Origin of the sequence: Ensifer sp. (assembly GCF_035999185.1) — a bacterium.
Classification (GTDB): Bacteria; Pseudomonadota; Alphaproteobacteria; order Rhizobiales; family Rhizobiaceae; genus Ensifer.
In genome coordinates this window covers 1-57,303 of the sequence record NZ_DASYHB010000132.1, presented here as the reverse complement: position 1 = coordinate 57,303, position 57,303 = coordinate 1, and the positions used below count along the sequence as shown (strand labels likewise).

The 57,303-nt window shown below is 63.8% G+C and carries 51 protein-coding genes (1 of these 51 only partly in view); 30 read left to right on the top strand and 21 right to left on the bottom strand.

All coding sequences use genetic code 11. The features are described from left to right. Both VGO04_RS17250 and VGO04_RS17245 read left to right on the top strand, forming a co-directional pair. Positions 1–111: the 3' portion of a PLP-dependent aminotransferase family protein gene (locus VGO04_RS17250; RefSeq protein WP_414650558.1), read on the top strand. Its footprint begins 1,320 nt before the window's first position; only the last 111 of its 1,431 coding nucleotides appear in the window; its start codon lies beyond the left edge, outside the window; it ends in the stop codon at positions 109–111. A 341-nt stretch (positions 112–452) separates the two neighbouring features. Next, complete coding sequence (locus VGO04_RS17245; RefSeq protein ID WP_327497193.1) at positions 453–1,493, top strand: glutamine synthetase beta-grasp domain-containing protein; 1,041 nt, start codon at positions 453–455, stop codon at positions 1,491–1,493. Positions 1,494–1,627: 134 nt separating this feature from the next. On the opposite strand, the gene VGO04_RS17240 is transcribed toward VGO04_RS17245, so the two are convergent. The 9 genes from VGO04_RS17240 to VGO04_RS17200 form a co-directional block, all read right to left on the bottom strand. Continuing rightward, positions 1,628–2,536 (bottom strand): ABC transporter ATP-binding protein, encoded by a 909-nt coding sequence (locus tag VGO04_RS17240; RefSeq protein WP_327497192.1) that lies wholly within the window; start codon positions 2,534–2,536, stop codon positions 1,628–1,630. Further along, positions 2,533–3,336, bottom strand: a complete 804-nt coding sequence (locus VGO04_RS17235; RefSeq protein ID WP_327497191.1) for an ABC transporter ATP-binding protein — start codon at positions 3,334–3,336, stop codon at positions 2,533–2,535. Before VGO04_RS17235 ends, VGO04_RS17240 begins: the two co-directional genes overlap by 4 nt. Further along, positions 3,333–4,223, bottom strand: a complete 891-nt coding sequence (locus VGO04_RS17230) for an ABC transporter permease (protein ID WP_327497190.1) — start codon at positions 4,221–4,223, stop codon at positions 3,333–3,335. The genes VGO04_RS17235 and VGO04_RS17230 overlap by 4 nt, the downstream gene beginning before the upstream one ends. A gap of 1 nt (position 4,224) precedes the next feature. Further along, positions 4,225–5,202: an ABC transporter permease gene (locus VGO04_RS17225; RefSeq protein ID WP_327497189.1), complete on the bottom strand. Its 978-nt coding sequence runs from the start codon at positions 5,200–5,202 to the stop codon at positions 4,225–4,227. A gap of 191 nt (positions 5,203–5,393) precedes the next feature. Then, positions 5,394–7,043 carry an ABC transporter substrate-binding protein gene (locus tag VGO04_RS17220; RefSeq protein WP_327497188.1) on the bottom strand — a complete coding sequence of 550 codons (1,650 nt, stop codon included), beginning with the start codon at positions 7,041–7,043 and terminating at the stop codon, positions 5,394–5,396. A gap of 40 nt (positions 7,044–7,083) precedes the next feature. Next, positions 7,084–8,106, bottom strand: a complete 1,023-nt coding sequence (locus tag VGO04_RS17215; RefSeq protein ID WP_327497187.1) for a glycoside hydrolase family 3 N-terminal domain-containing protein — start codon at positions 8,104–8,106, stop codon at positions 7,084–7,086. Between the two features lie 22 nt (positions 8,107–8,128). Beyond that, positions 8,129–8,608 carry a GNAT family N-acetyltransferase gene (locus VGO04_RS17210; protein ID WP_327497186.1) on the bottom strand — a complete coding sequence of 160 codons (480 nt, stop codon included), beginning with the start codon at positions 8,606–8,608 and terminating at the stop codon, positions 8,129–8,131. Positions 8,609–9,069: 461 nt separating this feature from the next. Continuing rightward, positions 9,070–9,438 (bottom strand): YbaN family protein, encoded by a 369-nt coding sequence (locus VGO04_RS17205; RefSeq protein WP_327497185.1) that lies wholly within the window; start codon positions 9,436–9,438, stop codon positions 9,070–9,072. Positions 9,439–9,454: 16 nt separating this feature from the next. Further along, a complete protein-coding gene (locus VGO04_RS17200; RefSeq protein WP_327497184.1) occupies positions 9,455–10,144 on the bottom strand; it encodes a DUF2161 domain-containing phosphodiesterase in 690 nt (229 codons plus the stop codon). Between the two features lie 362 nt (positions 10,145–10,506). On the opposite strand from VGO04_RS17200, the gene VGO04_RS17195 reads away from it, so the two are divergent. Both VGO04_RS17195 and VGO04_RS17190 read left to right on the top strand, forming a co-directional pair. Then, positions 10,507–11,922 (top strand): nodulation protein NfeD, encoded by a 1,416-nt coding sequence (locus VGO04_RS17195; RefSeq protein ID WP_327497183.1) that lies wholly within the window; start codon positions 10,507–10,509, stop codon positions 11,920–11,922. Beyond that, positions 11,919–12,698, top strand: a complete 780-nt coding sequence (locus VGO04_RS17190) for a slipin family protein (RefSeq protein ID WP_327497182.1) — start codon at positions 11,919–11,921, stop codon at positions 12,696–12,698. Before VGO04_RS17195 ends, VGO04_RS17190 begins: the two co-directional genes overlap by 4 nt. Positions 12,699–12,713: 15 nt before the next feature. Here the strand turns inward: VGO04_RS17190 and VGO04_RS17185 are convergent, their stop codons facing one another. From VGO04_RS17185 to VGO04_RS17165, 5 genes are all read right to left on the bottom strand, one after another. Next, positions 12,714–13,529 carry an inositol monophosphatase gene (locus VGO04_RS17185; protein WP_327497181.1) on the bottom strand — a complete coding sequence of 272 codons (816 nt, stop codon included), beginning with the start codon at positions 13,527–13,529 and terminating at the stop codon, positions 12,714–12,716. Positions 13,530–13,562: 33 nt separating this feature from the next. Then, positions 13,563–14,636, bottom strand: a complete 1,074-nt coding sequence (locus VGO04_RS17180; RefSeq protein ID WP_327497180.1) for an ABC transporter ATP-binding protein — start codon at positions 14,634–14,636, stop codon at positions 13,563–13,565. Continuing rightward, positions 14,633–16,870, bottom strand: coding sequence for an iron ABC transporter permease (locus VGO04_RS17175; RefSeq protein WP_327497179.1), 2,238 nt, complete (start codon positions 16,868–16,870; stop codon positions 14,633–14,635). The genes VGO04_RS17180 and VGO04_RS17175 overlap by 4 nt, the downstream gene beginning before the upstream one ends. Positions 16,871–17,008: 138 nt before the next feature. Further along, positions 17,009–18,034 (bottom strand): ABC transporter substrate-binding protein, encoded by a 1,026-nt coding sequence (locus VGO04_RS17170; RefSeq protein ID WP_327497178.1) that lies wholly within the window; start codon positions 18,032–18,034, stop codon positions 17,009–17,011. Positions 18,035–18,206: 172 nt separating this feature from the next. Continuing rightward, positions 18,207–19,229: an ABC transporter substrate-binding protein gene (locus VGO04_RS17165; RefSeq protein WP_327497177.1), complete on the bottom strand. Its 1,023-nt coding sequence runs from the start codon at positions 19,227–19,229 to the stop codon at positions 18,207–18,209. 216 nt (positions 19,230–19,445) lie between these two features. Between VGO04_RS17165 and VGO04_RS17160 the strand changes: the two genes are divergently transcribed. Together VGO04_RS17160 and VGO04_RS17155 are read left to right on the top strand one after the other, a co-directional pair. After that, complete coding sequence (locus VGO04_RS17160; protein WP_327497176.1) at positions 19,446–20,186, top strand: response regulator transcription factor; 741 nt, start codon at positions 19,446–19,448, stop codon at positions 20,184–20,186. Beyond that, positions 20,183–22,276 (top strand): sensor histidine kinase, encoded by a 2,094-nt coding sequence (locus VGO04_RS17155; protein WP_327497175.1) that lies wholly within the window; start codon positions 20,183–20,185, stop codon positions 22,274–22,276. The genes VGO04_RS17160 and VGO04_RS17155 overlap by 4 nt, the downstream gene beginning before the upstream one ends. Positions 22,277–22,343: 67 nt before the next feature. Here VGO04_RS17155 and VGO04_RS17150 read toward each other — a convergent pair whose 3' ends face one another. Further along, positions 22,344–23,138, bottom strand: a complete 795-nt coding sequence (locus VGO04_RS17150) for a phosphatase PAP2 family protein (RefSeq protein WP_327497174.1) — start codon at positions 23,136–23,138, stop codon at positions 22,344–22,346. A 225-nt stretch (positions 23,139–23,363) separates the two neighbouring features. Further along, entirely contained in the window at positions 23,364–23,864 is a 501-nt protein-coding gene (gene fabZ / locus VGO04_RS17145; RefSeq protein ID WP_327497173.1) for a 3-hydroxyacyl-ACP dehydratase FabZ, read from the bottom strand. A gap of 353 nt (positions 23,865–24,217) precedes the next feature. Between fabZ and VGO04_RS17140 the strand changes: the two genes are divergently transcribed. From VGO04_RS17140 to VGO04_RS17125, 4 genes are all read left to right on the top strand, one after another. Next, positions 24,218–24,913 (top strand): response regulator, encoded by a 696-nt coding sequence (locus tag VGO04_RS17140; protein WP_327497172.1) that lies wholly within the window; start codon positions 24,218–24,220, stop codon positions 24,911–24,913. Continuing rightward, positions 24,910–26,082, top strand: a complete 1,173-nt coding sequence (locus VGO04_RS17135; RefSeq protein WP_327497171.1) for an ATP-binding protein — start codon at positions 24,910–24,912, stop codon at positions 26,080–26,082. The genes VGO04_RS17140 and VGO04_RS17135 overlap by 4 nt, the downstream gene beginning before the upstream one ends. A gap of 262 nt (positions 26,083–26,344) precedes the next feature. Then, positions 26,345–27,343 carry a DUF535 family protein gene (locus VGO04_RS17130; RefSeq protein WP_327497170.1) on the top strand — a complete coding sequence of 333 codons (999 nt, stop codon included), beginning with the start codon at positions 26,345–26,347 and terminating at the stop codon, positions 27,341–27,343. Positions 27,344–27,480: 137 nt separating this feature from the next. Then, positions 27,481–27,882, top strand: coding sequence for a GFA family protein (locus VGO04_RS17125; RefSeq protein ID WP_327497169.1), 402 nt, complete (start codon positions 27,481–27,483; stop codon positions 27,880–27,882). Between the two features lie 57 nt (positions 27,883–27,939). Here the strand turns inward: VGO04_RS17125 and VGO04_RS17120 are convergent, their stop codons facing one another. From VGO04_RS17120 to VGO04_RS17110, 3 genes are all read right to left on the bottom strand, one after another. Next, positions 27,940–28,563 (bottom strand): LysE family translocator, encoded by a 624-nt coding sequence (locus VGO04_RS17120; RefSeq protein ID WP_327497168.1) that lies wholly within the window; start codon positions 28,561–28,563, stop codon positions 27,940–27,942. Between the two features lie 97 nt (positions 28,564–28,660). Then, a complete protein-coding gene (locus VGO04_RS17115) occupies positions 28,661–29,113 on the bottom strand; it encodes an Lrp/AsnC family transcriptional regulator (protein ID WP_327497167.1) in 453 nt (150 codons plus the stop codon). An 89-nt stretch (positions 29,114–29,202) separates the two neighbouring features. Next, positions 29,203–30,261: a LacI family DNA-binding transcriptional regulator gene (locus VGO04_RS17110; RefSeq protein ID WP_327497166.1), complete on the bottom strand. Its 1,059-nt coding sequence runs from the start codon at positions 30,259–30,261 to the stop codon at positions 29,203–29,205. A 246-nt stretch (positions 30,262–30,507) separates the two neighbouring features. Here VGO04_RS17110 and VGO04_RS17105 point away from each other — a divergent pair, with 246 nt between their 5' ends. From VGO04_RS17105 to VGO04_RS17010, 20 genes are all read left to right on the top strand, one after another. Then, positions 30,508–31,500: an autoinducer 2 ABC transporter substrate-binding protein gene (locus VGO04_RS17105; RefSeq protein WP_327497165.1), complete on the top strand. Its 993-nt coding sequence runs from the start codon at positions 30,508–30,510 to the stop codon at positions 31,498–31,500. Between the two features lie 144 nt (positions 31,501–31,644). Next, positions 31,645–33,159, top strand: a complete 1,515-nt coding sequence (locus VGO04_RS17100) for a sugar ABC transporter ATP-binding protein (protein ID WP_327497164.1) — start codon at positions 31,645–31,647, stop codon at positions 33,157–33,159. Next, a complete protein-coding gene (locus VGO04_RS17095) occupies positions 33,152–34,153 on the top strand; it encodes an ABC transporter permease (RefSeq protein ID WP_327497163.1) in 1,002 nt (333 codons plus the stop codon). The genes VGO04_RS17100 and VGO04_RS17095 overlap by 8 nt, the downstream gene beginning before the upstream one ends. Beyond that, on the top strand, positions 34,150–35,148 hold the full coding sequence (locus VGO04_RS17090; protein WP_327497162.1) for an ABC transporter permease: 999 nt from the start codon (positions 34,150–34,152) through the stop codon (positions 35,146–35,148). Before VGO04_RS17095 ends, VGO04_RS17090 begins: the two co-directional genes overlap by 4 nt. Before the next feature lie 2 nt (positions 35,149–35,150). Then, positions 35,151–35,999: a sugar phosphate isomerase/epimerase gene (locus VGO04_RS17085; protein ID WP_327497234.1), complete on the top strand. Its 849-nt coding sequence runs from the start codon at positions 35,151–35,153 to the stop codon at positions 35,997–35,999. A 48-nt stretch (positions 36,000–36,047) separates the two neighbouring features. Continuing rightward, on the top strand, positions 36,048–37,517 hold the full coding sequence (locus VGO04_RS17080) for an FGGY family carbohydrate kinase (protein ID WP_327497161.1): 1,470 nt from the start codon (positions 36,048–36,050) through the stop codon (positions 37,515–37,517). Next, on the top strand, positions 37,514–38,209 hold the full coding sequence (locus VGO04_RS17075; protein WP_327497160.1) for a class II aldolase/adducin family protein: 696 nt from the start codon (positions 37,514–37,516) through the stop codon (positions 38,207–38,209). The genes VGO04_RS17080 and VGO04_RS17075 overlap by 4 nt, the downstream gene beginning before the upstream one ends. 235 nt (positions 38,210–38,444) lie before the next feature. After that, on the top strand, positions 38,445–39,368 hold the full coding sequence (bcsN, locus tag VGO04_RS17070; protein ID WP_327497159.1) for a cellulose biosynthesis protein BcsN: 924 nt from the start codon (positions 38,445–38,447) through the stop codon (positions 39,366–39,368). Between the two features lie 109 nt (positions 39,369–39,477). Continuing rightward, positions 39,478–41,655: a UDP-forming cellulose synthase catalytic subunit gene (bcsA, locus tag VGO04_RS17065; protein ID WP_327497158.1), complete on the top strand. Its 2,178-nt coding sequence runs from the start codon at positions 39,478–39,480 to the stop codon at positions 41,653–41,655. Next, positions 41,652–43,982, top strand: a complete 2,331-nt coding sequence (locus VGO04_RS17060; RefSeq protein WP_327497157.1) for a cellulose biosynthesis cyclic di-GMP-binding regulatory protein BcsB — start codon at positions 41,652–41,654, stop codon at positions 43,980–43,982. Before bcsA ends, VGO04_RS17060 begins: the two co-directional genes overlap by 4 nt. After that, complete coding sequence (locus VGO04_RS17055) at positions 43,979–45,025, top strand: glycosyl hydrolase family 8 (protein ID WP_327497156.1); 1,047 nt, start codon at positions 43,979–43,981, stop codon at positions 45,023–45,025. Before VGO04_RS17060 ends, VGO04_RS17055 begins: the two co-directional genes overlap by 4 nt. Beyond that, positions 45,022–47,214, top strand: a complete 2,193-nt coding sequence (locus VGO04_RS17050) for a cellulose synthase (RefSeq protein ID WP_327497155.1) — start codon at positions 45,022–45,024, stop codon at positions 47,212–47,214. The genes VGO04_RS17055 and VGO04_RS17050 overlap by 4 nt, the downstream gene beginning before the upstream one ends. 302 nt (positions 47,215–47,516) lie before the next feature. Further along, positions 47,517–48,680 carry an isovaleryl-CoA dehydrogenase gene (locus VGO04_RS17045; RefSeq protein ID WP_327497154.1) on the top strand — a complete coding sequence of 388 codons (1,164 nt, stop codon included), beginning with the start codon at positions 47,517–47,519 and terminating at the stop codon, positions 48,678–48,680. 83 nt (positions 48,681–48,763) lie between these two features. Beyond that, complete coding sequence (locus tag VGO04_RS17040; RefSeq protein ID WP_327497153.1) at positions 48,764–50,371, top strand: carboxyl transferase domain-containing protein; 1,608 nt, start codon at positions 48,764–48,766, stop codon at positions 50,369–50,371. Positions 50,372–50,381: 10 nt separating this feature from the next. After that, entirely contained in the window at positions 50,382–50,765 is a 384-nt protein-coding gene (locus VGO04_RS17035; protein WP_327497152.1) for a RidA family protein, read from the top strand. 14 nt (positions 50,766–50,779) lie between these two features. Next, positions 50,780–52,768, top strand: coding sequence for an acetyl/propionyl/methylcrotonyl-CoA carboxylase subunit alpha (locus VGO04_RS17030; RefSeq protein WP_327497151.1), 1,989 nt, complete (start codon positions 50,780–50,782; stop codon positions 52,766–52,768). Then, entirely contained in the window at positions 52,765–53,634 is an 870-nt protein-coding gene (locus VGO04_RS17025) for a hydroxymethylglutaryl-CoA lyase (RefSeq protein ID WP_327497150.1), read from the top strand. Before VGO04_RS17030 ends, VGO04_RS17025 begins: the two co-directional genes overlap by 4 nt. Continuing rightward, positions 53,631–54,416, top strand: a complete 786-nt coding sequence (locus tag VGO04_RS17020) for a crotonase/enoyl-CoA hydratase family protein (RefSeq protein ID WP_327497149.1) — start codon at positions 53,631–53,633, stop codon at positions 54,414–54,416. The genes VGO04_RS17025 and VGO04_RS17020 overlap by 4 nt, the downstream gene beginning before the upstream one ends. Positions 54,417–54,488: 72 nt before the next feature. Continuing rightward, positions 54,489–54,860 (top strand): antitoxin Xre/MbcA/ParS toxin-binding domain-containing protein, encoded by a 372-nt coding sequence (locus tag VGO04_RS17015; RefSeq protein ID WP_327497148.1) that lies wholly within the window; start codon positions 54,489–54,491, stop codon positions 54,858–54,860. Then, a complete protein-coding gene (locus VGO04_RS17010) occupies positions 54,860–55,366 on the top strand; it encodes an RES family NAD+ phosphorylase (RefSeq protein ID WP_327497147.1) in 507 nt (168 codons plus the stop codon). Before VGO04_RS17015 ends, VGO04_RS17010 begins: the two co-directional genes overlap by 1 nt. Positions 55,367–55,430: 64 nt before the next feature. On the opposite strand, the gene VGO04_RS17005 is transcribed toward VGO04_RS17010, so the two are convergent. Further along, on the bottom strand, positions 55,431–56,798 hold the full coding sequence (locus VGO04_RS17005; RefSeq protein ID WP_327497146.1) for an FAD-binding oxidoreductase: 1,368 nt from the start codon (positions 56,796–56,798) through the stop codon (positions 55,431–55,433). A gap of 189 nt (positions 56,799–56,987) precedes the next feature. Then, the coding region (locus tag VGO04_RS17000; RefSeq protein WP_327497145.1) for a TOBE-like domain-containing protein at positions 56,988–57,303 on the bottom strand (316 nt) is incomplete at its 5' end.

The following is a 57,303-nucleotide window of genomic DNA, read 5'->3' as shown; positions in this document are numbered from 1 at the left end:
TTCAGCCACTCGGCGACGGCCAGCAGTTTCATGCGCTTCAACGTCTCCCAGTGTGACGATGACCGGCTCTTCAGAGTGCTGCCCACGATCATGCGCCACTATAGCGGCTGACGGGAAACATCGGCCTGTGTGCGCGTTTTGGAGGCATGTGGCAGCCCTCTCCGACGGCCAGCGGCCTGCCCGGCGTCGGTTTTTTCTCCAAAGCGTAATTTTTGCCACTCGCCGCGGTCGGTCAGCCTAATTTTTGTGCAGTTCGCTTGTTCCTTGCGCGGTTGTCTGCAGCCGCGAGCCCGTGTCGTTGCTGCAGACGGCGTTTTTCTCTGGATTCCGGCGCGGATTCCGAGTTGGCACGATTAATGCTTCTTAACAGGCAACGGTCGTCGGGCACGCCAATCTGGATTGCCCAGCCGCTTCGGAACCAAGCCATTCCTGGCGTCATGTGAGAGAACGAAATGACAAAGTTTAAGCTCGAATACATCTGGCTCGACGGTTACAAGCCCACCCCGAACCTGCGCGGCAAGACCCTGATCAAGGAATTCGACGCTTTCCCGACGCTTGAGCAGCTCCCGTTCTGGGGCTTCGACGGCTCCTCGACCATGCAGGCCGAAGGCAGCAGCTCCGATTGCGTGCTGAAGCCGGTTGCGGTCTATCCGGACCCGGAGCGCAAGAACGGCGTTCTCGTTCTCTGCGAAGTCATGATGCCTGATGCGAAGACCCCGCACCCGTCCAACACCCGCGCATCGATCCTCGATGACGATGGCGCCTGGTTCGGCTTCGAGCAGGAATATTTCTTCTATCAGGGCGGCCGTCCGCTCGGTTTCCCGGACGCCGGTTTCCCCGCGCCCCAGGGCCCCTATTATTGCGGCGTCGGCTTCAGCAATGTTGGCGACGTTGCCCGCAAGATCGTCGAAGAGCACCTCGACATCTGCCTGGCTGCCGGCATCAACCATGAAGGCATCAATGCCGAAGTCGCCAAGGGCCAGTGGGAATTCCAGGTTTTCGGCAAGGGCTCGCGCAAGGCCGCCGACGAAATCTGGCTCGCCCGCTACCTGCTGCAGCGCCTGACCGAAAAGTACGGCATCGACGTCGAATACCACTGCAAGCCGCTCGGCGACACCGACTGGAACGGCTCGGGCATGCATGCCAACTTCTCGACCGCCTATATGCGCGAAGTCGGCGGCAAGGAATACTTCGAAGAGCTGATGGCGGCGTTTGCCGAAGCCCGTGCCGATCACATCGCCGTCTACGGCCCCGACAACCACATGCGCCTGACCGGCAAGCATGAGACCGCCTCGATCCACCAGTTCAGCTACGGTGTTGCTGACCGCGGTGCGTCGATCCGCGTTCCGCACAGCTTCGTCAACAACGACTACAAGGGCTACCTGGAAGATCGCCGCCCGAACTCCAAGGGCGACCCCTACCAGATCGCTTCGCAGATCCTGAAGACGATCTCCACGGTCCCGACCGACGTCGAAAAGCGCGAAGCCGCCTGATTTCAAGGCCCGGCGTTCACGAGGGCGCCGGGCCGAAATCGACGGGGTTGCGCTTTTCGCGCCCAACAAAAAACGCCCCGCGACTTGCGGGGCGTTTTTTGTTTGATCCGCTTGTGGCTGCGTCGCTGTCTTGCTCAGGCCGCGCGCACGAAGTGGTCGGGTTCAACTTCGCGGATCGTCTCCTGGGTTGCAGCCGAACGGCGACGCGTCTCGTCAGCTTCGGTGGCGCTGACCTGTGCGTTCGGATCGTCGAAGCGGATATCGGGATCCGGCACGGCGGACAGAAGCAGCTTGGTATAGGGATGGGCGGGGTTGTCGATCACCTTGCCGGTATTGCCCCATTCAACAATCTGGCCGGCATACATCACGGCTATGTCCTCGGCGACATAACGGGCCGTTGCGATGTCGTGGGTGATGTAGAGCAGGCCGAGGTTCATTTCCCGCTTCATTTCGCTGAGCAGATTGAGGACGCCGAGCCGCACGGAGACGTCGAGCATCGAGGTCGGCTCGTCGGCCACGATCACTTCAGGCTTTGCGGCGAGCGCCCTGGCGATGTTGACGCGCTGGCGCTGGCCGCCCGACAGCTCGTGCGGATATCTGGACGCAACGATATCAGGATCGAGCTTCACTTGCTTGAGCAGCGCCTTGATCTCCTCGGTGATGGCGGCGCCCTTGAGCTCCGGGCGATGCAGCATCAACGGGCGCTTCAGGTGGTAGGCGATCGTGTGCGCCGGATTGAGCGAGGCAAAGGGATCCTGGAAGATCATCTGCACCGATCGGCGATAGTCGGCGATCTCCTTGGCTCCCGCATTGTCGACGGGTTTGCCCTTATAGAGCAGACGCCCTTCGCTCGGCTCATACTCGCGCATGGCGATGCGGGCGCAGGTGGTCTTGCCGCTGCCGGATTCGCCGACGACGGCGAGCGCCCGTCCGGCATGGAGCGAGAAGGATATGGCGCGCGCCGCGCGCACGGCGTTTGGTCCATTGCCGAAGGTCTTGCTGACCTTGTCCAGGGTCAGGATAGGTGCGGACGTGCCGGTCATCGAAGGACGCCTCCGTGCAGCGAGGGGAAGGAGGCCCAGAGCTTCTTGGTATAGTCGTGCTCCGGTGTCCGGTAGATGGCGTCGGCGGTGCCCTGTTCGACCAGTTTACCGCCGAGCATGATGCCGATGCGGTCGCAGAACTGCACCATCAGCCCGAGATCGTGGGTGATGAAGAGCACGGCGAAACCGAGCTTGCGCCGGAGTTCGTTGATGCGCTGGAGGATTTCGCGCTGGACCACGACGTCGAGCGCCGTCGTCGGCTCGTCCATGACGATCAGCCGCGGATCGAGCGCCAGGCAGATGGCAATGACGATGCGCTGGCGCATGCCGCCCGAGAACTGGTGCGGATAGTCGCGCATGCGGTCCGGCGAAATGTCGACGAGCTTGAGCATTTCCGCGGTGCGGTCGCGTGCAGCGGCCCGACTCATGCCCTTGTGCGTCTTCAGCACGTCGTAGAACTGCTGCTCGATGCGCAACACCGGGTTCAGCGAGTTCATGGCGCTCTGGAACACCATTGCCACTTCGCGCCAGCGGAAATCGGCAAGGCCGTGCTGGTCGAGATCGAGCACATTGCGGCCGTCGAGCAGGATGGCGCTTTCCTTGCGGATCAGCGCCGGCGGCTTGTGCAGGCGGCTGATGGCGAAGGCGATCGTGCTCTTGCCGCAGCCGCTTTCGCCGGCAAGGCCGAAGACTTCGCCGGGGGCAACGTCAAAGCTGACATTGTCGACAGCGCGGAAATCGTCGGTTTCGCCGATGTAGTCGATGGTGAGGTTTTTGACGGAAAGCAGAGGCGCGGTCACAGGCGGCCCTCCCCGGAACGGATAAGGGCCTGCCAGCGGCCGAGCCGGTTGCCGGTGCGAAGCCGCGGATTGGCGATCTCGTCGACGGCGAAGTTGAGCAGCGACAGGCCGATGCCGAGGAAGGCAAGCGCAAAGCACGGCGTCAGGATGTCCCACCAGGCGCCGACCGAAAGCGCAGACGCCTTCTGCGCGCCATAGAGCATGGTGCCCCAGGAGACGACCTTCGGGTCGCCGAGGCCGAGAAATTCGAGCGTTGCCTGGGTGATGATCGCGAAGATCACGCTGCCGATGAAGTTGATGCCGACGATCGAGATCAGGTTGGGGAAGATCTCGAAGGACATGATCCGCCAGCGCGGCTCGCCCATCATTTCGGCGGATTTCACATAGTCCTTTTGCTTGACCGAGAGCGTCTCGGCGCGGGTGACGCGCGCGCCCCAGGCCCAGGAGGTGCAGCCGAGAATGAGCGCGATGACCCAGGGGCTTGCCTGGCCGATGAAGGCGGCAAGCACGAGCAGCAGCGGCAGGTTCGGCACGACCAGCACCATGTTGGTAAAGAAGCTGATGACCTCGTCCACCTTGCCGCCGCGATAGCCGGCGATGATGCCGAGCGCGGTACCGACGGCGGTGATCAGCAGGCCGGCACCGAAACCGACGGCAAGCGAGGTGCGGGCGCCATAGAGGAGGCGGGCAAAGACGTCCTGGCCGATGCGGGTGGTGCCGAGCCAATGGTCCCACGACGGCGCCTGGTGCGGCCGGCCGACGCGGGCGCTCGGGTCGTAGGAGGTCAAGAGCGGGGCAGCGATCGCCACAGCCAAAATGAAGGCGACGATCAGCGCGCCGACCATGGCCTTGCGATTGCGGATGAGCGGGAAGGAGGATTTCTTCATGTCACGCCCTCTTCAGTCGCGGGTCGAGCAGCACGTAGCTGACATCGACGATGAAGTTGGCGATCAGCATGGTGGCGGTCATGATCAGAAGCTGTCCCTGGATGACGGGGTAATCGCGGGCGAGGATCGCCTGGTAGAGGATGTTGCCGAGGCCCGGATAGTTGAACACCACCTCGGTCACCAGGGAGCCGCCAAGCACCGTGCCGATGGCGATCGCCAAGCTTGAAACCGTCGGCAGCAGGGCGTTGCGGGCCGCATACCAGAGCATGACGCGGGTGTCGGAAAGGCCCTTGGCGCGGGCCATGACTATGTAGTCTTCACCGAGCAGGTTGATCATGTTGTTGCGCATGGTCACGGCAAAGCCGCCGGTCAGAACGGCGCAGAGCGTCAGCATCGGCAGGATGCCGTGATAGGCGACGCTGCCGAGATATTGGAGCGAGAGGGCCGGATCGAGCGCCGGATCGGCGGCATAACCGGTCGGGAACCAGCCAAGCGTGAAGCCGAAGGTGAAGACGACGATCAGCGAGGTGACGACGGCCGGAACCGAGGTCGCGAAGATCGCGCCGACGGAGACGATGACGTCGAACAGGCTGCCGCGCCGCCAGGCGGCGAGAATGCCGAGGAACGTGCCGAGCGCGAAGCTGACCAGCGTTGCCGTGCCCATCAGGCCGACGGTCCAGATCAGCGCATTGCCAAGTACCGTTGTCACCGGCAGCGGGAAATACTTGATCGAGCGGCCGAGATCGCCGCTGAAGATGCTGCCGAGATAGGTGAGGTATTGCTGCCAGAGCGGCCCGTCGACGAAGCCGAAGGTGAGTTTCAGGGCCTGCAGGCTTTCGGGCGGCAGCTCGGCGCCGGCGCTCGAAAACATGATCTGCACCGGGTCGCCGGGCATCAGCCGCGGCAGGAAGAAATTGATCGTCGCGGCTGCGACGAAGGCCGCCAGGTAGAAACACAGGCGGCGTAGCAGAAAGGCCATCGGGAACTCCATCGACTGCGGCCGCCGCGCGTGGCGTCTGGCGGCATGGCTGTCTTCTTAACGGCCGTCCGGCTTGGGCAAACAGCCAGGACGATCGCGTGGCGGGCGCAGGCCGCTCGCCATTGTTGCCGGATCAAGACGCGGCGCTCTCTCGGCCTATCGTCCGTGAGAGCGCCGCACCTGCGATCGGGTTACTTCACCGGCTCAAGCGCCAAAAGGTGCAAGAGACGCGCCGGGTTGTTGCGGGTGATCGACGGGTTGACGAAGGGGTTCTCCGCCGTCGCCCAGCCCTTGAAGCGCTTGGTGTTGTACTGGTACCAGTTCGGGTTGTTGAACACCGGCATCATGGGCATGTTCTCGGCGACGATGCGCTGCGCCTTGTTCATCGCTTCCTTCTGCTTGGCCGGGTCCGCCGTCTGGGTGAACTCGGTCAAGAGGGCTTCGACATCCGGGTTGAACCAGCGCTGCGAGGTGAAGCGGGTCTTGCCCTTGTCGCTCGAGCTGAAGGCGCGCTTGTAGGGGTAGTAGGGCGAGGCAGAGGCCGGCAGGCTGTTGATGGCCGCGTCGAAGGTGCCGTTGATGAGGTTGCCGGTCCAGACAGCTTCTTCCGGCGTCTCGATCTTGGCGTTTAGGCCGACGGCCTGCAGGCCCTCGACAGCGATCGTCACGGTGTCGATCCAGTCGGTCCACGAGCTCGGGACGATGATCGAGAATTCGATCTTGCTGCCGTCCGGGTTGTCGCGGAAGCCGTCGCCGTCCTTGTCGGCATAGCCGGCCTCGTCGAGCAGCGCCTTGGCAGCGTCGGCATCGTACTTGCCGTATTTGCCGAATTCGGCGGCAACCGACGGATCGGCCCAGCTCTTGTAGAGCTCGCCCATGCCGGCCGGGTCTTCGTTGAGCGTCGGGTAGCCGTAGCCTGCGACATCGACCATGGTGCCGCGGTCGAGCGCCATGGAGGCAGCGCGACGGAACTTCACGTCGTTGAAGGCCTTGCGGTTGTTTTCGTTGGCGGTTTCCTGGTTGAACAGGAAAGCGACCATGCTGCTCGGCGAGTACCAGAAGTGGAAGTGCTCCGGGTCCTTGGCGACATAGACGTTTTCGATATCCGGGATGAAGGACACGCCCCAGTCGAGCGTACCCGAGGCTGTCGCCGTCAGGATCTGGTTGTTGTCGGCCAGCTGCGGGAAGCGCACGCAGTCGACCTTCAGGGTTGCTGCGTCCCAGTAATGCGGGTTGCGGCACTGGTCGTAGGTCTGGCCGGTGAAGCGCGGGATCTCGGTCAGCGGGCCGCTGCCCACGGGCGTCTCGTTGGCGAAGGTCACCGGCTCGGCAATGTCCTTCCAGACGTGCTCGGGCACGATCGGCAGCTGCGCCAGCTGTTCGCCGGCAAGCGAGCTCGGGTTGGCAAGCGTGAAGCGGACGGTCTGAGCATCGACCGCCTCGACGCCGGTGATGAAGGTCCAGATGCTGACGAAGTCGAGCGCCGGGAATTTCTTCAGATAGTCGTAGGTGAACTTGACGTCGGTTGCCGTCAGCGGCTTGCCGTCCGACCACTTCAGGTTCGGGCGGAGCTTGAACTCGATCGACTTCAGGTCGTCGGCGAGCTTGAAGCTTTCAGCGAGCCGGAAGACCGGCTTGTTGCCGTCGAAGCGGTTGAAGACGACGAGCGGCTCGTAGATGAAATCGAGCGTGCTCTGGCGCGCCGAGGTCTGGTTGAACGGGTTGAAGTTGCGCACCCAGGTGGTTGCCGGCTCGATGTTGGCGGTCAGAACGGTCTGTGCTGCGGCCGGGCCGGCGATAAGAGCAAGCGCGGTGGCCGCGCCGAGAATGGATTTCTTCACGGTAGTTCCCCTTTTTGATCGCAAGGATTTCTTGTTTCGGTCAGGCAACGAGGGCGCTGTTGAAAATGTCCTCGACTTCGGCATGGGCTGCGCGCACGTCGACCTTCAGCGTGCCGAGGCGCGCTTTGCCTGCCGCGATGCGTTTCAGTGCGGCATCGGTCAGCGGCCTTGCCGCCTTGGCCGCTGCTCCGCTTTCAGCCAGCGTGCCGTGGCTGTGGAGCGCAATGTCGGAACCGGCATCGAGCACCTGGCGCACGCGTTCCGGCAGGGTGCCGCGCAGCGATTCCATGAAGATGCAGTCGGAGACGAGCACACCGTCGTAACCCATGTTGTTGCGGATCACGTCGTGCATGACCGGCGAGATCGAGGCTGGCAGCTCCTTGTCGAAGGCGGAGTAAACGACGTGGGCGACCATGGCCCAGGGCGTGTCGCGCAATGCCACGAAAGGCTTGAAGTCGGTGGAGGTCAGCAGCTCGCGTGAGGCGTCAACGACCGGCCGTTCCTTGTGCGAATCGAGCGTCGCGCGGCCATGGCCCGGGATGTGCTTCATGACAGGCATGTTGCCGGTTTCGAGCAGGCCGTCGATCACTTCGCGGCCGAGCGCGGCGATGAAATCCGGGTCGGCGCCGAAAGAGCGGGCGCCGATGACCGAGCTCGTGGTCGAAAAGACGAGGTCGAGCACGGGCGAGCAGCCGCTCGTGAGACCAAGTTCGCTCATCATCGTGCCCATGGCCTGGCTCGACAGGCGCAATGCCTTCTTGCCGAGCGCAAAATCGTGACGGGCAAGCTCGGCGAATTCGCCGAAAGAGCGAAAAAGCGGCCATGGACCGGCATCAAGATGCTGCACGCGGCCGCCTTCCTGGTCGGTAAAGACAGGCGCGTCCTCACGGCCGACTGCTTCACGGAAGCGTTCGATCAGCGCCTTGGTCTGCGCAGGGTCGCGCTGGTTGCGGCGGCCGACGAACAGGCCGAGTGGGTTGGTCTCGCGGAACAGCGCGAACTCGTCGTCGGAAAGCGTAGGATTGGGAATGCCGACGAAGAGGGCAAGCGGGGTCGAGGACATTGATAGGCTCCGATATCAGGAATTATTTGGAAGGGCGGCGCAGCATGCCCTGGTAGATCCCCTTGTCGGGGGCGGGGATGGCGACAGCGCCGACGGTCTTGGCGTAGAAATCAACGGGGCCTGCGTCGCCGATGAAGGCATAGGCGTGCCCAAGCGTCTTCATGGTATCGAGGCAGCCGGAAAGCAGCGCCACACCGATGCCCTTGCCGCGGGCTGCGGGATCGACGCCCGTCGGTCCGAAGAAACCCGGGGCGGTCGTGTCGTAGCAAGCGAAGCCGACGAGCGCGCCGTCATTGACAGCGATGAGGCAGGCGATCGGCCGGCGCGCAAAGGCAACGGTCACCTCGCTTGCCCAGTTCGCGCTGAAATTCTCGCGCACCCAGTCGACGACCAGGCCCATTTCCGGCGGCAAGGCGGGACGGATCGTCACCTTGTCGGTTTCGGTTCTGCGCTTGAGTTCGCCGAGGATCGGCGCATACAAGCTCACCAGCATGTCAGGCATATGCTCCTCCACATATTCCTTTATTAAGGAATTGCTGCCTTTGTAATGCAATAGATGGAGCTATCCTCCTCGGCTTGTCAATCCGCAATCATCAGATTTGGGGGTGCTGGCTGTTTTTCCCCGGCGATGGCATCCACGGATGAAACGTTCCAACGACTGAGGCGCCGCGTTTGAAGACCTGGTCCATGCTGGCGAGGGACTGTTGCGGAAATGATCACGCTCGCACCGGACAAAGCTGTTCTCGCCGGGAAATTGCGCGTTTGTACAGCTTTGTTCCTGAGTTGTTCGAAATACATTTTGATTTACAAAAACACTAAGTATGGATGTATACGCGATCATTAAGTGTATGCTGAAGCAACGTTCGACCATGTCGAGTGCAGGGTAAGTAATTCTTGAGGAGATATGTATTGTTTCGGGGCGGCTTCCCGACGGTCAGGGGCCCATGGGCTCCAGCCGCGCCGCTATTCCGCTGGACGGGTCAGAATGAACAATGCCGGAAGGGCCATCACCGCTGCGACGATTGCTGCGAGCTTCAGGCTGGGGTTGCCGAAGAAGCAGAAGAGGCCGAAGCTCGTGGCCATCAGGCTGACGGCGCCCGTCTTGGCGCGTCTGGAAATTGAACCTTTTTCGCGCCATAGCCTCAGCGATGCGCCAAAAATAGGATGGTTGAGCAGCCATTGCTCCAGCCGCGGCGACGCGCGGGCAAAAAGACCCGCCGCCAAGAGCAAAAAGGGTGTTGTAGGCATGATCGGAAGGAAGGCGCCGACGACGCCGAGACCGACCATCAGCCAGGCGAGACCAAGATAAAGGATGCGAAGCGCAGGGTGCATGGAGCTACCTACAGGATCAAGCTTCGGCGGTTTCAACGGCCGGTACCGGCATGGCGTCGCCGGGCGGCCAGCGACGAAGCGCTTCGGCCCCCTGTTGCGTCAGAGTGTAAATGCCGCGATCGATCCGCTCAAACCAGCCATAGACATTGCTCTGCAGGATTTTGGCGGCGTCCGGCGCGACCTCGCGAAGGTCGCGCGGACGCCGTTCGCCGTTCATGAGAGCCGCGGCACAGGCGAGCGCCTGCTGGCGGTACGCGGTCATGATTGGTGATCGCGTCGCACCGCCTGCCGTCGGGTCACCCTTGCGGCGGCGGTGTTCGCTGATCAGGCGCGAACGTTTCTTGTTGTTCTTTTTCGGCATCACCGCGGAGGCTGCGAGAATGACGTCGACGGCACCACTATCGGCCACCGACAGCATGCCGAACCCAAGTCGGCGGCAGAGATCCCGGAACCGGCGATCGCTTTCGCGTCCCTTTCCCTTGGCCGATACGCGGGCGGCGATCCAAACCTCGTCGCCCGACGTGGCACGGTCGACGGCCTGAAGGATCAGTTCGAGATTGAACGTGAGCTTCAGCTCGCAGATGACGACGAGCGGCGGTTCATCATCGCTGAGCGCCACGATGTCGCAGCCGCCGATCTCACCTTTGACGCTGTAGCCACGGGTTTCGAGGAAGTGTTTGATCGGCTGGTAGAGGGTCGTTTCCAAACCCGATAATCCTGTTCTGCTCGAAGACTGCCGAGGCGTCGGGGAGATTGCTTCGCCGAAGCACAGTCATGGGACATGAGGTCTAGCAGATAACCCTGATCGCCGTCGTTGTCATCTCGCCACAGGTCGTCAGGCCACGCCGGCCGAAAACCAGGATCGGCACGCAGCATTGAGAAAAGGTGACTTTCGACCCAGCAGGGGTGCTGTCGAACGGATCTGAGCGCGTGCAGGACCGCGGCTGCCGTGCAGGGACCCGCCAGGCGTAGCTGTGGGCCATGCTTCGTCCTAACCCGGTGATGTGCTACTATTGCTGAAGGGACGCACTCTCTGGAGGCGTCGCGCGCACGAGGTTTTGACGACGAATGTTGCGTTACCTCACCGTGTTTTTCGTTTTGATCTTACCATTCGCGTTTCCAGCTTCGCCACGGGCCGAAAACGATCGGGTCGCCTTGGTCCTGCATGTCGAAGGCGCCATAGGTCCGGCGACCGGCGAATATGTGGTGCGGGGTCTCGGGCGGGCGATGGAGCGGCGGCTTCCGCTGGTCGTCTTGCAGATCGATACGCCGGGCGGTCTCGATACCTCGATGCGCGACATCATCCGCGCGATCCTGGCGTCGCCGGTTCCGGTCGCAAGCTTCGTCGCACCGAGCGGCGCGCGGGCGGCGAGTGCCGGCACCTACATTCTCTATGCCAGCCACATCGCCGCGATGGCGCCCGGGACCAACCTCGGCGCCGCGACGCCGATCGCCATCGGCGGAGACATGTTCGGCCAGGGGAAAGACGCCGAAACCGGCAAGAGCGGCGAGCAGTCCGACGGCAAGCAGGCTCAGCCGCAGAATGCCGTCGAGGCAAAGCTCGTCAACGACGCCGTCGCCTATATTCGCGGCCTGGCCGAACTGCGCGGGCGCAACGCCGATTGGGCCGAGCGGGCGGTGCGGGAAGCAGCAAGCCTTTCGGCCGAGGCGGCCGCGCGCGAGAAGGTCGTCGACTTTACCGCCGCGAACGTGGATGACCTTCTGAAGCAGGCAAACGGCCGGACCGTGCGCGTGGGGCAAAAGGACGTCGTTCTCGATACCTCCGGCCTCGCTCTCGAACACTTCGCGCCCGACTGGCGCACACGGCTGCTGTCGGTCATCACCGATCCCAATATCGCGGTCATTCTGATGATGATCGGCATTTACGGCTTGATTTTCGAGTTCCTGTCGCCGGGTTCGGTCGCGCCGGGTACGATCGGCGGCATCTGCCTGCTGCTCGGTCTCTACGCGCTTGCGTTGCTGCCGGTGAGTTTCGCCGGCATCGGGCTGATCGTGCTCGGCATCGGCCTCATGGTCGCCGAGGCACATTCGCCGTCTTTCGGTGTTCTGGGCGCCGGCGGCAGCCTCGCGCTGGTGCTCGGCGCCGCCATCCTTTTTGACACCGACGCGCCAGGTCTAAGGGTTTCGTGGCCCGTTCTTGGCATGCTCGCGGCCGCAAGTCTGGGATTTAGTCTGCTTGTCGCACGGCTCGCCTTCGGCTCTCGCCGCCGCGCCGTCGCGACCGGCGCCGAGCAGATGATCGGCATTAGCGGCAAGGTCGAGAGCTGGGCCGGACCTGCAGGCTATGTCGTCACCCACGGCGAGCGCTGGCAGGCGGTGAGCAGTCAGGCGCTGTCGAAGGGCGAGGACGTAACAGTCGTCAGGCGCAATGGCTTGATCCTCGAGGTGGCCCGCTGCGATCGGATTAGCGAGAGCACCCCTGCCTCGACGGCCACCCAGGGCAAAACGGAGGAACGATCATGAACATGTTCGGGAGCCTTGCTCCCTTCGCCGCCCTGCTGGTGCTGGTCATACTCGTCATCGCCTATGCGATCCGGATCCTGCGGGAGTACGAGCGCGGTGTGGTCTTCACACTTGGCCGCTTCACCGGGGTCAAGGGCCCCGGCCTGATCCTGCTGGTGCCCTATGTGCAGCAGATGGTGCGGGTCGATCTTAGGACCCGGGTTCTGGACGTGCCGAGCCAGGATGTCATTTCCCACGACAACGTCTCGGTCCGGGTCAGCGCCGTCATCTATTTCCGGGTGATCGACGCCGAGAAGTCGACGATCCAGGTCGAAGATTTCATGATGGCGACCAGCCAGCTGGCGCAGACCACGCTTCGGTCGGTGCTCGGCAAACACGACCTCGACGAGATGCTGGCCGAGCGCGACCGGCTGAACGAGGACATCCAGAAGATCCTCGATAGCCAGACGGATGCCTGGGGCATCAAGGTGGCGACGGTCGAGATCAAGCATGTCGACATCAACGAGAGCATGATCCGCGCAATCGCAAGGCAGGCGGAGGCGGAGCGCGAGCGGCGTGCCAAGGTCATCAACGCCGAGGGCGAGCAGCAGGCGGCCGCCAAACTGCTTGAGGCCGCCGAGATCCTCGCCCGGCAGCCACAAGCCATGCAGCTGCGTTATCTCAGCACGCTGAACGTCATTGCCGGCGAGAAGAACTCAACCGTCATCTTCCCGTTCCCGATGGAACTCGGTGGCCTGTTGGGCATCAAGCCCGACAAACCCACCGGCCAAACGTAAGCGTTGCGGAAGCGATCAGGCCGCCGCCGCCTTTTCGAGATTGGCGACCTTCATGAGATCGTCGACTGCACCGGGTGCCGCAGCCAGCACGGGCGCCCAATGGGTCAGCGCCTCGCCGCGTGCCGGGAAGGGCAGCGTCCAGCCGCCGGCCTCGCTCACCAGGCAATAGCCGCCCAGGCAATCCCAGGCGTGCATGTAGGGTTCGTAGTAGCCGACAAGCCGGCCGGCCGCGACATAGGCGATCATCAGCGCGCCCGAACCGTTACGCATGAAGTTGCCGCCATCCGCAAGCAGGCGCTCGACGATCGCCCCCATCTCCGCAGGCGTCACCTGGTCGTTGGCGCCAAGCCCGGTGACGGCATTGCGGATCGTGCGCGTGCCGTCGAGACGGAGGGTCTTGCCGTTGAGCGTCGCGCCGAGGCCTGTGGCGGCTGCGTAAAGCTCCTGATGGCACGGCGAATGGATCACGCCGACCACCGGCTTTTCGTCGTGTACGACAGCAATCGAGACGCACCAGTTCGGCATGCCGTTGACGAAGGGCGTGGTACCGTCGATCGGGTCGAGCACCCAGGTGAAGCCGGATGTGCCATCGACAAGACCGTGCTCTTCGCCGAGAACGCCGTCATCCGGAAACGCAGCCGCGATCCTCTCGCGGATCAGGGTCTCGACATTGCGGTCGGCGATCGAAACCACGTCGTGGGCGTCTCGTTTGGTTTCAATGACGAGCGTTTCCCGCTTCAGGAAGTAGTCGTAGGCGAGCTTGCCCGCCTCCTCAGCCACGGATTTGGCAAGCGTGAACCGAGCCTCGAGGCCGGCAATTTCAGACGTCATGAAACAGTCCCTCTCGTATCCAGTTTTGAATATTCAGGCGTCAATCAAAGCAAGACCGCGGTTGCGGAAACCGATGGCGACCTCGGTTGCTGGAGATAGCATTTCTTCGACGGCCTCATCGACAACAAAGAGCAGCCCCTCTGATGTTTCGACCTCGTACTCGACGTGCGCGCCGAGATAGGCGGCGCTGCTGATCGTGCCGGCGAGTGCTGCGCCCTTGGCGGGCGTCAAGGTGACGGCATTGGGGCGCACGGCAAGTTTTGAGGGGCCGGGGCGGGCGTTGCCGGACCGCAGGCGGTGTTCGAGGCCACCGATGCGGATCGTCGCATGACCGGCATCGGCCGCCGTGACCTCGCAGGGCAGCACATTGGCCTCGCCCATGAAATCGGCGATGAAGGTGGAGGCGGGCGCCTCGTAAAGGTCGCGTGGTGCGCCTTCCTGGGCGATCACGCCATCCTTCATGACGATGATGCGGTCGGAAACCGCAAGCGCCTCGTCCTGGTCGTGGGTCACGTAGACCGCGGTGAAGCCGAGCCGCTGCTGCAGTTCGCGGATCTCCGTGCGCACCTTGCGGCGCAGCCGCGCGTCGAGGTTGGAGAGCGGCTCATCGAGCAACAGGACCTGCGGTTCGAGCACAAGTGCGCGGGCGACGGCGACGCGCTGCTGCTGTCCGCCAGAAAGCTCGGCCGGCAGCCTTTGACCGAGACCGCCGAGGCCGACGAGCTGAAGCCCCTCCTCGGCGCGCTCACGCGCTTCCTTCTTCCTGATGCCGGAGGATTCAAGCCCGTAGGCGACGTTGTCGAGCGCCGACATGTGCGGGAACAGCGCATAGGACTGGAAGACCATCGACACGTCGCGCTCGTTGGCCGGCAACATGGTGACGTCCTTGCCGCCGATCAGGATCCTGCCGGCGGAGGGATGTTCGAGCCCCGCAAGCATGCGCAGCGTCGTCGTCTTGCCGCAGCCGGAAGGCCCGAGCAGGGTCACCAGTGTGCCGGGCTCGATGGTGAGCGACAGATCGTGGATGGCGGTGAAGGCGCCAAACTGCTTGCGCACGTTCTGGAAAACGACCGATCCGGTGCGCGGGGAATTCGTCTGGGTGCTCATGCGGTCTTCTCCTGGGAAAGGGTGGTGGCGGCCGGGCGGGCGGGAGCGGCACTGAGCACGCGATTTTCCCGCCGCAGGCGACGTTCGCCGACGAGGAGTTGCAGGCCGGTGATGACGGTGATCATCACCAGGATGAGGGCGGAGGAGTAGGCGATCGCCACGCCGAACTCGCCGTTTTCGACGAGGCCGACGATATAGGCGGTCGCCATGTTGTATTCGGCGCTGACAAGGAAGACGACGGCGCTGATGGAAGTGATTGCCCGGACGAAGGAATAGACGAGCGCTGCGACGATAGCCGGCCGGAGCAGCGGCAGGATGACCTTGCGCAGCGTCCGGAAGCTGGTCGCCCGAAGCGTCAGCGATGCCTCGTCGAGGCTCTTGTCGAGCTGGCTCATCGCCGCGACGCCGCCGCGCACGCCGACCGGCATGTTGCGGAAGACGAAGCAGGCAATCAGGATCAGCGCCGTACCGGTCATTTCGAGCGGCGGCAGGTTGAAGGCGAGGATGTAGCTGATGCCGATGACGGTGCCGGGAATGGCAAAGCTCAGCATCAGCGCGAACTCGAAGACGTCGCGGCCGGCAAAACGTTGGCGCACGATGAGATAGGCCGTCAACAGCCCGACGAGGGCCGTCAGGGGAGCGGCGATCAGCGAGATTTCCATCGTCGTCCAGAAGGAGTTCCAGGCAACGCCGGTCCAGGCGATCGCGCCATCGGTGACGGAGATCGAGAAGGCCTTGGCGTAATGGTCGAGGGTCAGCGAGTTGTCGAGACCCCAGGTCTTCACGAAGCCGCCGAAGATGATCATGCCGTAGACGACGACAGTGAAGATCATCCAGGGGATGACGACGGCATGCACGCCGATCGACACGGATCGCGGCAGTGCGCTGTGCGCGCCGGAATCGCCCTTGCCGGTCACAGTCGAATAGTTCTTGCCGGCAAGCCAGTAGCGCTGTGCCAGGAAGGCCGAAAGCGTGAAGCAGAGCAGGATGATGGCGAGAACCGCAGCACGTGACGGATCGTTCTGTGCGCCGACGACGGCAAAGAAGATCTCGGTGGAGAGGACGCCGTGGCTGCCGCCGAGCACCAGCGGGTTGCCGAAATCGGCCATGCTTTCGATGAAGCCGATGAGAAAGGCGTTGGCGAGACCGGGCTTCATCAGCGGCAGCGAGACGGTCCAGAAGGTGCGCCAGCGATTAGCGCGCAGCGTCTGCGAGGCTTCCTCCATCGACGGGCTGACGCCCTCGACGACGCCGATCAGCACAAGGAAGGAGATCGGCGTGAAGGAAAGCACCTGGGCGATCCAGATGCCGGTCAGGCCATAGAGCCAGCGGCCGGGTTCAATCCCGAAGGCGTCGGAGAGGAATTCGGTGACGACGCCGGCGCGGCCAAAGAGCAGCGTCAGCGCCAGGCCGATGACGAAAGGCGGGGTGATGATCGGCAGCACCGTCAGAAGCCGCATGCCTTTCTTGAAGGGAAAGCGCGTACGGGTGGCAACGAGCGCGAACGCAAGGCCGAGAAGCGTCGAGCCTGACGCGGTCATCAGCGCGAGCCAGAGGGTGCGCCAGGCGACGCCGCAGCGGCCCTCGCCGACGACGCAGCTCAGGCTCCAGATCGAACCGTCCTGGATGTTGCGGATGAAACCATCCGGCTTGAAAGAACCGTCGAAATCCTGGACCGAGGCGGCAAACATGCTGCCGACCGGATAGAAGACGAAGACGATGACGAGGCAGACGAGCAGCGAGATCGACGCGACGATGAAGGCGTCGCCCTTGAGCACGCCACGTTCCGCGAGCCCGAAGGCGAACAGGAGAACGAAGGTGAGGGCCGCAAGCACAGCGCCGGCACCCATCGACGGTTGCCCTTGCGAAAGCGGGCCGAACACGGTTTCGCTGATTGTCCAGGTCCAGCCGCCAAAGCCGATCGCCAGGCCTTGAAGCGCCAGGAACACGACACCGGCGGCGCCGGCAATTGCAAGAACAAGCCCGCGACGGTCCGCATCGCGAACGAAACGTGCTGCTGCCGAGATGGCGAGAAGCAGCAGCGCCACGCCAAGCCAGCTGCGGCCATGGGCGAAGATCTGTGCCAGGCCGGGGGCGACGGCGGGGTCGGAGGGAAACTCGGCAAGCCAGCCGAGGCCGAAAAAGCCACCTTCGATGCGATACCAGGGGAAAGCCAAGAATGCGGCCAGTCCAAGCCCGAGTGTCAGGTCGAGCCTGCGATTGCGATGTTCCATGGCGGTCCTCGCGTATTTGAAATGAAAATTGAATGGCGCCGCGTGTCGCACCGGCCTTTGCCGGAGGCGATCAACGGGTGCCGGTCCCGCAGTGGTACCGGCTGGATCGATCATCCAGCCGGTCCATGTCGGTCGCGATCAGTTGGCGGCTGCGCCGACCTCGCGGTCCCAACGCTCAAGCAGCGACTTGCGCTTCTCGGCGTCGCCGAAGGTGGCGAAATCGTAGTCGATCAGCTTGATGTCCTCGAAGCGCGGGGCTTCCTTCGGCACTTCGGCCGACTTGTTGGACGGGAGCTGGAAGGATTTGGCATCCTTCATGCGCGACTGTACTTCCGGCTTCAGGGCCCAGTCGTACCAGGCCTTGGCGCTTTCCAGGTTCTTCGCACCCTGGACGATCGACATGGAGCCGATCTCGTAGCCGGTGCCTTCGCAAGGTGCGATCGCCTTGACCGGGAAGCCTTCGGCGGTCTGCGCTACCGCGTCATGCATGAAGACGATGCCGAGGCCGGTTTCGCCGCGCGCTGCCGCCTTCACCGGTGCGGAGCCCGACTTGGTGTATTGGGAGATGTTGCCGTTGAGCTTCTTCAGATAGTCGAAGGCCTGGTCCTCGCCCATGATCTGCACCAAGGAAGCAAGTGCCGTATAGGCGGTGCCCGACGAATTCGGGTTGGCCATCTGGACTTCGCCCTTCAGCGACGCGTCGAGCAGGTCGGCCCAGCACTTCGGTTCCTTCAGGCCCTTCTTCGAGAAGATTTCGGTGTTGTAGCCCCAGCCGAGCGCACCGGCATAGATGCCGACCGTGCGATAGCCGGAGCCTTCAGCCTGCTTCTTCGCCCAGTCCTGAAGCTGATCGAGCATCGGCGACTTGTATTCGAGCGTCAGGCCGTCGGAGGCGGCCTGCAGATGCGGGTCGCCCGTGCCGCCCCACCAGATGTCGGTCTTCGGGTTGCGGGCCTCGGCGCGGATCTTGGCATAGGTCTCGCCCGAGGACAGGCGGACCATGTTGACCTTGATGCCGGTCTCCTTCTGGAAGTCGCCGGTCATCTGTTCGCAGATCACGACGTCCGCCGAGCAGATGAGATTGAGGCTGCCGGCAGCCTGGGCAGGAAGCGCTGCAAGCGCGGTACCTGCAAAGAGCATGAGGGAAAGGGTCTTCGTTTTCATGGGTGGCATCCTCCTGTTGCCTTGGTTTATGCGGATGTGAGCGAGACACGGCGCGGCCATCGGCCTGCCCGCCGGGCAGCACGTTCACGATTTCGAATTTTCGGCTTTGCCGCGCGGGATGAGGAAAACGATGCGGCCGTCCGCCCCCATCCCGCCCACCTATGCGAGGTGATCAGTTCGTCGCGGCGATCTCCGCATCGAACCTCTCGAGCAACCGACTTCGTTCTTCCGGCGAACCGAAGGTGGCGAAGTCGAAGTCGACCATTTTGATCAGAGATATGTCGGGCGCGCCCAGCGGCAGGTCGGCGCGGGCATTGGACGGTACCTGGTTCTGCCCGGAAGCCGCCCCGGTTGCCTGGCCCTCCGGGCTCAGTGCAAAGTCGACGAAGCGCTTGGCGGCGTCCAGATGGCGCGCACCCTTGACGATGCTCACCGCGCCGATTTCGTAACCTGTGCCCTCGCAGGGCGCGACGATGACGAGCGGCAATCCCGCCTGTTTCTGCGTGACCGCGTCATGCATGAAGGAAATGCCGATGAGCGTTTCCCCGCGTGCTGCCGCCTTGACGGGTGCTGAGCCGGCCGTGGTGTACTGGTCGATATTGCGATTGAGCGCGGCCATGAAGCGGAAGGCCTCGTCTTCCCCGAAGAGCTGGACGAGCGTCGCAAGCGCGGTGAAGGCGGTGCCGGACGAATTCGGATTGCCGCTGCGGATGCGGCCGCGATAGGCGCTGTCGGCGAGGTCCTTCCAGCAGGTCGGCGCCGGAAGCTTGAGCTTCGCCAGAAGTTCGCTGTTGTAGGCGAAGCCTAGCGCTCCGGCATAGATGCCTGCCGAGCGTCCCCCGGATATGGCAAAGAAATTCTGTGCCCATGGCAGCATGTCGCGCTCATGCGCCGGCCGGTAGGCTTCGAGCAGGTTTTCAGACCCTGCCTGCAGATGGGTATCGCCGGTGCCGCCCCACCAGACGTCGACGGTCGGGGCGCTCTTTTCGGCGCGGATCTGGGAGAGGATGTCGCCGTTGCTCTTGCGGGTGACCGAGATCTCGATGCCGGCCTTCGCCTCGAACGCCGTCTTCATCGCGGCGCACCACGCTTCGTCGACGCCACAAAGGACAGTCAGCGTCGATGCTGCCTTGCCGGTCGTGGCGGTGCATAGCCACAGGGCCACGCCCGCACAGATAGCGGTGATGCCTCTCACGATGTCCTCCCATTTGGAGCGCTTCCGCCCCAATCTCCGCAATCAGGATGTCTACATTCCCCGGGGGCCGCAACCCGCAGAATGGTTACCGTTCTTACAGTGTGGCACGGCCTGGCTGTTTCAAAATTACAAAGATTACAAATATGACAAGGCGCATAACGCGAGCCGCTTTGAACATTGTGACAGCGCCGCCTATGATGGGGCGGGAGGAATAGCATGCTGAGTGAGAGGATACGGATTCTGATCGTCGAAGACGATCCGGACATGGCGGAGCTTGTCTCCGACCTGGTGGAGGCGGAAGGCTGGGTCCCGCTGACGGCCCCGTCGGCGGAGGCGGCGGCGGGTGTCCTGGAGCGCGAGACGGTGCATCTCGTGCTCGTCGATCACAATCTGCCGGGCACGTCCGGGCGCACCTTCGCGCAGCGGCTTCGCGCAAGGACCAACATCGGCATCGTCATGGTGACGGCTGCCGGCAGCGCTGCCGACCGGGTGCTTGGCCTGGAAACGGCGGCGGACGACTATGTCGTCAAGCCGTTCGAGCCGATCGAGCTGACAGCCCGGATCAAGGCGGTGCTGCGCCGAACCTACCCGTCGCTCAAGCCGGAGCGGGAGGCTGAGCGCGAGCCCGAACCCGCATCGTTGAAGCTCGGCGATTGGTCGATCGACCTCAAGAGCCGCCGTGCCGTCTGCCTTGCCGATCCGGCAAGGTCGCTCACCAGCGCCGAATTCGCCCTTCTCGAAATCCTCGCCGAGACGCCGAACACGCCTGTTAGCCGTGCCCATATTCTCGACCGCCTTGGGGCGGAGAGCGACCGCTACATCGACCGCAATGTCGACGTGCTCGTGCTGAGACTGAGGCGCAAGATCGAACGAAATCCTGATCTTCCGCGCCATATCAAGACGCGGCGCGGCAAAGGTTATGTGCTCGACACCGATGACGGCGAGTTCAAGCCGTGATCAATCGCCCTTTTCTCTCCTCGATCGCGTTTCGACTGCCCTTCGCGATCGTTTTTATCTGCGTGCTCGTCTTCAGCCTGGCGACGGTTGCCGTTTTCGGACTGCAGCGGGCGCGGGATGAAATGGCGGCTTATGGCCTGCAGGCGTTTTCCAGCCTCGCCAAGGCCTCGCTCGTTTCGCGCCAGGTATCCGACCTCGTGTCCAGTGCGCCCTTTCTGATGAACGCGACATCGCCCTATAGGGTATCGAGCGAGAGCCGTTCCGTCGTCGCGCAGGTCGAAGCTTTGCTGCGTGCCATGGAGCCGGAAAGCGGCAAGGCGGCGGTCAAGGGTTTTGCCAGCGGCCACATCGTCGAACTGCTTGAGACGATCCGCACGCAGACCATGATGCTGGCGAGCGATGCGGAAGCGGCCCAGCAGCACAAGGCCGAAGCGGCAGCAGCGCTCGGCGAAATCGCCACCGGCAGCGGCGTTGCGGATGCCGATGTCCGCCGCAGTCTCAACGCGATCGTGCAGTCGGCCTCCAACTCCGATAGCCTGTTCCAGCTCGGTGAGTTGCGGCGCCGCTATGTTGCCGAAACGACGCCGCGGCTCGAACACGCAGGGCCCGACGTCAGGGTTTCGGTCGCCGAGTTGGCGCCCTACGAGCAGGTGTTTCAGGCGCAGACCCACTACCTGCTCGAAATGTTTGCCATCCGCGCCGCCGTGGCAAAGCTGCACACCGTTTCGCGAGGCCTCTCGCATGCGACGGAAACACAGAGCGAGGCGGTCGCCCGCGGCCTCAACGACGATCTCGCCTTGACCTCGGATGCATTGAGCCGCCTCCTCGTTATCGTCGCGGTCGCCTCGCTGCTGGTGCTGGTCATGGCGATCTTCTCCATCCGTTCGGTCATGCGGGTCTCGCGCGGTATCGTGTCGCTGTCCAACGGCATGAACGCGCTCGCGCAAGGCCGCCGGGAGGTCGAGGCGCCGACGTACCAGGGGACGGAGACCGAGCTTGTCCGGCTGCTGGAGGCTTTCAGCGCCTTTCGCGAAAGCGTCGCGCGTGTCTCTCGACTAAGGCGAACGGCCGAGGCCGCCGCCCGGACCATCCGCTCGACGTTCCGCAACATGAACGAAGGCATCGCGCTCTTTGATCCGAGCGGCAAGCCGATCACCATGAACCGGCGCGTCATGGAGCTCGTCGGTTGGCCGGGCTCGGCGCGCAAACTGCCGTTGCGCGTTTTCGTGAGCCCGATGCCGGAGATCGATCCGGCTCTGTTGCCCGCCGATTCCGATGCCGGAACGCTCGACGACCGGCTCGTGCTGCGCCACCGCTCCGACGCCGGTCGGGTGACGGAAGTTTCGCTGTCGCGGCAGCCGGATCGCGGCATCGTGCTTTTGGCGCGCGATGTCACAGACATCGATCGACAGGAAGCCGAAGCGGTCAAGGCGCAGCGACTGGACGGCATCATGCGCATGACGCATCAGGTCAGCCATGAAGTCGGCAATATGATCGGGATTATTACCGGCAGCCTGGGGCTGTTGGAGCGCGAGACTGGCTTCAACGACCGGCAGAAGCGGCACATCGCCCGGATTCGCAAGGCGGCCGATCGGGGTCGCTCGCTCGCCTCGAGCATGCGGTCCGTCGGAAGCCAGCATCCGATTCAACCGGGCGTGCTGGAGATCGGCGCAGTTTTGCGTGGTATGGCCGATGTGCTGGAAATCGCGGTCGGCGAAAAATGCCGCCTCGATTTCGAGGTCGCCGACGGTCTGCCCAACCTGCACCTCGATGCGGCTCTTTTCGAGCAGGCGATCCTCAATCTCTGCCTCAATGCCGCCGCCGCGATGCCGCGCGGCGGGACGATCCTGATCCGGGCAACCGGCAGCGAGGCTGGCGTGCTCGTCTGCGTGTCCGACGAGGGGGTCGGCATGTCCGCCGAGGCGGTGGACAAGGCGTTCGAACCCTATTTCACCACCCGCGACGAAGAAGGGGGCGCCGGGCTCGGGCTAGCCGTCGTCTACGGCTTCGTTCGCCAGAGCGGCGGCGACGCCCGCATCATCTCGCAGCCGGGCAAGGGGACGACCGTCGAACTGGTCTTTCCGTCCTGAGACGGGCGCGACCGAGTGTCTGGAGCATATTCCAGCTTCCAGTGACGCGACCGTAAGCCAGGATGGATTAGGAGGCGCGCTGGCGACCGAAGCGCATGGCGGCATCGATGCGTTCGCCGTTGGCTGCAAACACCGACCAGAGCCAGGCCATCAGCCACAACATCATCAGCCACGCCAGCACGACATCGGACAGGAAATGCGCGCCGAAGACGATGCGGTTGAGTGAAAAGACCAAGACGAGAGGGACGAATGAAATGACTGCCGCCCGGCGCCACTTCGCCGGCAACAAAAGTGCAAGGGCGATCAGGGCGATGGCGGTCGCCGATTCACCCGAGGCGAAGGAGCAACTGCGCGAGCAGGCGCCCGAGACCTGCCAGGCGGGTGTGAACGGCAGGCTGCCGCCGAAATCGGTGATCTCGTAAGGGCGGGCGCGGCCGATCAACCGTTTCAGCACCTGAATGAGCACTCCCGGCCCGAGGGTAAAAAAGGTTAGGAAAAACAACGCCTTGTGCGGGCGCAGCAATCCTGGTCTCGGTGCGACGGACTGGGCGATCAGCAGTGCCAGTATGCACGGGACGACGATGGCGGGAAGCACGCGGTTGAAATCGCGCACGGCGCGCAGCACTGGCTCCCGGGAAAGGGGGAAGTCGCCATGAACAGACGCCGCCCAGCGCGAGACGGTGACATCGATCCCGGGAAAGGCCATGAACACGAACGCTGCAAAGACGGTCAGCGCGCCGGCGGCCGCGATCGGCTGCTGTTCTGTGTAGGCACGGGCCTGCACCGCCCACAAGCGCGGACTGGCTCGCCACCATGGCATGCCACTTGAAGGAGTTGAGGTGGATTGGATGAAGGTGGACATGCCGGTTGCTCGCAGATCGTAGACGGTTGCGAGCCGGACAGTCCGCCTAATCTGTCAAGGCCAAGTGGAGGAACAGGGGGCGGCTGATGCGCAAACGAGGGCGACAACAAGACGCATCTCAGAATTGGCGGCGAACCCTGTTCTCCGTTCCCGGGCGCGCCGCCCCGGATGCGCGCGGGCGCGAATGGGCGCATTCACGCGAGCGCGGTTCGTGGTGCGGCTCTGCTAGGCTTTCGTTACGTCCGCCACGTCGCCAGGCGCTTTTTCGACTTCCAGGTAAGCGCTGATTTCCGCCTCGGCGACCAGTTCTCCGCCGACCAGCGCCTCGCCGCGATAGCGCCAGATGTTGCGACGATAGGCGAGCTTCGTCATGTGATATTCGAGAGCATCGCCGGGACGGACCGGCTTTCGGAACCGTGCGTCGTCCACCGCCAGCATGTAGATGATTTTCGGTCTCAGTCCCTGGGCAAGCTTGAAGGCGGCGCACGCGACGCCCGCGGTCTGTGCCATCCCCTCGATGATAAGGGCTCCCGGGAAAACCGGATTGCCGGGAAAGTGCCCCTGAAACTGGGGCTCGTTGATCGAAACATTCTTGAGCCCGACGCAATGTTCCTCGCCACGCATCGACTTAATTCGGTCCACGAGCAGAAACGGATACCGGTGCGGGATCGCTTCCATGATTTTCAGGATGTCGGCAGTTTGCAGGTCGTTGGGCTTGACGTTCATGGGTCTGCTTTCAGGTCAGGCTTGCGTTGCCTGGTTTCAATTTTTGCGGATACGGTGCCGCGGCGTCGTGGTCGTGCCGCGCGCCGCACGAATGGAATGATCGAGCATGTCTTTTCACCGCTCCGACCGGGGCCGTGACGATCGACGTTCGCCACCGATCAAATGCGGCCGTCGTGGATAGGTTGCATCGGTGCGTGCTCGAGGCGCCGATCTCGAAGTCAATTGCCAAGATTTGATGGAGATTTGTCTGGGGCTCTATCCGGAAGGCCCTTGAGCTGCTCGGATGAATTGCAAGCCGGTTCTTTTCGTCCCATAAGCTGCCGATCACACCATCGGGCCAGGGAGTTTTCATTATGGTCGACAAGGGCCTCATCCTTTTGGCGGAGGACGAGCCGGAGATTGCGCAGATACTTGACGCCTATCTCGTGCGAGAAGGCTTCAGGACCGTGCGCGCGGCCGATGGCGAAACGGCTTTGACGCACCACGCGGTGCTGTCGCCGGACCTCGTTCTGCTCGATGTGCGCATGCCGAAGCTCGATGGCTTCGAGGTCCTCGCCCGCCTTCGTCGGGAAGGCAACACGCCGGTCATCATGGTGACGGCACTGGCCGAGGATCTCGACCGGTTGGCGGGCCTGAGGCTCGGAGCTGACGATTACGTCATCAAGCCGTTCAACCCGCAGGAGGTCGTGGCGCGTGTCAATGCGGTGCTGCGCCGTACCCGCAACGGCGCCGGCGCGACCGTGCTTCGCTTCGAGAATGTCGAGGTCGATCTCGACGCCCATGTCGCCTTTGTTGAAAAATCCGGCAAACGGCAGTCCGTGCCGCTGACGCTGAGCGAATTTCGCATCCTCGCCCACATGATTCGCCGCCCGACCCATGCGTTTGACCGCGCCGACATCCTTGATGCCTGTCTGCCCGACAGCGATGCGCTGGCGCGTACGGTCGATACCCACATTGCCAATCTCAGGCGCAAGCTCGAAGATCTGGGCGCAAGCGGATTCTTCTCTGCCGTGCGCGGTGTCGGATATCGTTTCGTGGAGCCAAGATGAAGTTCAGTCTGTCGCGCCTTCCGCTGGGCATCCTGACCGCATTGGTGATCGTCGTGCTGCTCGTCTTCAGCGTCGTCATCGTCTACGGCGGTGTGAACTATATGGAGCCGCAGCTGGAAGCCCGCCTGCTGGAGATGCTGCCACCAAAGGCGGCCGAGGGTTACAGGGATCTCAATGCCGGCAAGGCGCCGTCGCCAGAGGCGCTGCAGGCGCTGCTGGCCAGCACGAAGGACCTCGAGGAATGGGGGACCTGGGAAGTCGATAAGTTGATTCTCGGCTTCGGGGGCTTCGCTGTGACGTTCTGCAGCCTTGTCGGCTATTGGTTGGCGCGCAAGATCAGCCGCCCGCTGGAGGTGTTGGCAACGGCGACGCAGAACCTGCGGGCGGGCAACTTCGCAGTGCGCGTCGGATCGATCAGCAAGGGTGCCAAGGAAGTGGCTACTCTCGTGAAAACTTTCGACGAACTGGCGGCCGAGCTCGAAAACATGGAAAGCCGGCTGCGCTTCAACACCATGGCCGTGGCGCATGAGCTGCGCACGCCGCTGACGATCCTTCAGGGCAACTTGCAGGGCATGGCCGACGGCGTCTTCCCTCTCGAGCCGAAGAGGGTGCGCCAACTTCTGCTGCAGGTGGAAGGGTTGTCCGCACTGGTCGAGGACCTGCGCACCCTGTCGCTTGCCGCCGGCCAGAAGCTGGTTACCCATCGGCAGTCGGTCGATCTTTCGGTGGAGGCGGCCCAGGTTCTGGGAGCCTCGTGCACCTTGCTCGGCTCGGCCGGGATGTCCGTGGAGCAGGCGCTTGCCCCGGTCAGGGTCTCCGGCGATTCGCAGCGGCTGCGCCAGGCGCTCCTGGCGCTGATCGAGAACGCGACCCGCTATGCCGCAAGCGGCGGCGTGCTGCGCTGCGAGACTGGGCGGCGTGGTGCCGATGAAGCCTTCATCCGCCTGTTGGACCGCGGTCCGGGACTGCCGGATGACGTCGCGACCCATTCGATCGACCTCTTCTGGCGCGGCGACTCCTCGCGATCACGGGCAACCGGCGGCACCGGCCTTGGGCTTTCCGTCGTCCACGCGATCGCCAATGCCCATAGCGGTCGCCTGGAGTTCGCTGCCCGCGCCGGTGGCGGCGCTGTGATCACGATTGTCCTGCCACGCGAAATCACGATCTGACGCCCGATGCGGCGAGGAGGCGGAACGTCTCCTTGGCGTCGCATGAAAAGTCACCGTCGCAGGATCCGCCTGAATAGCCGCAAGCACCCTTGATCGGCGACGGTTCAAGGGTGCTCGCACAGGGCACATTCCACCGGTCGAGCACTCCGTCGGTGCCGGCGCTCAATTGTCGACCGATTCTCCGCAATTCCTTGACAACAGCCGGGCAAATCCAGGCTGCCGGATATCCCGGCCAGCAGCGTTTGCTCTCAAGGATTGCACCATGCCCCTGGAATTCAGGCAGGACTACAGCGCGGATCTGCGGTTGCCCGCTCAGGACAGCAAACCGTTCGGTGGCGGGCAGCCGTCGCCGCCACGAGGGGCGATGCCCGGGCCGATCGTCGCGGAGCGGTCGCGGGCCAAGACGTCGATCCTGAGGCAGACGCTGATGCTCGGAATGAGGGTCAGTCTGAAGCGCGCCGTCGTTTTTTCGATGCGGTTTGCGCGCCATCCTTTGATCACGGCGCGCTGGATAACGTTTCTTGGAGAATTCGGCGAGCACTACCGATTGGGTCTGCCGCATGACGATCTCGTGCGCAAATCAATTCCGACCTTCTTCCTTCACGGCGCATCCACAGGCGCGCGGCTCGATCTGCTGCTCAATCATTTTGATGTCGCAAGCGAGGTGCTTTCCCGCCGTTCGTTGATGGCGCTCTGGCGTGGAAGCGTCCTGGAGATGGGCACGGTTTCCGGTCGCAGCGAAAACTACCGCATCCAGTTGCAGCTCGCCGACCATTGTGGCGCCCGCCACGAAGGCGCGTTCGCGATCCGACTTCGCCGGCAGAGCGACGGCTACGTGCTGTGCACGGTCGGGTTCATTTTCGTGCGGTGCGACGACGAGACCTATAGTCTCGCGATCGGCGGCATGCAGGGCCCGAAGGGCGAGGACGCCAAGCGATCGCTGATCACGGCGACGCGCGACCTTGGGGGCCTGCGCCCGAAGGACGCGGCGCTGCTCGTCCTGCACGGGCTGGTGTCGGAAGGACACGCTCCCGGCCTTTTTGCGGTCTCGAACGAGAAACACGTGATCAACCGCCGTCGCCTCAAGCGGCGCCGGATGATGGTCGCAGATCTCGACGCCTATTGGCGCGACCGCGGCGGCGAAGTGGCGGGCGCCTTCGGTTTCGTCCTGCCTTCGATCGGCAGCAAGGCCGTTCCGGAGGGCAGTCGGCGCGATCAAAGCAAGCGTGCGTTTCGTGACATCGGCGCCTGGTTCTACTGATCGGCGTTGCCGGGGAGCGCCGAGGACGCGGAAATGCCCTCATGTCGTGTATTTTTCGGATTTACACCTGTCTGCCGTGAGCGTTTATAGTGTCGCCGATTCGGGAAGGCGAGCAGAGGTCGCAAGTGATGCGCGGCATGACCAAGAGTGCAAAACCCCACACGGGCGGATGCCTTTGCGGAGCAATCCGCTTTGAGGCGAAAGGGGCGGCGGGCAAGCCGCATACCTGCTCGTGCAAGATGTGCCAGCGCCATTCGGGCGCGTTGACGGTAGCGTGGGTCGAGTTCCCAAGAGACGCCGTCACCTGGACGGGTCCTGGCGGCGCGCCGGCGGTCTATCGTTCCTCGGATTACTCGAGCCGCGCCTTCTGCCCCGCCTGCGGCAGCAGCCTCGGCGCGATCGATGATGCGCCGGTGGTCGCCCTCCTGCTCGGTGTTTTCGACAAGACGAGTGCTGCCGACCTGATCCCGAAAAGCCACAGCTATCGGACCGGGCGACCGAAATGGTGGCACGTGGAAGCGGTGAAGCCCGCGACCTGAGGAGGCCCAAGGCCGAAAGTGATTGACGCAGCCGTTGGAGGGCTGCGTCAATGGAGCTTAGAACAATCCCTTGGCGGCTGCGCCGATGGCAATGAGGCCGAAGGCAATCAGGACCAGGCCTGAAATGCGCGACACCCAGACGACGAAGCTGTCGGGCAGGCGGGTCCGCGCGATCGCCACCCCGCCACTCAGGAAGAACCACCAGCCGAGCGAGCCGAGAAAGACACCCAGGACGACGATGGCGGCGCTCGCCGCGTCGCCCGCTTCGGCAAGGCCGAGGCCCGCAAAGATCGCGGCAAAGGAGAGGATCGTCGCCGGGCTCGTCATCGTCAGCAGGAAAGTGGCGATGGTCGTCCGGATCAGATCGCGTCCGCCAACATCGGCGGCGGCCGTTACCGGTTTCGGTCGCAGTCCGCTCCAGCCGAGCCAGATCATGAACAGTCCGCCGGCAAGGCCGAGCGGGACCGTGATCATTGAGAGCACTGCCGCAAAGGCGGCAAAACCGATTGCCGCGAGCGCCGCATAGGTGGCATCGGCGGCGGCGGTTCCGAGCCCCCCGGCAACGCCTGCCCAGAAGCCGCGCGCAAGCGTGCGGTTGATGCAGAGCGCCCCGATGGGGCCAAGCGGGGCCGCGACCGCGAGGCCGACGAGGAGGCTTTTTCCAAACAGTAATGTAGACATAGGCGTAGAGCTCCCGGCCGCGACATGCTCATTCCACCCTGTTCAGGGAGGGGGCATGCGCAGCAATTCAACAATGTTGCAGCAGTTTGCGCGTCGCTCAGCCGCGCGGCGCAGTCGTCGCCAGGCTCTCGCGGACACTCGAAAGCGCGATCACCGTTTCGCTGCGCGCCAGGAACCGCCGTTGCTTCAACTCGGCAAGGAACGGCTCAAGGTCGCCGAGCGAGGGCATCCGCACCTTGACGCAATAGGACCAGGCGCCCGTGACATGGTGGCATTCGGCGACTGCCGGGTGGCCTGCCATGAAGGTCCGGAAGGCTGCCTCGTCTGCGTCCGGCGCAAGGCCGACCCAGACAAAGGCGAGCACGTCGAGGCCGAGCGCGCGGTGATCGACCTCGACGGTGAAATTTCGGATCACGCCGTTGGCAACGAGCCGACGGATGCGTTCGTTGACAGCTGAAGGCGACAACTCGACGGCCGCTCCGATATCGGTCAGCGATCGTCTCGCGTCTTCAGCGAGAATTTCGACGATTTTTCTGTCAACAGCGTCCATGTCCAATGAATACGCTGAATCAAATAAAATGTACAGAGGAATTTTCTGTTTCGAATTCGCTTGGCCACGGAAACGTTGGTCTCGCTCGTTTATTCGATATCCCGCAATGCATCGAGCGGGCCTGTGAGCGCCGTTCGTGGCTGCACCAGTTCTGGCTGGATGAGATGGATGCGCGCTTGCGGGCGTGCTTCCTCGATCACCTCGAAGGCCTTGGTGATCATGCCCTCGACATCCTGCCGGATCATGATGACCGGGAAGGGCAGGAAGGACGCGAAGGGGTCGTAGTCGTAGCAGCCGACGACGAGGTCAGCGAAATTCTCATGCGGGTGGCCGGCCATGAAGCGTAGCAGCCCCTCGAAATTGATCGACGAGTTGACGAAGAGGCCGCGCGGCAACCGCCCGTGTTTCTCGTAGAAGGCCTCGAAGGCGAGCCTGGCATTGTTGGGCGCATAGCCCGTCGGCTGGATGCACGCGTCCGGGTCCGCCCCGAGGAGTTCTTGCTTCACCGCGCGGAAGCCGCGGATACGTTCGCGGCTGGCATGGTCGTTGCGGCCGCCGAAAAGATAGAGTTCGTCCGGCGCGAGCGGCAGGGTCGCCTGGAAGTGCCGGATGATCGCCTCCGTCAGCATCCGCCCGCCCTCATAGTTGTCGCTGATGACGGAGGGTACCTTGGAGCCGGGCAGGTCGATGTTGATGTGCTTGAGGCCGGCCGCCTCGCAGACATCGTGCACGCCGTCGGGATCGGTGGCGCCGCAGATGAAGAGCTCGTCGATCGAGTAGGAGATCAGCGTCTCGGCGGTCTTGCGCTCCTCTTCCGGGTCGCGGCTGGCGCTGACCACGATCGGGCATTGGCCCTTGCTTCGAACGTGCGCCTCGAAGGTCTGCGCCATCGACGAGAAATAGCGGTTGTCGTGGATCGGCAAAAGCAGGCCGATCAGGCCCGAGCGCGAGCTGCGCAAGCCGCGCGCCTGGCGGTTGGCCGTGTACTGGTGCGTTTCCGCCAGACTGCGGATCAACTCCGCGGTGCTTTCCTTGATCCGTCGCTTCTGCCAGGTGCCGTTCAGAACGGCACTTACGGTTGAAGGCGAGCTGCCGGATAGCACCGACAAGTCGTAGATCGTCGCTTTCTTTTTGCCGCTGCTGGCCATGGCTGTCTCCCCTGCTCGTTTTAGTGCCGATTTCCCCTTGACGAAAGATTAAGTCTGCACAATAGTTCTTGCACCATCGATTGTGCAAACAAGAAATATCGATTGCGCAAATTTGGTGGTGCCGTCTGAGGAGTCGGCAAACAGGGAGGCGAGGGAACACTTCGCCAGTGATGGTTGGAAACTGGAGGCCGGCGCTGGAATAGCGACCGGACGCGTTCCCTTGGCGGGAACGAGTGGAGGAGAGAAATGTTCAGGAAAATTCTCGTCGCCGCCCTGGCGACATCGCTGGCGCTTGCCAGTTCCGCAGCCGCCTTTGCGCAGGATGCAGGCAAGGTCGGCGTCGTCGTCAAGATTGGCGGCATTCCGTGGTTCAACGCCATGGAGGCAGGCATCAAGGAGCGTGGCCAGAAACTCGGCGTCGACGCCTTCATGGTCGGCCCGACCAGTGCCGACCCGGCGCTGCAGGTGCGCGCCATCGAGGACCTCATCGCGCAAGGCGTGAAGGTCATCGGCGTGGTCCCGAATGATGCCAAGGTGCTTGAGCCGGTCCTGACCAAGGCCAAGGAAAAGGGCATCATCGTCATCACCCATGAATCGCCCAGCCAGAAGGGTGCCGACTGGGACTTCGAGCTCGCATCCTCGACCGGCTTCGGCGAGGCGCATGGCAAGCTGCTCGGCGAAAAGATGGGCGGCAAGGGTGAATACGCCGTCTTCGTCGGTTCGCTCACCGTGCCGCTGCACAACGCCTGGGCCGATGCGGCGATCGCCTACATCAAGAAGAACTATCCCGACATGACGCTGGTTGGCGATCGCTACGGCGTTGCCGAAGATGTCGACAAGAGCCGCTCGACCGCACTCGACCTGATCTCCGCCCATCCGAACCTCAAGGGCTTCCTTGCCTTCGGCAGCCAGGGTCCGATCGGCGCGGGGCGCGCCGTGGAAGAACGCCGCAAGGTCGGCGAAATCTTCGTGCTCGGTCCCTTCTCGCCCGGCCAGGGCCAGAAGCTGGTGAAGTCCGACGCGATCTCTGGCGGCTTCATGTGGAATCCCAAGCAGGCGGGCGAAGTCTTCGTGACGCTCGCCGACAAGCTGATGAAGGGCGAGGAAGTCAAGGACGGCGACGAGATCGAAGGTCTCGGCAAGGTCAAGCCCGACTTCGAGAACCGCAACATCATCGTCGACCAGCTCGTGCCGATCAACAAGGATACGGTCGCGGATCTCGCGGCCATGGGTCTCTGAAGACCCCAAGGGTTCTCCCGGCTGCTGGGCCGGCTTCGGCCGGCCTGGCAAGTCCCTTCAACGGTACTGGAGCGGGATGACGACAAGTGCTTGCGGCCATCCGCCCGCATCCCGCGTTACCTTGACGACTTAGGGCACACGTTCATGCACCAGCTTGCGACCGCGGGAGGAGGCGAAAAGCCGCTTCTGTCCCTGCGCGACATCAACATGACTTTCGGTGGGGTCCGGGCGCTCAAGAATGTGAGCTTCGACGTCCGCCCGGGCGAGGTCCATTGCCTTGCCGGCGAAAACGGCTGTGGCAAGAGCACGCTGATAAAGATCATCACCGGTGTCTATCGCCCCGCCGATGGCGCCTCGATCGAGTTCGATGGCGAAACCTATTCCCACATGTCGCCGGTCACGGCGCAGGACCGCGGCATCCAGGTGATCTGGCAGGACCTGGCGCTGTTTCCCGAAATGAGCGTCGCCGAAAACATCGCCTTCCAGACGGTTCTCGGCCGCTGGCCGAAACTCGTCGACTACGGCCGCATGCGCCAGATCGCCAAGGACGCACTCGCCCGTCTCGGCGTGACGCTCGACGTCGACCTGCCGCTGAAGGAATACGCGATCGCCCAGCGCCAGATCGTGGCGATCGCCCGGGCGCTTGTCGGCGAGGCCAGGCTCGTCTTCATGGACGAGCCGACCGCATCGCTGACCCAGTCGGAAACCGATCATCTGCTCGATATCGTGCGCGGTCTTTCAGCGTCAGGCGTTGCCGTCGTCTTCGTCAGCCACCGCCTCGCCGAGGTGCTGGAGATTTCAAGCCGGATCACCGTGTTGCGCGATGGCGCGCTGGTCGGCGTCTATCCCGCTGCCGGCATGACGCAATCGCGCATCACCGAGCTGATGACCGGCAAAACCTTCGACCAGCAGGTGCGGGCGAAGGCGCGCGACGGACAGCCCGTCGTGCTCGATGTGAAGGGGCTATCGCGGCCCGGTCAGTTCGACGATGTTTCCCTGACGGTGCGCCGCGGCGAGACGCTGGGCATCACCGGCCTGCTCGGCGCCGGGCGCACGGAACTCGCGCTCACCCTTTTCGGCATGCTGAAGCCCGCATCCGGCACCATTGCGCTTGAGGGCAAGCCCGTCCGCTTCTCCTCCAATCGCGATGCTATCGAGGCCGGCGTCGCCTATCTCTCCGAAGACAGACTGTCGCTCGGTCTCATCCAGCCGCAGTCGATCGCCGACAATCTGGTCATCAGCTCGCTCGACAAGATTCTTGCCGGCGGCCTGATCTCGGACGAGCGCAAGCGCAGCCTTGTCGGTCGCTGGATCGCGGATCTCGGCGTGAAGATCGGCCTGCAGCAGGATGCGATCTCCACGCTGTCGGGTGGCAACCAGCAGCGCGTGGCGATCGCCAAGTGGTTGGCGACCGATCCGAAGCTTCTGATCCTCGACGCCCCGACCGTTGGCGTCGACGTCGGCGCGCGCGCCGGGATCTTCGATATCGTCGCGCGGCTTGCCGAAAGCGGGCTTGCGATCATCCTCATCTCCGACGAGGTGCCCGAGGTCTATTTCAACGCCGACCGGGTGCTGCACATGGCGCAGGGCCGCATCGTCGGCAGCTACGATCCGCGCACATCCACGCTCGCCGACATCGAGGGAGCGGTCTATGCATAGCTTCATCCGCACCCATGCGACGGAAGCCTCGCTGCTCGCCGTTATCATTGTGATCAGCGCGGTGCTTTCGGTCACCACGGCCAACTTCTTTTCGATCGGCAACGCCTTCGACCTGCTCAACATCAGCTCGGTCAACATCATCTTCGCCGTCGGGCTGCTCGTGGTGCTGATCGCCGGCGGCATCGACATTTCCTTCGCCGTCGCCGCGTCGGTGGTTCAGTACGGCACGGCGATCGCGCTCGGATGGATCGGTGGCGGTGGCTGGATCTCGGGGCTGTTGATCGCCGGATCCATTGGCATCCTGCTTGGCGCCCTCAACGCCTTCCTCATCCACCGCTTCCGCGTGATCTCGATCGTCGCGACGATCTCGACGTTCAACATTTACTTCGGCCTCCTGATGTTCTTCACCAAGGGCGTCTCTATCTACGACCTGCCGGACTGGCTGACGGACCGCGTCATCCTGTTCGAGCACGAGATGCCGGATGGAACCTGGATCGAAATCACCCTGCCGGTGCTGGTGATGGTCATCTGCGTCGTCGCCACCTGGGTGCTGATCACCCGCACGACCACCGGCCGCCAGCTCTATGCCTTCGGCGACAATCCGGAAGGTGCGCGTCGCTTCGGCATCAACATCGGCGCCATGCAGTTCATCGCCTTCGGCTGGCTTGGACTGATGGCCGGGATCGGCGGCCTGATCCAGGCGCATTACGCGCAGGAAGTCGTGCCGAACGCGCTTTACGGCCGCGAACTCGACGTGCTCGCTGCCGTCGTTCTTGGTGGCGCGCGGCTTGGCGGTGGCAAGGGATCGGTGCTCGGCTGCGTGCTCGGCGTATTGCTGATCTCGATCACGCAGAACGGTCTCAACCTCATGGGTGTGTCACCCTTCGCCTTCAAGATGATCATCGGCGCCATCATTCTCATCGCGATCACGCTCTCCAACACCGGCATCGAAAAGCTGCTGCCCTTCGCCAGCCAGAAAGGGTCCGGACGATGAATGCGATGATCGAACGCGCCAAGTCATTCGTCGGGCCGGAAATGGCCGGGCCTGGATTGGCTTTTCTCGCAGTGGTGCTTGTTTTCGGGATCGCCTCGCCGCAATTCCTGAGCGCTGCCACCTTCGGTTCGGTCGCCTTTCAGCTGCCGGAACTCGGGCTTCTGACGCTCGCGATGCTGCTGCCGATCCTGACCGGAGGGCTTAATCTCGCGATCACCTTTACCGCCAACATCGCCGGGCTGACGCTCGCCTGGGTGCTGCAGGCCAATGGTGGCGTCGAGGCAGGCCCCGGCGCCTTTCTACTCGGCTCCGTTCTTGCTGTTCTCGTCGGGGCGGCGAGCGGCGTCGTCATGGGACTGGTGATCGCCTTTACCCGCGCCCATCCGATCCTCGTCTCCCTGTCGATGATGATCTTCCTGCGCGGCCTCGGCGAATTCCTGACGCGCGGCGGCGATGTCTCCGGCTTCCCGGCCTTCCTCGGCCCGCTCGGCCACGGCTCGCTCCTCGGCGTGCCGATCCCGCTCATCGTCTTCATCGTCTGCGTGGCTGCCTGGCACGTGCTGTTGTCGCGGACGAAGCTCGGCTTCAACACCTACATGATCGGCTCCAACCTCGAGGCGACGCGCTATTCCGGCATCAATACGCGCAAGGTGATCGTGCTCGTCTATGCGCTGTCGGGTGCGATGTGCGCGATTGCCGGCATCATCATGCTGGCCCGCTTCAACTCGGTGCGCATCGGTCACGGCGAAAGCTACCTGCTGATCACGGTGCTCGCCTGCTTCCTCGGCGGCGTCAATCCGTTCGGCGGCTTCGGCCGGGTCATTCCCGTCTTCGTCGCGCTGGTCGTGCTGCAGCTGCTGTCCTCCGGCCTCAACCTCGTCGGTGCCAATCAGCATCTGGCGACGGCCGTCTGGGGGCTGCTGCTTGCCGGCGTCATGGTGCTGCGGTTCGTCGCCACCAAGTTCAAGATTTCATTTGTCAGAAAGGAAACATGACCATGCAGGGTTTTGGCGTCCATACGAGCATGTGGACCATGAATTGGGATCGCCCCGGCGCCGAGCGCGCCGTCGCCGCCGCGGTGAAATACGCCGTGGATTTCATCGAGATCCCGATGCTCAACCCGCCGGCGGTCGACACCGCCCATACCAAGGCGCTCCTCGAAAAGAACAAGCTGCGCGCCGTCTGCTCGCTCGGCTTGCCGGAACGCGCCTGGGCGTCCGTTCGCCCGGACGCGGCGATCGAGCATCTGAAGGTGGCGATCGACAAGACAGCCGATCTCGGCGGTGAGGCGCTCTCCGGCGTCATCTATGGCGGCATCGGCGAGCGCACCGGCGTGCCGCCGACCGAGGCCGAATACGACAACATCGCCCGCGTGCTGCAGGCTGCCGCCAAGCATGCGAAGACCCGCGGTATCGAGCTCGGGGTCGAGGCGGTCAACCGCTATGAGAACCACCTGATCAACACCGGCTGGCAGGCAGTCGATATGATCAAGCGCATCGGCGCCGACAATGTCTTTGTCCATCTCGACACCTACCACATGAACATCGAGGAAAAGGGCATCGGCACCGGCATTCTCGATGCGCGTGATTTCATCAAGTACATCCACCTGTCCGAAAGCGACCGCGGCACCCCCGGCTACGGCAATTGCGCCTGGGACGAGATCTTCGCGACGCTCGCCGCCATCGGCTTCAAGGGCGGGCTTGCCATGGAGAGCTTCATCAACATGCCACCGGAGGTCGCCTATGGCCTCGCCGTCTGGCGGCCCGTGGCAAAGGACGAAGAGGAGGTCATGGGCAACGGCCTGCCATTCCTTCGGAACAAGGCGCGGCAATACGGATTGATCTAGGCAGGCGCGCTTTCAGCGCCTCCAGGATCGGGACGGGAGGGTCGCTTCATGGCAGTTACAGCGGACGAGGGAGCCGGGACGGTTGCCGTGCTCGACGTCGGCAAGACCAACGTGAAACTCAACGCGGTCACGGCCGATGGTGCCGTCCTTGAAACGCTGAGCGTTGCCAATCCGGTGCTGCCGGGGCCTCCCTGGCGGCACCACGATCTCGATCATCTCGGCGATTGGATCTTCTCCAGTCTCGCCGACCTTGGCCACCGCCATCCGCTAAAAACCTTCGTTGCCGCCGGGCATGGATCCGGCGGCGTGCTGGTCGGCGACGACCCGGATGTGGCGGCCGGTGCGGCTCTTCCCATGATCGATTACGAACAGCCGTTGCCGGAGGCGATCCGGCTTGGCTATGCGCCGCTTTCCGGCTCCTTTTTCGACCGCGGCAGCGCGACGATGCACAGCGCTACGCATCAGGCGCGCCAGCTTTACTGGATGCAGGAGCATGCGCCGGAAGCGGTGGCGTTTGCGCGCTGGTATCTTGGCTTGCCGCAATACTGGGCGTGGCGGCTGTCCGGCGTCGCCGTTTCCGAGGCGAGCCTGCTCGGTGCCCAGTCGCATCTCTGGAATGTCGCGGATCGCTGCTTCGCGCCGATCGTCGCCGAACGGGGATGGCGGCGGCTGATGCCCGACTTTGCCGATGCCTGGCAGGCACTGGGTGACATACGGCCGGCGCTTGTTCGTCGCTTCGGGTTGCCCGAGGGCCTCAGTGTGCTGGCAGGCGGCCACGACAGCAGCCTCAACCACTATCGCTACCAGGCGGCGGGTCTAAGCAATTTCATCGTCATCTCCACCGGGACCTGGATCGTCGGTTTTTCCGGCCGCACGGCGCTCGATCGGCTCGACGAGCACCGCGGCATGACGCTTAACAGCGACGTCTTCGGCCAGCCGCTCGGCGGCATCCTCACCATGGGCGGCCGGGAGTTCCAGCATGTGGCGGGGCGGGAGCCGCCGGACGCGCCCGTGCCCGACGATATCGTTCTTGGCCTGATCGCGCGGCGCACCATGGCGCTGCCGTCCTTTGGCGACGACGACGGGCTTTTTCCCGAGAGCGCCGGGCGAGGGCGCATCAGCGGACCACCGCCGGAAACGCCGATCGAGCGCAAGGCGCTAGCACTCCTCTATTGCGCCTTGCTGACGGCGGAATGCGTGGAGGCGCTCGGCCCAGGCCGCCTGGTCGTGCTCGATGGAAGCTTCCTGCGCGACCCGCTCTATGCTCGCCTCGTTGCGGCACTCCTGCCAAACCGTCGGGTCCGCTTCAATCTGGAGGCCTACGGCGTCGCTTCCGGCGCGGCACTGCTGGCGCGCGAAGGGCGGCGCTCGGCGCCGGTGCCGCTTTCGCTCGCCGATCCGGTCGCTGTTTCCCACCTTTCTCCGGCGGTTGCCGTCTATGCGTCGCAATGGCGGGCACGCGCCCGCCCCGGGAAAAATAACAACTCCAGTCGCGACTTCGAAAGGACATATCGATGACCAAGACCGACATTCTGGCGCTCCGCCGGGAAATGGTGAGCATCTGCTGCCGGATGAACTCTAGCGGCATCAACCAGGGCACCGCCGGCAACATTTCGGTGCGCACCGACAACGGCTTCCTGGTCACACCATCGTCTCTCGCCTACGAGACCATGCAGCCCGAAGACCTGGTTGAGATGGACTTCGACGGCACCTATGCCGGGCTTCGTCCGTCATCCGAGTGGCGGTTTCACCGCGATATCCTGAGGGAGCGCCCCGATATCAACGTCGTGCTGCATTGCCATTCGATCTACGCGACAACGCTCGCCTGCCACCACAAGACCATTCCGAGCTTTCACTACATGACAGGAATTGCCGGCGGCACGACGATCCGCTGCGCCGAATATGCCACCTTCGGCACCCAGGCGCTTTCCGACAATGCGCTGGTCGCGCTCAAGGACCGCACCGCCTGCCTGCTTGGACAGCATGGCCAGATCTCGCTTGGCAAGACGCTCGAGGCGGCACTCTGGCTGGCGATCGAGATCGAGACCCTGTCGCGCATGTATGTCCAGGCGTTGACGCTCGGCGAGCCGCCCATCCTGCCCGATGACGAGATGGAGCGGGTGATCGCCCAGATGCGTCGCATGAGCTATGGTCAGGCCCCTGATGGCGAGGGCGTCAACGACATTGCCCGTCCCCGCGCTGCCTTATGACGCGCCGGTTAACGCGCCTTCTTGCGTCGCTCCACAGCGTCCACTGTAACTGCAATGGCCCCGGGCTTGGGTGTTGCATAAGCGTGCCAGTGCGCTTGCGTACCGCTGCCCCTCTTCTTCCCGGGTTTGCGAAACAGGGTGAATCAACTAATGCTCAGCCATGATGCAACGATATCTGAGTCGGAGATCAGCCACGCCCCATGAGAGCCGGCGCGCACCCCTGACGGTGGCGGCGATGCTGGCTGCGGTCGCGGTGATGTCCGGTTGCACGACGCGACAGGATGTCGGCACGCCGACCGGGAGCGCCATGGTTCCGGCGGAAAACGCCCTGGTTCTGCCGCCGCCTGGTGGACCTGCCGTCCTCAATGTCGTCGAACGGCGCAGGACCAACGCCATCGAGCAGGATATCTATCTCTATACGTCATCGGCAACGCCCGGTCAGAACGTTCTGCGCGCCAAGTTCTTTGGGCCGATGGCAACCAATTTCGACCAGCAGAAGAGCAGCAGCTACGCCGGTTTTCACGACAACAGGATGATGCTGGAGGCGCGCCGCGCCCTTCCTGGCGTTGCCCTGTCGCTCAATCCCTATTTTCTGCAGAACAATTACGGCCCGTTCGGCTATGCCTTCGGTCGTGGCCGGGCAGACGATGCCTGCCTTTTTGCATGGCAGCAGATCCGTCAGGCGGAAAACCGCCGGTCTGCGCTCAAAGGCTACGGCACCATTCAAATCAGGCTGCGCTATTGCGCGACCGGGGCAAGCGAGGCTGAGCTTCTGGCGCTGGTCTACGGCTACACGATCACTGGCACTTTCGGCGACCCCGCCTGGAACCCTTATGGCGCGCCGCCGCCGTTGGACGCAGGGTTCGGCCGAACTGGTAGTCCGATTTATGCACGGGAACAGGCGCCCACGGAAAACGTTCCGATCGTGACGACGCGGCGCGTGACGCAATCCGCGCCGCGCCAGGAAGTCCGTCGCGTCACCCCGGTGCAGACCGAACAGCCGGCCGTTGCGCCGACTACAGGAACATTCATCCCGGTGCCTCAGCCGGATGGCACTGTGACCAGGCAGCAGCCCGACGTCAGTGCCAAATCATTACCGACCGTGATCGTCCCGACCCCAGCCTGCAATGGGCAGCAGGCCGGCGGGACGTGCCCTTAATCGACTGCTAACCATCCTTTGTTATGGCCTTGGTATCGGTTGGGGAACTTGGTCGAATATAGATCGAGCGATACCAGTGGCATGACGCCGAACGCTGGAAGGCAAATGTATGAGCAAGGTCGGATCGGTTGCCGCTTGGGCGTTTTTCTCGCTTTGCGTCATGGCCGTCATCACGTTGCCGGTCAACCTCCAGACGCAGCTGATCGTCAGCGTCCTGATCGTCACCTTCATGGCCATCCTGAAGCTCGCCAATGCCGGCGGGCGGTGGCGGTTGATCGCGCTTGCCTTCGGTACTGCGGTGGTCCTGCGGTATGTCTATTGGCGCACGACGAGCACGTTGCCGCCGCTCAACCAGCTTGAAAACTTCATCCCGGGCTTCCTGCTCTACCTTGCCGAAATGTACAGCGTGATGATGCTGTCGCTCAGCCTGTTCGTGGTGGCGATGCCGCTGCCGCCGCGCAAGGCGAGCTCGATTTCCGACGGCAAGTTTCCCAAGGTCGATGTCTTCGTGCCGTCCTACAACGAAGACGCGGGGCTCCTGGCCAATACGCTCGCCGCTGCCAAGGCAATGGACTATCCGGCCGACAAGCTGACGGTGTGGCTGCTCGACGACGGTGGCACGCTGCAGAAACGCAATTCGGCAAATCTCGTCGAGGCGCAGCGTGCGTCGGCGCGGAATGTGGAATTGCAGACGCTCTGCGACGAACTCGGCGTGCGTTACCTCACACGCGAACGCAACGAGCACGCCAAGGCGGGCAACCTCAACAATGGCATGTTGCATTCCGACGGCGAGCTGATCGCGGTGTTTGACGCCGACCACGCTCCGGCGCGCGACTTCCTGTTGGAGACCGTCGGCTATTTCGAGCAGGATCCGAAACTGTTCCTGGTGCAGACGCCGCACTTCTTCCTCAATCCGGACCCGCTCGAGCGCAATCTGCGCACGTTCGAGAAGATGCCGAGCGAGAACGAGATGTTCTACGGCATCATCCAGCGCGGCCTCGACAAGTGGAATGCCGCGTTCTTCTGCGGATCGGCCGCCGTGCTCAGGCGCAAGGCGCTGGAGGAGTCGGATGGCTTCAGCGGCATGAGCATCACCGAGGACTGCGAAACGGCGCTTGCGCTGCACGGCCGCGGCTGGAACAGCATCTATGTCGACCGCCCGCTGATTGCCGGCCTGCAGCCGGCAACCTTTGCAAGCTTCATCGGCCAGCGCAGCCGCTGGGCGCAGGGCATGATGCAGATTCTCATTTTCCGCTTTCCCCTGTTCAAGGGTGGCCTGTCGATCCCGCAGCGGCTTTGCTACATGTCATCGACGCTGTTCTGGCTGTTTCCCATTCCGCGCACGATCTTTCTGTTCGCGCCACTCTTTTATCTGTTTTTCGATCTCGAGATCTTCACCGCGTCCGGCGGCGAGTTCCTCGCCTATACGCTTGCCTACATGCTCGTGAACCTGATGATGCAGAACTACCTCTATGGTTCGTTCCGCTGGCCGTGGATCTCCGAGCTCTATGAGTTTGCGCAGACGGTGCACCTGCTGCCGGCCGTCATATCGGTGTTGCTGAGGCCGAGCCGACCCACTTTCAAGGTGACGGCAAAGGACGAATCGATCCTGGAAAGCCGGCTCTCGGAAATCGGCCGGCCGTTCTTCGTCATCTTCGCGGTGCTGTTCGTCGCCCTGCTGATGACGGTCTATCGGGTCTACACCGAGCCCTACAAGGCCGACGTGACGCTGGTTGTCGGCGGCTGGAACCTGTTGAACCTGATCATGGCCGGATGCGTGCTCGGCGTCGTCTCCGAGCGCGGTGAGCGGGCGGCTTCGCGCCGCGTCAAGGTGAGCCGCCGCTGTGAGTTCGGGGTTGGCGAAAAATGGTACCCGGCAACGATCGAGGACGTTTCGGCCCATGGCGCACGCGTCCAGGTGTTTGGTATCGACGCTTCGACGGTGCCGACCGACACCGAGGGCGGGATCCGCTTCGAGCCCTATAGCGGCAGCGGCACGCCGGAGACCTTGCCGGTCGCGATCCGGAACAAGGAGATCGCCGGCGACATCACCATCATGGGCTGCCGCTACCTGCCGCAAGTCGCGCGTCATCACAGCCTGGTCGCCGACCTGATCTTTGCCAATTCGCGGCAGTGGAGCGCGTTCCAGAGCGCGCGGCGCGGCAACCCGGGTCTGGTGCGCGGCACATTGTGGTTCCTTTGGCTGGCGCTCTATCAGACGAGCCGCGGGCTCATCTATTTCATGCGCAGCCTGCGCTCATCCGAGACGCAGAAGGAGGGCGCATGATGGTCAGGGCCCTCGCTCTCCTGATCGCGCTGTTGACCGTCGCGACGAGCGCGCTCGCGCAGCCATCGCCGTTCGACATGTCTGGCGAGCGCCCGGCGGACGCGCCCGTCCTGCAACAGCCATCTGAAGCCGGCAACAAGGGCGCAGCATCGGCCGACCAGCCGGCCGTCGTCATGAAGCCTGCCGACTTCAAGCGCTTCATCATTCCGTTCAGCGCCTTGTCCTTGACCGGCGAGGTCGACGAGCGCGCCTGGTCCGTCTATCTGACGCCGGCGCAGGCGCAAACCGCGGCGACGCTGAATTTTGCCTACCAGAACGCCATCGTCGTCGCCCCGGAAGCGTCGATGCTCTCGGTCTTCGTCAACGGCGAACTTGCCGGCGAAGGTCAGATCAGTGCGGCGGAGGCAGCCGCGCCGATCAGCTACGATCTGAAACCCGGGCTGCTGCGTGCCGGTACCAATGACATTCGCTTCAAGGTCCGCCAGCGCCATCGTACGGATTGCACGGTTGAATCGACCTACGAGCTGTGGACGGAGATTGCTCCGGACACGGCTTTCATCCGTTTCACCTCCGGCGACAGCGCGACGCTTACGAGCCTTGATGACGTGCGCGCGGTCGGTCTCGATGCGCGCGGCAGGACGCAGTTCAACCTGGTCGTTCCCGGTCTGCAGCAGCCGAGCCGCACGGCCGCATTGATGCGGCTTGCGCAGGGGCTGGCGTTGCGCGGTCAGATGCCCGCCCAGGAATTTGCCCTCAGCGAAACCATGCCCGAACTCGATAAACCGGGCCAGATCACCGCACTCATAGGCACCGCCGAGGAAGTGGCGCCGCTGATCGAGCGGCTGCCGGACGGCGCCTCGAGCGGGCCGGTCGCCATGTTCGTGACGGACAGCAAGACCAAGGCTTCCGTGCTGGTCATCAGCGGGCCGGATTGGTCTGCGGTCCAGGAAGCGATCGAGGGCGTCACCCAGCCGATGGACCGCCCGAGCAACGTACCGCGCGACGTGATTGCCACCGGGCGCTGGCTTTTGCCGGAGACACCATTGGTCGTTTCGCGCGCGCGGCTTCGCTTCTCCGAACTCGGTGTCGAGACAAGCGAGTTTACCGGCCGGCGCTTTCGCACGCGCTTCTCCGTCGCGGTTCCCTCGGATTTCTATGCGGACGCCTATGGCGATGCGACGCTGCTGCTTGACGCCGCCTACACGGAGACCGTTCTGCCCGGCAGTCACATCGATGTTTACGTCAACGGCAATATCGCATCGACAATTGCGCTGAACTCGGTGACGGGCGATATCCTGCGGCATCTGCCGATCAAGGTGACGATGCGTCACTTCAAGCCCGGCCCCAATGTGATCGAGATCGAGGCGGTCCTTGCCACCGAGCCGGACAAGGCCTGTGCACCCGGGACGCCAGCCTCCAGCGACCCGCGTTTCGCCCTTTTCGACACTTCGGAGTTGCGGATGCCGGATTTCGCGCGGATCGGCCGGCGGCCGAACCTTGCGGCAATTTCCGGGGCTGGGGCGCCCTATCGCAACGACGCCGCTGCCGTTCCATTGTTGCTCGACCGTGCAGACGAAGACACGCTGTCGGCCGCCGCGACGTTTCTTGCTCGGCTGGCCGTTGCCGGTGGCAGGCCAATTGCCGTTGAGGTCATCACGTCGCCGCTTGCGGCTGGCAACCGCAACACGCTCTTCGTGGGAGCCATGCCGCAACTGTCGAAGACCGTGCTGACGCAAGTCGGCATCGATCCCGCCCGACAGATGTCGTGGGGCAATGCCGAAGACTCCGGCCAAAGAGACGAAACGCAAAAGGCAATCGACGAATGGCGCACACGTCTGAGCGGCGGTGCATGGCGAAACCAGGTCACCGCCTTTCAGACCTGGGTGAAGCAGGAATTCGACATCTCGCTGAACTCGCTGCGCATCCTGCCGGAAGCGCAGGCTGAGTACGCGCCGCCTGAAAGTGCAGGCCTCGTCCTCGCCCAGGGCGCCAACCCGACCGATGACGCGACATGGACGCTGCTGACGGCACCGACGTCAAAGCGCCTGCGCGAGGGCACTGCGGCAATCGCCGACGTCACGCGTTGGCAGCACCTCGCCGGCCGGGTCTCGGCCTATGAACCGGCGACCGACAACATCGAGATCACGCCGGTCACGGGGTTCGATTTCGTTCAGACGCAACCGCCGTCTCTCACCAACTATCGCCTGATCCTTGCGAACTGGCTGTCCAGCAACATCATGTTCTACGCGCTGCTGTTAATCGTGCTGTCGGTGCTGCTCGGGCTGGCGACGTCCTCCATGCTCACCCGCCTGGGGCGCCGACAATGAGCTGGCGAACCGCTCTCCTTGCCGTATTGTTTGCGCTGATCGCGCCGCTTGCGGCCGGCGCAGCCGAAGGGAGCGGCTCGGTGAACGCAAACGACTGGGAACAGTACAAGGCGCGCTTTCTCGATCCGGGCGGGCGTATCATCGACGACGGCAACGGCAATGTCAGCCACAGTGAAGGGCAGGGCTATGGCCTGCTTTTGGCGGTGCTGGCCGAAAACCCAGCCGACTTTGCGCTGATCTGGTCGTTCACGCGCCGCGAGCTCTTGCTCAGGGATGACGGACTGGCTGCCTGGAAATGGAGCCCGTCCGAAACGCCCCACGTGATCGACATCAACAATGCCACCGACGGCGACATCCTGATCGCCTATGCGCTGGTGTTGGCAGCCGAACGCTGGCAGAGGGACGACTATCTGCAAGCAGCAGCGCGGATTGCAAAAGCCATTCTCGACCATGCCGTGCTCGATCATGGCGGCCACGTGCTGCTCATGCCGGGGGTCTCGGGTTTCGGCACGACCGACCGTCCCGATGGTCCCGTCGTCAATCCGTCCTATTGGATCTTCGAAGCGTTCCCGGTTCTCGACCGGGTGGCGCCGTCGCAGCGCTGGAAGGAGATGTCCGACGCTGGCCTCTGGCTTCTCGCCGCCGCGCAGACCGGGGCGAGAAAACTGCCGACCGATTGGGTGAGCCTCAGGGCGGCGCCGAAACCCGCGCAAGGCTTTCCTGCCGAATTCGGCTATAACGCGCTGCGGATACCACTGTACCTTGCGCGGGCTGACATGGGCGATCGGGAGCTGATGATGCGGTTGCGAAGCGGTATCGCCGGAAACGGTGATTCGCTGGTTCTGACCGACGCCTCCGGAGCCGTGCAAAAGAGCCTGTCAGACCCCGGTTATCGTTTTGTTAACCATATTCTGGCCTGTGTCTTGGACCGGGTCCCGATACCCGACAGCGTCAAGGTGTTCAGCCCGACGCAATATTATCCTTCCACGCTGCACCTCTTGGGGCTGTCATATGTGAAGGAGAAGCGTCCGGAGTGTCTATGAAGTCCTCAATCGTTGCCATTGCCGCTGTTATGACCACGGCGATCGGGGTTGCCGGACTGGCCGATGGCGGATTCCTGCGCCAAGACAGCAACAAATTCAAAGGACTACAGCAACAGGACACGGCCGGGATCGTCACCGCCTCAACGGACCAGGGTATCCATAGCCCGGCTCCGCAGTTTACCGAGGTGGCCCAGGCGGAGAGACCCTCTGAAGAAGCAAAGAGCGAAAAGGGCCAGCCCGTCGTCGACGAATCGGCGCTTCGCTATTTCGCAGCCAAGGGTGATACGGCCCGCTTGCAGGCGGAAATCTCGCGGCTGCGCTCACTTTATCCCGATTGGGTTCCGCCTGCTGATCCTCTCGCGGTACCGCGCAACAATGACGTCGCGCTCGAAACCATGTGGCGGCTCTACTCGGAAGGGCGTTACGCCGAAGTCCGCAAGGCGATCGCCGAGCGCCAGTCGAAAGAAGCCGCCTGGCAGCCACCATCGGACCTCCTGGAGCGTCTCAACGTTGCTGAGGCGCGGGCCCGGCTGGTCAACGCCTCCGAGCTCAAGCAGTACGAGACCGTCATATCGGTCGCTGCGAGCACGCCAAGCCTGTTGACCTGCTCCGAGGTGGACGTGCTGTGGCACGTCGCCAATGCCTTTGCCGAAACCAAGCGACCGGAGCGTGCCCGCGACGCCTATCTGTATGTGTTGAAAAACTGCGACAACGCACCGGAGCGGCTCGCAACCGTGCAGAAGGCTTCGGCCGTTCTGCCCTATGCCACGCTGCAGGATCTGCTCGCCTATGAACGCACGACGCAGGAAGGCGCACCGGAATTCGAGAGCATTCGCGACGATCTCGCCCGGCGCTTCGTCGCCGAGGGCGACGAAGACAAGGCGCTCGCGGTCGATCCCAAATATGTCCAGCGGGTCGAGAAGCTTGCGGAGGCGGGAGGGGCGGCGAGCGACGCGCTTCTGCTCGGCTGGTATCAGCTGCGCCGCGACAACATGAGCGCCGCCGAGCAATGGTTCCGCCGTGCCCACGACAAGGAAGACAGCGCATCTGCGTCGCAGGGTCTGGCTTTGACGCTGATCGCCCGCAAGGCGCCGGCCGAGGCAGAGGCGGTCCTTTATTCGTGGCGCGACAGCTCTCCCGACGCGACTGCGACCTATTTTGCCGCCACAGCCAACCTTCTGGCGATCGACCCGCCCGTGGCGCTGGATGCAGCCGTCCTTGCCCGGATCGCTGAAGAGACGACCAAGGGTCGCGATCCGGCGACGGCCCAGCAGTTTGGCTGGTATGCCCGCGCGCTCAACCAGCCGGCAACGGCGGCGCAGTGGTTTTCGACGGCGTTGCGGTGGAAACCGGACGATGAACCCTCCGCTTACGGTCTTGCGCTCAGCCGCGATCAATTGGGCGACAAGGACGGCGTGGTCGAGATCCAGCGTTTGTGGTCGGGGCGCTCAGAGCGAATCGCCCGCCTGGGAGAAGTCCAGGAGAAGCTCGACGAGGTCAACCGGGTTCAGGTGCCGACGACCGTAACGCAGCAGACCCAGCAGACCCAGCAGACCGCCCAGCCACAAGCAACCGCACGCACGACCATTGTCACGGAAACGGTCGAGCAGCCCGTCGCCCAGAGGCCGCGTACGGGCGGTGTCGCTCAAAAGGCCGTCCGCAATGGGGGCGGTTGCAGGACCTCGATCAATCCAGCCGCGCTTGCGCCGCAGGCGGCGCTCACGCGCGGCTGGTGCCTGATGGATCTTAACCGCCCGCTTGAGGCAGCCGAGGCCTTCGAGGTCGCGTTGCAGGCACCGGCATCGCAGGTCCGCGAGGACGCCGCGTACGGCCAGAGCCTTGCCTATCTGCGCGCCGGGCTCACCAACAAGGCTGCGGTTTCGGCCACCCGGTCGAAGCAGAACCGGGGCAGGACGGAAGAGCTGCAGACTGCGATCCTGGCAGACAGGGCCATCGCCGCTTTCGATGCCAAACGCTATCGGGAGACCATCTTGTTCCTCGACCAGCTCGGACAGATTTCGAGCCGTCGTCAGGATCTGATGGTTCTGCGCGGTTACGCCTACATGAACCTCAAATACTACGACGAAGCACGCCGGATTTTCGAGGCGCTTGCCGCAACGGGCAACCGTGACGCCATGAAAGGGCTAAATGCCGTGACCAAATCGCAGGAAATTTGGCCCAACAAGTGAGCCGCAACCGACGCTGAGAAACGCGTCTGCTGCCGATGCTCGGAACTGCCGGTGGAGCCACCTGCAAACGTGAACCGACCGCTTCGCGCAAAAGATGCAATCACGGGACGCCCCCCTTTTTTCATATCGTGCTTGGCTTCACACCTCTTTGGAAGGAAATTAGCGAAACGCGGTGCTATCGTCCTGACCGACCGCGGGCGTTGATATCATTGCAATCACGACGATCCGCGTAGAGGATGGGATGTATCGTCCGGCCGCTGTGGGAGGAGACCGCGCGGCCCGGAACGACGGGAGGACAGGACATGTTTCAGGGCGGGTTGACCTTCGCGCTCGGTGAAGACATCGAGGCATTGCGTGAGACGGTGCGCCGGTTTGCGGCCGAACGCATCGCGCCGCTGGCGGACGAGACCGATCGCAGCAATGCGTTTCCGATGCAGCTTTGGCGGGAAATGGGCGAACTTGGCCTGCTCGGCATTACCGCCGACGAGGCCTATGGCGGCGCCGGGATGGGCTATCTGGCCCACTGCGTGGCGATGGAAGAAATCAGCCGCGCCTCCGCCTCGATCGCCCTCAGCTATGGCGCACATTCCAATCTCTGCGTCAACCAGATCAACCGCAACGGCACGGATGCGCAGAAGGCGCGATATCTGCCGAAGCTGATTTCCGGCGAGCACGTCGGGGCGCTGGCGATGTCCGAGCCCGGCGCCGGCTCCGACGTCGTGTCGATGACGCTCAAGGCCGACAAGCGCGGCGACCGCTATGTGCTGAACGGCAGCAAGATGTGGATCACCAACGGCCCGGACGCCGACGTGCTCGTTGTCTACGCCAAGACCGACCCGACGGCCGGTCCGCGCGGGATCACGGCCTTTCTCGTCGAAAAGGGCTGCGCCGGGTTTTCGACCGGCCAGAAGCTCGACAAACTTGGCATGCGTGGCTCCAATACCTGCGAACTGATTTTCCGGGATTGCGAGGTGCCGGAGGAAAACGTGCTCGGCACGATCGGCGGCGGCGTGCGCGTGCTGATGTCGGGCCTCGACTACGAGCGCGTGGTGCTGTCTGCCGGTCCGCTCGGCATCATGGCCGCCTGCCTCGATGTCGTCGTCCCCTATCTGCATGAGCGCAAGCAGTTTGGCCAGGCGATCGGCGAATTCCAGCTGATGCAGGGCAAGCTCGCGGACATGTACGTGACGGCAAATGCGGCACGCGCCTATGTCTATGCGGTGGCGGCCGCCTGTGACCGCGGCGAGACGGCGCGCAAGGATGCGGCCGGCTGCATCCTCTATGCGGCCGAGAAGGCGACGGCGCTGGCGCTTGAAGCGATCCAGGCGCTTGGCGGCAACGGCTACACCAACGACTATCCGGCAGGGCGGTTGCTGCGCGATGCAAAGCTCTACGAGATCGGCGCCGGCACCAGCGAAATCCGCCGCATGCTGATCGGCCGTGAGCTGTTCAGCGAGACGCGCTAGGCCGGCGGGAGCCGCCGACGCACTGTGTTGCTCCGGAAGACCGTGATGAAAGCTGCGGCCGAACTCGATCGAATGAGGACTTGATGACCGTTCTGAAATCCCACGTCCAGCCGTCCTCCGATACATTCAAAGCGAACCAGGCAGCCATGGCCGAGGCAATCGCGACGGTCGAGGATGCCGTGAAACTGGCCGCCGGCGGCGGAGGCGACGCGGCGCGCGAGCGCCATGTCAGCCGTGGCAAGTTGCTGCCGCGCGACCGGGTGGCGGGCCTCATCGACCCGGGGACGCCGTTCCTCGAAGTCGGCACGACGGCGGCGCACGGCATGTACAATGGCGATGCGCCGGCCGCTGGGCTGATTACCGGCATTGGCCGCGTGTCTGGACGCGAATGCATGATCGTCTGCAACGACCCGACGGTCAAAGGCGGCACCTATTATCCGCTGACCGTGAAGAAGCATCTGAGGGCGCAGGAGATTGCTGCCGACAATCATCTGCCCTGCATCTACCTGGTCGATTCCGGCGGTGCGAACCTGCCGAACCAGGACGAGGTCTTCCCGGACCGCGACCATTTCGGCCGGATCTTCTATAACCAGGCGAACATGTCGGCGGCAGGCATTCCCCAGATCGCCGTGGTGATGGGGTCGTGCACGGCCGGCGGCGCCTACGTGCCTGCCATGTCGGACGAGACGATCATCGTCGAAGGTCAGGGCACGATTTTTCTCGCCGGGCCGCCGCTTGTGCGCGCAGCGACCGGCGAGGTCGTTTCGGCCGAAGATCTCGGCGGCGCCGATGTGCACACGCGGCTGTCGGGCGTCGCCGATCATCTGGCGCGCGACGACGCCCATGCGCTGGCGCTCGCCCGCCGGGCTGTCGGCGCGCTCAACCGCCACAAGCCCCGCACGGTGGAACTCGCCACGCCGGAGCCGCCGCTCTACGATCCGCAGGAAATCGCCGGCATCGTGCCTTCCGACCTGCGCACCCCCTACGATATTCGCGAGGTCATCGCCCGTGTCGTCGACGGCTCCCGCTTCGACGAATTCAAGGCGCGCTATGGCACCACGCTCGTCTGCGGTTTTGCCCATGTGCACGGCATCCCCGTCGGCATCATCGCCAACAACGGCGTGCTGTTTTCGGAATCGGCGCTGAAGGGCGCGCATTTCGTCGAGTTGTGCGCTCAGCGCAAGATCCCGCTCGTCTTCCTGCAAAACATCACCGGCTTCATGGTCGGGCGAAAGTACGAGACCGAGGGCATCGCCAAGCATGGCGCCAAGCTGGTGACGGCGGTGGCGACGGCGCGGGTGCCGAAGGTGACGATGCTGGTCGGCGGTTCGTTCGGCGCCGGCAACTACGGTATGTGCGGGCGCGCGTTTTCGCCGCGCTTCCTGTGGACCTGGCCGAACAGCCGCATCTCCGTCATGGGCGGCGAGCAGGCGGCCGGCGTATTGACGACTGTGCGTAGCGAGGCGCTCAAGCGCGCCGGCACGCCCTGGAACGATGAGGACGAAGCGCGGTTCCGCCAGCCGATCCTCGATTTGTTCGAGCGCCAGAGCCACCCGCTCTATGCTTCGGCCAGGCTCTGGGATGACGGTGTCGTCGACCCGCGCAAGAGCCGCGACGTGCTCGGCCTGTCGCTCTCGGCGGCGCTGAACGCGCCGATCGAGGATACGCGCTTCGGCCTTTTCAGAATGTAGGGATGAGCGGATGAAGCGAGACAACATCAACGCCACGAATGCACCCCAACCCCGCGGCGGCTATTCGCAGGCGGTGCGCCTTGAAGGTTTCGACCGCCTGCTCTTCGTCAGCGGCCAGGTGCCGCTGACGGCGGAAGACAAGGTGCCGGAGGGGTTCGAGGCGCAGGCACGTCAGGTCTGGGCGAACATCGATGCGCAGCTGACCGCCGCCGGCATGACGAAGGCCGATATCGTCAAGGCGACAGTGCTGCTTGCCGACCGAGAATACGCCATGGCCAACCGCGCGGCGCGTCAGGAATATCTGGGCGCACTTGCACCCGCCATGACGGTTGCGATCGCCGGGATTTTCGATGCCGCCTGGTTGCTCGAAATTGATGTGATCGCGGCGCAATAGCCCCGGAGATGCCGATGTTTTCCAAGCTTCTGATTGCCAATCGCGGCGAGATCGCCTGCCGGGTGATGCGCACCGCCCGCCGCCTCGGCATCCACACGGTTGCCGTCTACTCCGACGCCGATGTCGGGGCGCTGCATGTCAGGCTCGCCGACGAGGCGGTCCGCATCGGTGCTGCCCCGGCACTCGAAAGCTACCTTTCCGTTGAGCGCATTCTTGCGGCGGCGCGGGCTGTCGGCGCCGATGCGATCCACCCGGGTTACGGCTTCCTGTCGGAGAACGCCGATTTCGCTGAAGCCGTCGAGGCAGCCGGCATCACCTTTGTCGGCCCGTCGGCCCGCGCCATCCGTGCCATGGGCCTGAAGGATGCCGCCAAGGCGCTGATGGAGCAATCGGGCGTCCCCGTCGTTCCCGGTTACCATGGCGAAAGGCAGGAGGCGGATTTCCTCGCTGAAAGAGCGGAAGATGTTGGCTATCCGGTGCTGATCAAGGCGCGCGCCGGCGGCGGCGGCAAGGGCATGCGGCGCGTCGATGGCGCTGCAGATTTTCCGGCCGCGCTCGAAGCGGCGCGCCGCGAGGCCGAAGCCGCCTTCGGCGACGGCTCGGTGCTGATCGAAAAATACCTGACGAAGCCGCGGCATATCGAAGTACAGGTGTTCGGCGATCGGCACGGCAACATTCTGCATCTCTTCGAACGTGACTGCTCGCTGCAGCGCCGCCACCAGAAGGTGATCGAGGAGGCGCCCGCTCCAGGCATGACCGCGGAAGTGCGCCGCGCCATGGGCGACGCGGCGGTAAGGGCAGCGCAGGCGATCGGCTATGTTGGCGCGGGCACCGTCGAGTTCATCGCTGACGTGACCAACGGACTGTGGCCGGACCAGTTCTATTTCATGGAAATGAACACGCGGCTGCAGGTCGAGCATCCGGTCACGGAAGCGATCACCGGGATCGATCTTGTCGAATGGCAATTGCGTGCCGCGGCCGGCGAGGCGCTGCCGAAGCGCCAGAGCGAGATCAGCATTGATGGGTGGGCGTTCGAGGCCCGTATCTATGCGGAAGACCCGGCACGCGGGTTCCTGCCGGCGACCGGCCAACTGACGACGATGAGCTTTCCTGAGGACGGCGTGCGCGTCGATGCCGGCGTCAGGCAAGGCGACCGGATCACGACGTTCTACGATCCGCTGATCGCCAAGCTGATTGTGCACGGACCGAACCGCTCGACCGCGCTCGCCAAGCTGGAAAGTGCGCTGAGGGCGTGCCGCATCGGCGGTACCGTCACCAATCTTGAGTTTCTCGCACGTCTTGCGGCGGAGCCCGATTTTCGCGCCGGCCGGCCGGATACCGGCCTGATCGACCGCTCTATCGAACAACTTTCGGCGCCGCTCGCCCCGAGCGACGCGGCGCTTGCACTGGCGGCGATCGTCTCGACAGGCGCGCTCCAGCCGGGCGGCTCCGCCGATCCGTGGTCGTCGCTTGGCTATTGGCAAATCTGGGGCGATGCCAGCAGAAACGTGGCGATCGAGCACACCGGTGGACGGGCGAGCGTAACACTTGCAGCGCGTGGGCGCGATCAGTTCGCGGTGCATACGGGAACGGCGGCGCTGCCGGTGGTGATCCTTGACCGCTTCGCCGACGGCGCGCGCGCCGAGGTTTCAGGCGCACAGCTAGAGTTCCGTTTCTTGCGCGAAGGAGAGCAGATCACCCTTTTCCTCAACGGCGACACCTATGTCATGCGGCTGCCCGACGCCCTTGGTGCGGGCCATTCCAGCGAGGTCGCCGACGACGCGATTTCGGCGCCGATGCCGGGCATCGTCAAGTTGATCCAGGTTCGCCCGGGCGACACGGTCGTGAAAGGCCAGCCGCTGGCCGTGATGGAAGCGATGAAGATGGAACTGACGCTGTCGGCCTCGCGCGCCGGCGTGGTCGAAAGCGTGCAGGTCAGCGAAGGCGAACAGGTCAGCGCCGGGGCGGTTCTGGTGATGCTTGAACCGGAGCGCACCGAATGAACGGACCAGCGCGGGAGCATGTGACGATCGTCGAAATGGCGCCGCGCGACGGGCTCCAGAACGAAAGCCACCTGGTCGATACCGCCGACAAGATCCGCCTTGTCGATCTTCTCTCGGACTGCGGCTACGAGCGCATCGAAGTGACGAGCTTCGTCAGCCCGAAATGGGTGCCGCAGATGGCCGACGCGGCTGAGGTGATGGCCGGCATCAGCCGGCGCTCCGGGACGCGTTACGCGGTGCTGACGCCCAACATGCGTGGGCTTGAGGCCGCGATCGATGCCCAAGCCGACGAGGTGGCGATCTTTGCCTCGGCATCCGAGACCTTCTCGCAGAAGAACATCAATTGTTCGATCGCAGAAAGCATCGAACGGTTCAGGCTCGTTGCCGAAATTTGCCAGCAAAGGGGGCTGATGCTGCGCGGCTACGTCAGTTGCGTCGTCGAGTGTCCCTATGAGGGCGCGATCGCGCCGGCCAGTGCGGCATACGTCGCCGGCCTGCTTGACGACCTCGGCTGTTACGAAGTCAGTCTCGGCGACACGATCGGACGCGGCACGCCGGAAGCGGTGGACCGGATGCTCGCAAAGGTGCTGGAAGGCATCCCGTCAGAGCGGCTTGCCGGACATTTCCACGACACGTCGGGCCGCGCGCTCGACAACATTGCCGTTGCGCTTGATCGCGGATTGCGGGTGTTCGACGCATCCGCTGGCGGCCTTGGCGGATGTCCCTATGCGCCGGGGGCGGCCGGCAATGTCGATACGCTTACGGTCAACGCATTCGTGGCGGCCAAGGGGTTTTCAACCGGTCTGGATGCGGCGAAGCTCGAGCAAGCGGCTGCTTTCGCGCGGACCTTGAGGAGTGGCCAATGACGTTCGAGACGATCCGCATTGTGACCGATGCCCGCGGTGTGGCTCGGTTGACGCTGGCTCTGCCGCAGAAGCACAACGCTCTCTCGGCCACAATGATCGGCGAATTGACCGAAGCGGCCGAAACCCTGTCGACCGACCGCGCTGTTCGCCTCGTTGTCCTGGATGCGGAGGGCCGCAGCTTCTGCGCCGGCGGCGATCTCGGCTGGATGCGCGAGCAGTTCGACGCGGATCGAGCGACCCGCATTGCCGAGGCGACCCGTCTGGCGATGATGTTCAAGGCGCTGAACGAGATTGCCAAGCCCGTGATCGGGCGCGTGCACGGCAATGCCTTCGGCGGCGGCGTTGGCCTGGTGAGCATCTGCGATGCGGCCGTTGCCTCGGCCGATGCCAGGTTCGGTCTGACCGAAACCCGCCTCGGCCTGATCCCGGCGACGATCAGCCCCTATGTCGTCGCCCGCATCGGTGAAGGCAAGGCCCGCCCGCTGTTCATGTCCGCCCGCCTGTTTAGCGCCGAGGAAGCGCGTGCCATCGGGCTGGTGACCACAGTCGTTGCGGCGGATGACCTGGATGCGGCAATCGAAGCGGAGATCGAGCCGTATCTGACTGCCGCACCCGAGGCCACGGGCCGGGCCAAACGGTTGGCCCGTTCGCTCGGCGTTCCGATCACCGAAGACACCATCGCGGCGACCATTGAACAATTGGCGGACTGCTGGGAATCGAACGAGGCCCGCGAGGGCGTCGGCGCCTTCTTCGAAAAACGGGAGCCTTCTTGGCGGCAATAGGCCTTCCTTGATTTGAGCAAGTTTTGATCCTATTTTGATTGCATGGTGATCAAAATAAGATCGGATCGTGCCATGGCCGCCGTCAGTTTCAACATGTCCGCCGCCGATTACGGCGATAGTCAATCGTCCTTCCTGTCCGCCCGGCTGGTTGCCGATCGCCTCGGCGTGACACTGGCCGAACTGGCGAAACTCATTGGCGTCGCGCGCAACACGCTGACGGCGAAGTCGAGTGCGCGCAAGGTCGATGCGGCGCTGAGCGGCGTCGTGCGTATTCTCGCCATGGCCGGCGAAATGGCGGGCGACGACAGCCGCGCCGTCATCTGGTTCAAGCACCAGCCGATCCCGGGATGGGCGGGCAAGACCGCCTATGACCTCGTCGGCGAGGGCAAGACCGACAAGGTGCTTGTCTATCTCGAAGCCGTACGCTCCGGTGTTTACGCCTGATGTCGGCAAGCGCGCCGGTGCGCCTCTGGCGCGCCTATGTGCCGCGCTGGGCGCATGCACCGCTTTCCGGTGAAGGAGCCGCGCGTTTCGGCGGGCGGTGGAATCCCGTGGGGATGCCGACGATCTATGCGGCGCGCGAACTGTCGACCGCCTGGGCCGAATACAATCAAGGCTTCGTCCAGCATCCGGCACTGATTGCACAGCTCGAATTGAGCGGCGCACGGCTCGCTGACCTGACGACATCAGAAGGGCTCGAGGCTGTCGGTCAAACCAGCGAGATCCATCGCTGCGAATGGCGCGATGCGCTCGATCGCGGTCTCGTGCCCGAGACGCACCGTTTGCAGGCAGAGCTCGACGCGCGCGGCTTCGACGGTCTGATCTATCCGTCCTTCATGTCACCCGGCGGCACCTGTGTAGCACTTTGGCGCTGGAACGTCGGCGGAGCGGAGCTGAAGGTTGTCGATCCCGAAGGTCGTCTGCCGAAGACGCCCGCCTCCTGGCTATGAGCTTTCGGAAGTCCCACGCATCACGCATCCGGGCGGACCTCCGCCCTGGTTGTCCGCAAACTGCTTAGAGGACCTTGCCGGGATTGAGGATGCCGTTGGGGTCGATCGCGCTCTTAATCCGCCGCATCAGTTCGAGTTCTGCGGGGCTTCGCGAATGGTCGAGGAAGTCCCGCTTCAGCGCGCCGATGCCGTGTTCGGCCGAGATCGAACCGCGGTAGCGCCGCACGATCTCATAGACGATGCCGTCGACGACATGCGGTGTATCCGCATCGTTGCCGGGATCCGAGAAGGCGATGTGCAGATTGCTGTCGGCAACATGTCCGAAGAAGGAGACGTGGGCAGCCGGAAAACGTGCAGCCAGCGCCTGCCCGCATTCGTCGGCGAAGCGGCCGATATCGCCGATCGGCAGGCTGACGTCGAGGTTGACCAGCGCCGGCAGTTGGCTGTCCATCGCGTGGCCTTCGCGAACGCTCCAGAATGCCCGGCTCTCTTTTTCGGACTGGGCGATGAGGGCGTCGCTAATGATTTCGTCTTCGAGCGCCGCGCCGAGAAAGGCTTCGAACGTGTCGCGCACACCGCTCTCGCCCTCCAGGAAGTCCTGCTCGACAATGACCGCGAAGGGCGGGATTTCGCCGAACAACCGTTGTTTCTCCGCCTCGGCGTTGAAGCGGAAATAGGTTTCCCACATGGCCTCGAAGGCCGAGAGACCCGGTAGACCGCGTTGGCAGCGCGCGAGGAAGGAAACGACGTTTTCGTAGCTGTCGAGCGCGCAGAGCGCCGTCAGCCGGCCAGCCGGCAGCGGCCGCAGCCGGAGCACGGCGCGGGTGATCACGCCGAGCGTGCCTTCAGAGCCGATGAAATACTGCCGTAGATCGTAGCCGGTGTTGTTCTTGATCATCTTGTTGAGCGACGAGACGATCGTGCCGTCGGCAAGCACGACTTCAAGGCCAAGCACATTGTCGCGGGTCACGCCGTAGCGAAGCACGCGGATGCCGCCGGCATTGGTGGCGAGATTGCCGCCGATCTGGCAGGTACCGCGCGCGCCGAGATCGATCGGCAAAAGGAAGCCCGCGTCCTCCGCGGCGCGCTGCGCCACTTCAAGTGGCGTGCCGGCGCGCACGGTCATGGTTCCCGCCTGCGTGTCGATCTCCTCTATTCCGGTGAAGCGCTCGAGCGAGATCACGATCGCCTCGCTGTTTGCATTGGCGCCGCCGGCAAGCCCGGTCAGTCCGCCCTGAACGACAACGGCCTGGCCGCGCTCGTTGCAGAGGCGCAGCGCTTCGGCGATCTCTTCGCTGCTTGTCGGGCGCAGAACGGCTTTCGGCAGGTCATGGCCCGTAAGGCTGGCGTCGCTGCGATGGCGCTCGCCGATGTCGGTACCGGTCAGCACGATGTCGCCGAGGCTTTGCTTGAGGTCGTCGACGATGGTCATGCAGCGCTTCTCCCGTTGCCGCGCCTCAATCGCCGGCGCGGTGGGTTCTGCTTAGCGCATATCGGAAGACACGGATATCCGCACGGCGACGCGCAGACTGTGCTTTGCCGCCGCGTGATCGCTCCGCGAGAGGGTTCAATTGGTGTGGAACGGTGGGCTCCGCTTGGGAGCCCACGTTGCGAGATCGGCTCAGGTGCCCGTGCGGGCCAGTTCGAAGCTCTCGGCTTCCGCGGACGCGACATCGGCACGGTCTTCCGTCACCTCCGCCTTTGCGCTCACAGCAGCCTGCGCTTCCCTGAACAGTTTCCACTTAGTCGGGCGGAAGGCGATGCGGCTGTGTTCTCCGGCATTGGCGCGTTCGGGCGGCAGTTCGATCTCGACATGCGGGTGGTTGCGGCCAAGGTCGAGTTCGAGATGGCGGGTGCCGGCGACCCGGCGGCTGGCGGTGACGAGGCCGGCGAGACAGCCGCCGCAGCCGTCGATCAGCTCGATGTCGTGCGGGCGG

Bases quoted from the DNA above. Each gene is read 5' to 3' on its own strand.
- VGO04_RS17245 (WP_327497193.1), top strand. From the start codon at position 453: ATGACAAAGTTTAAGCTCGAATACATCTGGCTCGACGGTTACAAGCCC.
- VGO04_RS17240 (WP_327497192.1), bottom strand. From the start codon at position 2,536: ATGACCGGCACGTCCGCACCTATCCTGACCCTGGACAAGGTCAGCAAG.
- VGO04_RS17230 (WP_327497190.1), bottom strand. From the start codon at position 4,223: ATGAAGAAATCCTCCTTCCCGCTCATCCGCAATCGCAAGGCCATGGTC.
- VGO04_RS17225 (WP_327497189.1), bottom strand. From the start codon at position 5,202: ATGGCCTTTCTGCTACGCCGCCTGTGTTTCTACCTGGCGGCCTTCGTC.
- VGO04_RS17215 (WP_327497187.1), bottom strand. From the start codon at position 8,106: ATGTCCTCGACCCCGCTTGCCCTCTTCGTCGGCATTCCCAATCCTACG.
- VGO04_RS17210 (WP_327497186.1), bottom strand. From the start codon at position 8,608: ATGCCTGACATGCTGGTGAGCTTGTATGCGCCGATCCTCGGCGAACTC.
- VGO04_RS17205 (WP_327497185.1), bottom strand. From the start codon at position 9,438: ATGCACCCTGCGCTTCGCATCCTTTATCTTGGTCTCGCCTGGCTGATG.
- VGO04_RS17195 (WP_327497183.1), top strand. From the start codon at position 10,507: ATGTTGCGTTACCTCACCGTGTTTTTCGTTTTGATCTTACCATTCGCG.
- VGO04_RS17190 (WP_327497182.1), top strand. From the start codon at position 11,919: ATGAACATGTTCGGGAGCCTTGCTCCCTTCGCCGCCCTGCTGGTGCTG.
- VGO04_RS17185 (WP_327497181.1), bottom strand. From the start codon at position 13,529: ATGACGTCTGAAATTGCCGGCCTCGAGGCTCGGTTCACGCTTGCCAAA.
- VGO04_RS17180 (WP_327497180.1), bottom strand. From the start codon at position 14,636: ATGAGCACCCAGACGAATTCCCCGCGCACCGGATCGGTCGTTTTCCAG.
- VGO04_RS17175 (WP_327497179.1), bottom strand. From the start codon at position 16,870: ATGGAACATCGCAATCGCAGGCTCGACCTGACACTCGGGCTTGGACTG.
- VGO04_RS17170 (WP_327497178.1), bottom strand. From the start codon at position 18,034: ATGAAAACGAAGACCCTTTCCCTCATGCTCTTTGCAGGTACCGCGCTT.
- VGO04_RS17160 (WP_327497176.1), top strand. From the start codon at position 19,446: ATGCTGAGTGAGAGGATACGGATTCTGATCGTCGAAGACGATCCGGAC.
- VGO04_RS17150 (WP_327497174.1), bottom strand. From the start codon at position 23,138: ATGTCCACCTTCATCCAATCCACCTCAACTCCTTCAAGTGGCATGCCA.
- fabZ (WP_327497173.1), bottom strand. From the start codon at position 23,864: ATGAACGTCAAGCCCAACGACCTGCAAACTGCCGACATCCTGAAAATC.
- VGO04_RS17140 (WP_327497172.1), top strand. From the start codon at position 24,218: ATGGTCGACAAGGGCCTCATCCTTTTGGCGGAGGACGAGCCGGAGATT.
- VGO04_RS17135 (WP_327497171.1), top strand. From the start codon at position 24,910: ATGAAGTTCAGTCTGTCGCGCCTTCCGCTGGGCATCCTGACCGCATTG.
- VGO04_RS17130 (WP_327497170.1), top strand. From the start codon at position 26,345: ATGCCCCTGGAATTCAGGCAGGACTACAGCGCGGATCTGCGGTTGCCC.
- VGO04_RS17125 (WP_327497169.1), top strand. From the start codon at position 27,481: ATGACCAAGAGTGCAAAACCCCACACGGGCGGATGCCTTTGCGGAGCA.
- VGO04_RS17120 (WP_327497168.1), bottom strand. From the start codon at position 28,563: ATGTCTACATTACTGTTTGGAAAAAGCCTCCTCGTCGGCCTCGCGGTC.
- VGO04_RS17115 (WP_327497167.1), bottom strand. From the start codon at position 29,113: ATGGACGCTGTTGACAGAAAAATCGTCGAAATTCTCGCTGAAGACGCG.
- VGO04_RS17110 (WP_327497166.1), bottom strand. From the start codon at position 30,261: ATGGCCAGCAGCGGCAAAAAGAAAGCGACGATCTACGACTTGTCGGTG.
- VGO04_RS17105 (WP_327497165.1), top strand. From the start codon at position 30,508: ATGTTCAGGAAAATTCTCGTCGCCGCCCTGGCGACATCGCTGGCGCTT.
- VGO04_RS17100 (WP_327497164.1), top strand. From the start codon at position 31,645: ATGCACCAGCTTGCGACCGCGGGAGGAGGCGAAAAGCCGCTTCTGTCC.
- VGO04_RS17095 (WP_327497163.1), top strand. From the start codon at position 33,152: ATGCATAGCTTCATCCGCACCCATGCGACGGAAGCCTCGCTGCTCGCC.
- VGO04_RS17090 (WP_327497162.1), top strand. From the start codon at position 34,150: ATGAATGCGATGATCGAACGCGCCAAGTCATTCGTCGGGCCGGAAATG.
- VGO04_RS17085 (WP_327497234.1), top strand. From the start codon at position 35,151: ATGCAGGGTTTTGGCGTCCATACGAGCATGTGGACCATGAATTGGGAT.
- VGO04_RS17080 (WP_327497161.1), top strand. From the start codon at position 36,048: ATGGCAGTTACAGCGGACGAGGGAGCCGGGACGGTTGCCGTGCTCGAC.
- VGO04_RS17075 (WP_327497160.1), top strand. From the start codon at position 37,514: ATGACCAAGACCGACATTCTGGCGCTCCGCCGGGAAATGGTGAGCATC.
- bcsN (WP_327497159.1), top strand. From the start codon at position 38,445: ATGCTGGCTGCGGTCGCGGTGATGTCCGGTTGCACGACGCGACAGGAT.
- bcsA (WP_327497158.1), top strand. From the start codon at position 39,478: ATGAGCAAGGTCGGATCGGTTGCCGCTTGGGCGTTTTTCTCGCTTTGC.
- VGO04_RS17060 (WP_327497157.1), top strand. From the start codon at position 41,652: ATGATGGTCAGGGCCCTCGCTCTCCTGATCGCGCTGTTGACCGTCGCG.
- VGO04_RS17055 (WP_327497156.1), top strand. From the start codon at position 43,979: ATGAGCTGGCGAACCGCTCTCCTTGCCGTATTGTTTGCGCTGATCGCG.
- VGO04_RS17050 (WP_327497155.1), top strand. From the start codon at position 45,022: ATGAAGTCCTCAATCGTTGCCATTGCCGCTGTTATGACCACGGCGATC.
- VGO04_RS17045 (WP_327497154.1), top strand. From the start codon at position 47,517: ATGTTTCAGGGCGGGTTGACCTTCGCGCTCGGTGAAGACATCGAGGCA.
- VGO04_RS17040 (WP_327497153.1), top strand. From the start codon at position 48,764: ATGACCGTTCTGAAATCCCACGTCCAGCCGTCCTCCGATACATTCAAA.
- VGO04_RS17035 (WP_327497152.1), top strand. From the start codon at position 50,382: ATGAAGCGAGACAACATCAACGCCACGAATGCACCCCAACCCCGCGGC.
- VGO04_RS17030 (WP_327497151.1), top strand. From the start codon at position 50,780: ATGTTTTCCAAGCTTCTGATTGCCAATCGCGGCGAGATCGCCTGCCGG.
- VGO04_RS17025 (WP_327497150.1), top strand. From the start codon at position 52,765: ATGAACGGACCAGCGCGGGAGCATGTGACGATCGTCGAAATGGCGCCG.
- VGO04_RS17020 (WP_327497149.1), top strand. From the start codon at position 53,631: ATGACGTTCGAGACGATCCGCATTGTGACCGATGCCCGCGGTGTGGCT.
- VGO04_RS17015 (WP_327497148.1), top strand. From the start codon at position 54,489: ATGGCCGCCGTCAGTTTCAACATGTCCGCCGCCGATTACGGCGATAGT.
- VGO04_RS17010 (WP_327497147.1), top strand. From the start codon at position 54,860: ATGTCGGCAAGCGCGCCGGTGCGCCTCTGGCGCGCCTATGTGCCGCGC.
- VGO04_RS17005 (WP_327497146.1), bottom strand. From the start codon at position 56,798: ATGACCATCGTCGACGACCTCAAGCAAAGCCTCGGCGACATCGTGCTG.